Source organism: Citrobacter sp. Cpo221, from assembly GCF_030332345.1.
Taxonomy (GTDB): Bacteria; Pseudomonadota; Gammaproteobacteria; order Enterobacterales; family Enterobacteriaceae; genus Citrobacter; species Citrobacter portucalensis.
The window spans coordinates 115344-173014 of record NZ_JAOWIA010000033.1; the positions used below are offsets into that span (position 1 = coordinate 115344).

58 protein-coding genes and 2 pseudogenes (2 of these 60 cut by a window edge) are annotated in these 57671 nt (G+C 50.9%); 21 read left to right on the top strand and 39 right to left on the bottom strand.

From position 1 onward, the window contains the following. The 7 genes and pseudogenes from OGY72_RS05060 to OGY72_RS05090 form a co-directional block, all read right to left on the bottom strand. Positions 1–1811: pseudogene (locus tag OGY72_RS05060) on the bottom strand (putative bifunctional diguanylate cyclase/phosphodiesterase) (it extends 154 nt beyond the left edge of the window). Positions 1812–1828: 17 nt separating this feature from the next. Beyond that, positions 1829–2323: a putative pterin-binding protein gene (locus tag OGY72_RS05065; RefSeq protein ID WP_003832739.1), complete on the bottom strand. Its 495-nt coding sequence runs from the start codon at positions 2321–2323 to the stop codon at positions 1829–1831. Positions 2324–2733: 410 nt separating this feature from the next. After that, positions 2734–3375 (bottom strand): helix-turn-helix transcriptional regulator, encoded by a 642-nt coding sequence (locus OGY72_RS05070; protein ID WP_286547197.1) that lies wholly within the window; start codon positions 3373–3375, stop codon positions 2734–2736. Positions 3376–3501: 126 nt separating this feature from the next. Continuing rightward, positions 3502–4470 carry a threo-3-hydroxy-L-aspartate ammonia-lyase gene (locus OGY72_RS05075; protein WP_286547199.1) on the bottom strand — a complete coding sequence of 323 codons (969 nt, stop codon included), beginning with the start codon at positions 4468–4470 and terminating at the stop codon, positions 3502–3504. A 27-nt stretch (positions 4471–4497) separates the two neighbouring features. Next, positions 4498–4893, bottom strand: a complete 396-nt coding sequence (locus tag OGY72_RS05080; RefSeq protein ID WP_286547202.1) for a RidA family protein — start codon at positions 4891–4893, stop codon at positions 4498–4500. A gap of 242 nt (positions 4894–5135) precedes the next feature. Continuing rightward, positions 5136–5444 carry a monooxygenase gene (locus OGY72_RS05085; RefSeq protein WP_079937799.1) on the bottom strand — a complete coding sequence of 103 codons (309 nt, stop codon included), beginning with the start codon at positions 5442–5444 and terminating at the stop codon, positions 5136–5138. 36 nt (positions 5445–5480) lie between these two features. Next, positions 5481–6272 carry a PhzF family phenazine biosynthesis protein gene (locus tag OGY72_RS05090; RefSeq protein ID WP_286547205.1) on the bottom strand — a complete coding sequence of 264 codons (792 nt, stop codon included), beginning with the start codon at positions 6270–6272 and terminating at the stop codon, positions 5481–5483. 129 nt (positions 6273–6401) lie between these two features. On the opposite strand from OGY72_RS05090, the gene OGY72_RS05095 reads away from it, so the two are divergent. Then, positions 6402–7100 (top strand): RluA family pseudouridine synthase, encoded by a 699-nt coding sequence (locus OGY72_RS05095; protein ID WP_286547207.1) that lies wholly within the window; start codon positions 6402–6404, stop codon positions 7098–7100. A gap of 37 nt (positions 7101–7137) precedes the next feature. On the opposite strand, the gene mdtK is transcribed toward OGY72_RS05095, so the two are convergent. Further along, positions 7138–8511, bottom strand: coding sequence for a multidrug efflux MATE transporter MdtK (mdtK, locus tag OGY72_RS05100; protein WP_003832751.1), 1374 nt, complete (start codon positions 8509–8511; stop codon positions 7138–7140). Positions 8512–8728: 217 nt separating this feature from the next. On the opposite strand from mdtK, the gene OGY72_RS05105 reads away from it, so the two are divergent. Beyond that, the gene (locus OGY72_RS05105) at positions 8729–9376 is read left to right on the top strand and encodes a riboflavin synthase (protein WP_003832752.1); all 648 of its coding nucleotides are present in this window, start codon (positions 8729–8731) and stop codon (positions 9374–9376) included. 41 nt (positions 9377–9417) lie between these two features. On the opposite strand, the gene cfa is transcribed toward OGY72_RS05105, so the two are convergent. Beyond that, complete coding sequence (cfa, locus tag OGY72_RS05110) at positions 9418–10566, bottom strand: cyclopropane fatty acyl phospholipid synthase (RefSeq protein ID WP_003832753.1); 1149 nt, start codon at positions 10564–10566, stop codon at positions 9418–9420. A 290-nt stretch (positions 10567–10856) separates the two neighbouring features. After that, positions 10857–12062, bottom strand: a complete 1206-nt coding sequence (gene punC, locus OGY72_RS05115; protein WP_032943314.1) for a purine nucleoside transporter PunC — start codon at positions 12060–12062, stop codon at positions 10857–10859. 112 nt (positions 12063–12174) lie between these two features. Between punC and punR the strand changes: the two genes are divergently transcribed. Next, a complete protein-coding gene (gene punR / locus OGY72_RS05120; protein WP_003029215.1) occupies positions 12175–13107 on the top strand; it encodes a DNA-binding transcriptional activator PunR in 933 nt (310 codons plus the stop codon). Here the strand turns inward: punR and purR are convergent. Next, positions 13104–14129, bottom strand: a complete 1026-nt coding sequence (gene purR, locus OGY72_RS05125; RefSeq protein WP_003832757.1) for an HTH-type transcriptional repressor PurR — start codon at positions 14127–14129, stop codon at positions 13104–13106. The two genes, punR and purR, sit on opposite strands and share 4 nt — an antisense overlap. 297 nt (positions 14130–14426) lie before the next feature. Between purR and cydH the strand changes: the two genes are divergently transcribed. Beyond that, complete coding sequence (gene cydH / locus OGY72_RS05130; protein WP_003029209.1) at positions 14427–14516, top strand: cytochrome bd-I accessory subunit CydH; 90 nt, start codon at positions 14427–14429, stop codon at positions 14514–14516. A gap of 175 nt (positions 14517–14691) precedes the next feature. After that, entirely contained in the window at positions 14692–15861 is a 1170-nt protein-coding gene (locus OGY72_RS05135; protein WP_003832758.1) for an MFS transporter, read from the top strand. 39 nt (positions 15862–15900) lie between these two features. On the opposite strand, the gene sodB is transcribed toward OGY72_RS05135, so the two are convergent. After that, positions 15901–16482, bottom strand: coding sequence for a superoxide dismutase [Fe] (gene sodB / locus OGY72_RS05140; RefSeq protein WP_003029205.1), 582 nt, complete (start codon positions 16480–16482; stop codon positions 15901–15903). A 127-nt stretch (positions 16483–16609) separates the two neighbouring features. Next, on the bottom strand, positions 16610–17440 hold the full coding sequence (locus tag OGY72_RS05145) for a C40 family peptidase (RefSeq protein WP_003832759.1): 831 nt from the start codon (positions 17438–17440) through the stop codon (positions 16610–16612). Between the two features lie 334 nt (positions 17441–17774). Here OGY72_RS05145 and grxD point away from each other — a divergent pair, with 334 nt between their 5' ends. Continuing rightward, on the top strand, positions 17775–18122 hold the full coding sequence (gene grxD / locus OGY72_RS05150) for a monothiol glutaredoxin 4 (RefSeq protein WP_003832760.1): 348 nt from the start codon (positions 17775–17777) through the stop codon (positions 18120–18122). A 53-nt stretch (positions 18123–18175) separates the two neighbouring features. Here grxD and rnt read toward each other — a convergent pair whose 3' ends face one another. From rnt to OGY72_RS05170, 4 genes are all read right to left on the bottom strand, one after another. Continuing rightward, positions 18176–18823 (bottom strand): ribonuclease T, encoded by a 648-nt coding sequence (gene rnt, locus OGY72_RS05155; RefSeq protein ID WP_003029200.1) that lies wholly within the window; start codon positions 18821–18823, stop codon positions 18176–18178. A gap of 95 nt (positions 18824–18918) precedes the next feature. Beyond that, complete coding sequence (gloA, locus tag OGY72_RS05160) at positions 18919–19326, bottom strand: lactoylglutathione lyase (RefSeq protein ID WP_003832762.1); 408 nt, start codon at positions 19324–19326, stop codon at positions 18919–18921. A gap of 97 nt (positions 19327–19423) precedes the next feature. Further along, positions 19424–20521: an alkene reductase gene (locus OGY72_RS05165; RefSeq protein ID WP_063941544.1), complete on the bottom strand. Its 1098-nt coding sequence runs from the start codon at positions 20519–20521 to the stop codon at positions 19424–19426. Between the two features lie 54 nt (positions 20522–20575). After that, entirely contained in the window at positions 20576–21175 is a 600-nt protein-coding gene (locus OGY72_RS05170; protein WP_003832766.1) for a TetR/AcrR family transcriptional regulator, read from the bottom strand. Positions 21176–21276: 101 nt separating this feature from the next. Between OGY72_RS05170 and OGY72_RS05175 the strand changes: the two genes are divergently transcribed. From OGY72_RS05175 to sodC, 3 genes are all read left to right on the top strand, one after another. Beyond that, entirely contained in the window at positions 21277–21516 is a 240-nt protein-coding gene (locus OGY72_RS05175) for a DUF1289 domain-containing protein (RefSeq protein ID WP_003832768.1), read from the top strand. Between the two features lie 49 nt (positions 21517–21565). After that, positions 21566–22462: an aldo/keto reductase gene (locus tag OGY72_RS05180; RefSeq protein WP_286547214.1), complete on the top strand. Its 897-nt coding sequence runs from the start codon at positions 21566–21568 to the stop codon at positions 22460–22462. A gap of 81 nt (positions 22463–22543) precedes the next feature. Beyond that, a complete protein-coding gene (gene sodC / locus OGY72_RS05185) occupies positions 22544–23068 on the top strand; it encodes a superoxide dismutase [Cu-Zn] SodC (RefSeq protein WP_003832772.1) in 525 nt (174 codons plus the stop codon). Here sodC and OGY72_RS05190 read toward each other — a convergent pair. The 3 genes and pseudogenes from OGY72_RS05190 to OGY72_RS05200 all read right to left on the bottom strand — a co-directional run bounded on the left by OGY72_RS05190 (position 23044) and on the right by OGY72_RS05200 (position 26183). Further along, positions 23044–25084 (bottom strand): annotated as a pseudogene (locus tag OGY72_RS05190) (FUSC family protein). The gene sodC and the pseudogene OGY72_RS05190 sit on opposite strands and share 25 nt — an antisense overlap. Further along, positions 25081–25944: an efflux RND transporter periplasmic adaptor subunit gene (locus tag OGY72_RS05195; RefSeq protein ID WP_286547217.1), complete on the bottom strand. Its 864-nt coding sequence runs from the start codon at positions 25942–25944 to the stop codon at positions 25081–25083. Before OGY72_RS05195 ends, OGY72_RS05190 begins: the two are co-directional and overlap by 4 nt. 2 nt (positions 25945–25946) lie before the next feature. Then, positions 25947–26183, bottom strand: a complete 237-nt coding sequence (locus OGY72_RS05200) for a DUF1656 domain-containing protein (RefSeq protein ID WP_126318212.1) — start codon at positions 26181–26183, stop codon at positions 25947–25949. Positions 26184–26375: 192 nt separating this feature from the next. On the opposite strand from OGY72_RS05200, the gene slyA reads away from it, so the two are divergent. Further along, a complete protein-coding gene (gene slyA / locus OGY72_RS05205; protein WP_008784672.1) occupies positions 26376–26816 on the top strand; it encodes a transcriptional regulator SlyA in 441 nt (146 codons plus the stop codon). Positions 26817–26862: 46 nt separating this feature from the next. Here the strand turns inward: slyA and slyB are convergent, their stop codons facing one another. Next, positions 26863–27330 carry an outer membrane lipoprotein SlyB gene (gene slyB / locus OGY72_RS05210; RefSeq protein WP_003029175.1) on the bottom strand — a complete coding sequence of 156 codons (468 nt, stop codon included), beginning with the start codon at positions 27328–27330 and terminating at the stop codon, positions 26863–26865. 274 nt (positions 27331–27604) lie between these two features. On the opposite strand from slyB, the gene anmK reads away from it, so the two are divergent. The 5 genes from anmK to pdxY all read left to right on the top strand — a co-directional run bounded on the left by anmK (position 27605) and on the right by pdxY (position 32185). Further along, entirely contained in the window at positions 27605–28726 is a 1122-nt protein-coding gene (gene anmK / locus OGY72_RS05215; protein ID WP_003832781.1) for an anhydro-N-acetylmuramic acid kinase, read from the top strand. 87 nt (positions 28727–28813) lie between these two features. Beyond that, complete coding sequence (mliC, locus tag OGY72_RS05220; RefSeq protein ID WP_003029170.1) at positions 28814–29143, top strand: C-type lysozyme inhibitor; 330 nt, start codon at positions 28814–28816, stop codon at positions 29141–29143. Between the two features lie 59 nt (positions 29144–29202). Then, entirely contained in the window at positions 29203–29859 is a 657-nt protein-coding gene (gene pdxH / locus OGY72_RS05225; RefSeq protein WP_003029169.1) for a pyridoxamine 5'-phosphate oxidase, read from the top strand. A 126-nt stretch (positions 29860–29985) separates the two neighbouring features. Beyond that, positions 29986–31260: a tyrosine--tRNA ligase gene (gene tyrS, locus OGY72_RS05230; RefSeq protein WP_003029168.1), complete on the top strand. Its 1275-nt coding sequence runs from the start codon at positions 29986–29988 to the stop codon at positions 31258–31260. Between the two features lie 64 nt (positions 31261–31324). Continuing rightward, positions 31325–32185 carry a pyridoxal kinase PdxY gene (pdxY, locus tag OGY72_RS05235; protein WP_003832785.1) on the top strand — a complete coding sequence of 287 codons (861 nt, stop codon included), beginning with the start codon at positions 31325–31327 and terminating at the stop codon, positions 32183–32185. Positions 32186–32268: 83 nt separating this feature from the next. On the opposite strand, the gene gstA is transcribed toward pdxY, so the two are convergent. The 12 genes from gstA to blr form a co-directional block, all read right to left on the bottom strand. Further along, a complete protein-coding gene (gene gstA, locus OGY72_RS05240; protein WP_003832787.1) occupies positions 32269–32874 on the bottom strand; it encodes a glutathione transferase GstA in 606 nt (201 codons plus the stop codon). Between the two features lie 104 nt (positions 32875–32978). After that, positions 32979–34484 carry a dipeptide/tripeptide permease DtpA gene (gene dtpA, locus OGY72_RS05245; protein WP_020996425.1) on the bottom strand — a complete coding sequence of 502 codons (1506 nt, stop codon included), beginning with the start codon at positions 34482–34484 and terminating at the stop codon, positions 32979–32981. Positions 34485–35097: 613 nt separating this feature from the next. Continuing rightward, positions 35098–35733, bottom strand: a complete 636-nt coding sequence (nth, locus tag OGY72_RS05250) for an endonuclease III (protein WP_003029161.1) — start codon at positions 35731–35733, stop codon at positions 35098–35100. After that, the gene (locus OGY72_RS05255) at positions 35733–36425 is read right to left on the bottom strand and encodes an electron transport complex subunit E (protein WP_008784678.1); all 693 of its coding nucleotides are present in this window, start codon (positions 36423–36425) and stop codon (positions 35733–35735) included. The genes nth and OGY72_RS05255 overlap by 1 nt, the downstream gene beginning before the upstream one ends. Positions 36426–36427: 2 nt before the next feature. Continuing rightward, the gene (gene rsxG / locus OGY72_RS05260) at positions 36428–37048 is read right to left on the bottom strand and encodes an electron transport complex subunit RsxG (RefSeq protein WP_063941551.1); all 621 of its coding nucleotides are present in this window, start codon (positions 37046–37048) and stop codon (positions 36428–36430) included. A gap of 9 nt (positions 37049–37057) precedes the next feature. Next, positions 37058–38110 (bottom strand): electron transport complex subunit RsxD, encoded by a 1053-nt coding sequence (gene rsxD, locus OGY72_RS05265; RefSeq protein WP_286547223.1) that lies wholly within the window; start codon positions 38108–38110, stop codon positions 37058–37060. Then, positions 38111–40228 (bottom strand): electron transport complex subunit RsxC, encoded by a 2118-nt coding sequence (gene rsxC, locus OGY72_RS05270; protein WP_286547226.1) that lies wholly within the window; start codon positions 40226–40228, stop codon positions 38111–38113. It lies immediately after the preceding gene. Further along, on the bottom strand, positions 40221–40799 hold the full coding sequence (gene rsxB, locus OGY72_RS05275; protein ID WP_003832800.1) for an electron transport complex subunit RsxB: 579 nt from the start codon (positions 40797–40799) through the stop codon (positions 40221–40223). Before rsxB ends, rsxC begins: the two co-directional genes overlap by 8 nt. Beyond that, complete coding sequence (rsxA, locus tag OGY72_RS05280; protein ID WP_003029144.1) at positions 40799–41380, bottom strand: electron transport complex subunit RsxA; 582 nt, start codon at positions 41378–41380, stop codon at positions 40799–40801. The genes rsxB and rsxA overlap by 1 nt, the downstream gene beginning before the upstream one ends. Before the next feature lie 76 nt (positions 41381–41456). Next, positions 41457–41897, bottom strand: coding sequence for a DUF2569 domain-containing protein (locus tag OGY72_RS05285; protein ID WP_003832803.1), 441 nt, complete (start codon positions 41895–41897; stop codon positions 41457–41459). A gap of 91 nt (positions 41898–41988) precedes the next feature. After that, complete coding sequence (ydgT, locus tag OGY72_RS05290; protein WP_003832804.1) at positions 41989–42204, bottom strand: transcription modulator YdgT; 216 nt, start codon at positions 42202–42204, stop codon at positions 41989–41991. 290 nt (positions 42205–42494) lie between these two features. Continuing rightward, on the bottom strand, positions 42495–42620 hold the full coding sequence (blr, locus tag OGY72_RS05295; protein WP_003029134.1) for a division septum protein Blr: 126 nt from the start codon (positions 42618–42620) through the stop codon (positions 42495–42497). 240 nt (positions 42621–42860) lie between these two features. On the opposite strand from blr, the gene OGY72_RS05300 reads away from it, so the two are divergent. Continuing rightward, positions 42861–43901 (top strand): oxidoreductase, encoded by a 1041-nt coding sequence (locus OGY72_RS05300; protein ID WP_003832806.1) that lies wholly within the window; start codon positions 42861–42863, stop codon positions 43899–43901. A gap of 104 nt (positions 43902–44005) precedes the next feature. On the opposite strand, the gene add is transcribed toward OGY72_RS05300, so the two are convergent. Then, positions 44006–45007 (bottom strand): adenosine deaminase, encoded by a 1002-nt coding sequence (add, locus tag OGY72_RS05305; protein WP_286547231.1) that lies wholly within the window; start codon positions 45005–45007, stop codon positions 44006–44008. Between add and OGY72_RS05310 the strand changes: the two genes are divergently transcribed. Together OGY72_RS05310 and OGY72_RS05315 are read left to right on the top strand one after the other, a co-directional pair. Continuing rightward, positions 45006–45230 (top strand): hypothetical protein, encoded by a 225-nt coding sequence (locus OGY72_RS05310; protein WP_126318202.1) that lies wholly within the window; start codon positions 45006–45008, stop codon positions 45228–45230. The two genes, add and OGY72_RS05310, sit on opposite strands and share 2 nt — an antisense overlap. Before the next feature lie 219 nt (positions 45231–45449). Continuing rightward, positions 45450–45866, top strand: a complete 417-nt coding sequence (locus tag OGY72_RS05315) for a hypothetical protein (RefSeq protein WP_003832810.1) — start codon at positions 45450–45452, stop codon at positions 45864–45866. A gap of 44 nt (positions 45867–45910) precedes the next feature. On the opposite strand, the gene OGY72_RS05320 is transcribed toward OGY72_RS05315, so the two are convergent. The 3 genes from OGY72_RS05320 to malX form a co-directional block, all read right to left on the bottom strand. After that, positions 45911–47083: a GGDEF domain-containing protein gene (locus tag OGY72_RS05320; RefSeq protein WP_286547234.1), complete on the bottom strand. Its 1173-nt coding sequence runs from the start codon at positions 47081–47083 to the stop codon at positions 45911–45913. 373 nt (positions 47084–47456) lie between these two features. Next, on the bottom strand, positions 47457–48629 hold the full coding sequence (locus tag OGY72_RS05325; RefSeq protein ID WP_286547237.1) for a MalY/PatB family protein: 1173 nt from the start codon (positions 48627–48629) through the stop codon (positions 47457–47459). Positions 48630–48639: 10 nt separating this feature from the next. Next, the gene (gene malX, locus OGY72_RS05330; protein WP_048226592.1) at positions 48640–50232 is read right to left on the bottom strand and encodes a maltose/glucose-specific PTS transporter subunit IIBC; all 1593 of its coding nucleotides are present in this window, start codon (positions 50230–50232) and stop codon (positions 48640–48642) included. A gap of 169 nt (positions 50233–50401) precedes the next feature. Between malX and OGY72_RS05335 the strand changes: the two genes are divergently transcribed. Beyond that, positions 50402–51430: a Mal regulon transcriptional regulator MalI gene (locus tag OGY72_RS05335; protein ID WP_181508598.1), complete on the top strand. Its 1029-nt coding sequence runs from the start codon at positions 50402–50404 to the stop codon at positions 51428–51430. 47 nt (positions 51431–51477) lie between these two features. Here OGY72_RS05335 and OGY72_RS05340 read toward each other — a convergent pair whose 3' ends face one another. Together OGY72_RS05340 and manA are read right to left on the bottom strand one after the other, a co-directional pair. After that, a complete protein-coding gene (locus OGY72_RS05340) occupies positions 51478–52986 on the bottom strand; it encodes a YdgA family protein (protein WP_286547243.1) in 1509 nt (502 codons plus the stop codon). A gap of 106 nt (positions 52987–53092) precedes the next feature. Continuing rightward, the gene (gene manA, locus OGY72_RS05345; protein WP_126956320.1) at positions 53093–54268 is read right to left on the bottom strand and encodes a mannose-6-phosphate isomerase; all 1176 of its coding nucleotides are present in this window, start codon (positions 54266–54268) and stop codon (positions 53093–53095) included. Between the two features lie 262 nt (positions 54269–54530). On the opposite strand from manA, the gene fumB reads away from it, so the two are divergent. Then, the gene (gene fumB / locus OGY72_RS05350) at positions 54531–56177 is read left to right on the top strand and encodes a class I fumarate hydratase (protein ID WP_003832822.1); all 1647 of its coding nucleotides are present in this window, start codon (positions 54531–54533) and stop codon (positions 56175–56177) included. Between the two features lie 141 nt (positions 56178–56318). Further along, on the top strand, positions 56319–57671 hold the 5' portion of the coding sequence (gene fumC / locus OGY72_RS05355) for a class II fumarate hydratase (protein WP_003832824.1). Its footprint extends 51 nt past the window's final position; only the first 1353 of its 1404 coding nucleotides appear in the window; the start codon lies at positions 56319–56321; its stop codon lies off the right edge, out of view.

Sequence of the window (57671 nt, forward strand, 5' to 3'; positions counted from 1 at the left end):
TCAGCAACAGCCTTCATATTAAGGGATTTCGCCATGCCGGTGATCAGTTTGATGATATTAAGTGCATCTTCCTGTGTGGATATTGAATGGACAAACGACTTGTCTATTTTAATTTTATCGAAGGCAAGCCTGCTCAGGCGCGAAAGGGAAGAATATCCGGTGCCAAAATCATCGATGGAGATTTTTACACCCATGGCTCTGAGTTTGTTAAGTGTGTTCATCGGCGTCGTACTCTCAGTGAAGAGAGAGGATTCTGTTACTTCCAGTTCAAGACGATCGGCTGGGAGTCCAGTTTCTTTCAGAATAGACAGTACGATACCGACAAAGGCTTTGCTGCTTAGCTGGACAGGAGAGACATTCACTGAAATTTTAGCCGGAACCGCCCAACAAGCCGCTTCCCGGCAGGCAATTTCAAGCACAGCTTTCCCCATCTCATTAATCATTCCGGTTTTTTCAGCAACAGGAATAAAGTTATCCGGCGACAGGAGGCCCTTTAGAGGATGGAGCCAACGAATTAGGGCTTCATAGCTATAAATTTCCTGGCTGAAGGAGTCAACAATGGGCTGATAATAAACCACGAATTCTTTGTTCACTATTGCCAATGCCATATCATGCTCAAGCGTTCTGCTTTCTTGTAGCTTTTCTAACATTCGTTGTCGGAAGACTTTTATCTTACCAGAGCCTTCACCTTTGGCTTCATAAAGGGCCAGATCGGCAAATTTATAAAGATAGTCGGAACGACGTTCAGTGTCTGAGATAACAATGCCAACACAGGTGGTTATGTTGATAATCGTGTTATAAATAGTGTAGGGCTGGCTGATAAATTCACATATTTTCTGGGCGCGCGAAACGGCGTGGCTTTCTGTCAGGCCGCTTGAGAGAAACGCAAATTCATCTCCACCCAGGCGATACAGCGTATCCGAGGTAAGGCTCATCGAAACCAGTCGGTCAGATATCTGGCGTAGCAACATATCACCGGCATCATGACCATACGTATCATTTACTTCTTTGAATCGATCTAAATCAAACAACATCACAGTCACAGAATCGTGATTTTTTTCTGCTCTCTCAATTGTTTTATTTAAATCGCTCCAGAATAGCTGACGGTTATTCATCTCGGTAAGAGAGTCATGGTAGACGTCATATTCCAGTTTAGCATTCTGCATTTGCAGTTTTTCTTTAGATTTCTGCAGTTCTTCGGCAAGACTCTTGACCTGCAGGTGCGCCCGCAGAATATTTCTGTTTTGATAGAAAATGAGCACGCCCAGAATCGCACTCAGTATTATCAGCAGCACAGAGGTTGCAGAATAAATATAGTACAGCGTCTGAATTTTTTGGTTGGCGTTATTGATCGAGTTAACATCTTTGTTTAACGCACCAGATGAAAGACGACCCAGTGGCGCATCCAGAGTATGCATTTTTTTCAGATAAGCCTGGAGTGCTAAACGGTTCATTTTCTATAAATTAACATCCAGAAAACTAAGGGTATTTTCAAGTTTTACCGCCAGTTCACGGTGGGCTATATTGCTTTCGATGTAGCGCCCCAGGTCTCCTTCTTTTATCAAATCACTCTGGCTAAGCATAATGTCGAGGCGCATGCGTACATCATCGAGATTCATCGTATCATCGATAGTGTAAAGACCAAGCAACGATTCAAATCGGTAATATTGTGATACCAGCTGAGCAGCAGACCAGGAATCGGTGTAGTGAGTCAGTTTCTGTAACTCTTGTTGCCGTTCATGCACGAGGAAAGAGATATACCCGGTAGATATAAAAAGAAAAAAGATGATGCCAGCCAGTATTCTGTTCATGATGTTCCCCTGAACGCTTACTCAATATCCATACTACTGACCTGCCATGCAGACCTTGAATAATAAATCTGATTATTCAGTTCTGGCATGCTGTCATAGGGGTACACAATGAATAACGGGCCTTTGTCACGGATGCGCATATATTTTCCGTTGATTTTTAACGCAAGGATAGCATTGTATTTTTTGAAATCACTAAGAGGGATAACGGTGGTGTAGTCATTGAGTGCAGTGACCTTAACAACAGAGCCGTTAGCCCCGACATAATCCATGAGCTTTTGTAGCGGAATACCCGTAAAGGTAGTACGCCCATTATACCAAGGGGAGGTGGTCTGGAAACTGACCATGCCCAGCTTCTCAAGGCTGGCGGTATCAAAAACGGCTTTCCCGTCTGCATTTGTATTTTCAATATTACCCGACAGCGTTAAAAGCACTTTACCGGTGGGCCTGGAAAGTTCACCTGCCCATAGCTGGGTGGAGAGTACAAAGCTTACCAACATGACCATTAACCGCATTCTTACCTCACCAATCAGCCGGATGTTAAAGAATTATAATTTAGATATCACGCTATTTATATATATTGCATGGGTATTATTGGTGTAATAACTTCAATGGCTTTTTAACTCTTTTAAATCAGTGGGTTATTTGTTGTCTGTTCTGCTGTGGTGCATTAAAAATGCTGGTGTGTTATTTGAGTAAAGCTAAATTTCACTATGTATGTACAAAAATAAATCATCTATTTACTCAGCGCCAATAAATACGCACGAAAATAAAGGTTTATTTTTTCACTGTCGCTGGATTTGGTTGTTTACTGGTGGATAACTATATCGGGCACGAAGCCGCCCTTAGTATGGCGGGAGCGCTTCGTGTCGATAATCAAGAACAGACATTCTATACGCGGCAAGGGCGGTGTAGCTGAATCCGTTTATTCACCCGCCTGAACTGACTGGCGGGCATACAGATAAGCAGTCGCCCTGGAAACGCCCAGATGCTGTGCTACTGTATCCATAGATTTGCGTACGTTCAGTAAACCGTCCTGGCGTAATTGTTGAATCAGCAGCTTACGGTCTTGAGGTTTAAGGGCCCTGGCCGTCGTCGCGCGTTTAGCGGCAAAGTCATCAATACGCTGGCGTATGGCTTCATTGCTGCCGGGATCGATATGTTCCTTAATGGGGGAGTTTTCGGTTTCAGTAAAACGCGCAAGAGTACTCTGCATACCACGAAACAGCGTCATATCGACATTCAGGCAAAGTGCTGCTACGTATTTGCCTTCTTCGTCCTTGATGCCAATTGAGGTACTTTTCACCGGGCGACCATCGGCAAACTGATTACTGTAGTTCGCAATGATGCTGGGAAAGTCAGGTGATGCGATTCTCGCCAGGCCAAGCTCGGTTGCTGGCTGGCCGGGTTGACGTCCGGACAGATTATTATGGATGGACAAAATGGCATGTTCAGGATTTTTGAGGTCATGAACCACCACTTCGCAAAACGGAGAGAAGGTCTCACTCAATCCCCTAGCGATAGTATCAATTTGGCTGAGAAGCGAGTTATTGTCGTTTTTTGGCATGCCAGTCTCCTGCGGTGATGCCTGTTGCCATGATTGCGAGCAGTTTACAGTGACCTGGGATCGTTTTTCCAGACAGGAGTGTACAGACAGTAACAGTAGGGTATCTGCATGCAGATACCCTGTTTATCATCCGGCCAGAAATTCACTGTAGCGACTGATATCCACGTTTCCGCCGCTGATTATAATGCCGATTTTCTTGCCGCGAAGTTCAGCTTTGCGCGCTCTGGCGGCAGCAAAACCCAGACACCCGGTCGGCTCAACAACGATTTTCATACGTTCAGCGATAAATTTCATTGACGCGACTAATTCATCGTCTGAGACAGTCAGAATATCGTTCACGTTTTGCTGAATAATCGGAAATGTAATATTTCCGAGATGTTGAGTCTGAGCACCGTCAGCGATGGTTTTGGGCGTATCGATATGAACTATTTTTCCACTGCGGAACGACTGTTGACCATCGTTACCCGCCTCAGGTTCGACACCATAGATGATGCAGTCGGGAGACAGATGTCTGGCCGCCAGAGAGGATCCTGAGAGCAGACCGCCACCGCCCAGACACACGAAAAGGGCGTCTAACTGACCCACTTCTTCAATCAGCTCTTTTGTGGCGGTGCCCTGGCCTGCAATCACGTGCGGATGGTCGTAAGGGGGGATCAGCGTTAATCCCTGTTTCTCTGCCAGGTCCCGACCAATTTTTTCACGATCTTCAGTATAGCGATCGTAAGTTACCACCTTTCCGCCATAGCCTTTCGTCGCCGCTACTTTGGCTGCCGGGGCATCATGCGGCATGATAATCGTCGCCGGAATCCCCAATAGTTTTGCCGACAGGGCAATGGCCTGCGCATGGTTACCGGAAGAAAACGTCACGACGCCCGCAGCGCGTTGTTGTGGTGTGAACTGGCGTAGCGCATTCATAGCGCCGCGAAATTTGAAGGCGCCCATTCTCTGAAAGTTTTCGCACTTGAAGAAAACTTCCGCGCCAAATTCTTCATTAACCGTTCGGGATGTCATCACCGGCGTTTTGTTAGCATAATCTGCGATGCGCTCTGCCGCAGTGGCAACATCGTTATAATCAGGCAGTATTGTTTCAGTCATTGTTGTTCACCCGTATGTTGTTAAACGTCACGCTTGTGGGGCCAACGCAATAGCTTCAACTTCCAGCGCAAAACCATAATGAAGTTCCGCAACACCTGCTACTGCACGGGATGGACGAAAATCACCGATCCATTCCCCATAGATTGTATTAAACGTCGGCCACTGGTTCATATCCGTCACATAGACACGAACTGACACCAGATGCTGACGGGAAACCCCAGCACCCGCCAGACAAGCATCAATATTCTTGAGTACCAGTCGGGTTTGATCTTCAAAAGAGGCATCCGCTTTTTTCTCGCCGTCGAAAGTGACCGGCAACTGCCCGGAAATGAAGACGAAGCCGCCAGCCGTTGTACTGTGCGAGTAATGACCTGCTGGCGGGAAGCTTCCGGCAGATGAGTTCAGTGTAATGTCCGCGGACATAATAAACCTCCTGTGGCTGATGATTCATTTTGTATAAAATAATACTGTTTGTATTATTTTATACGCCTTTATGCCACTTCCGGCTAGAGATAGTTTTCGCGAGTGATGATTTTGTGAACTATTGCAAACCTGGCACACGCTATAGCGCAATCGCGAGGCGACGAAAGAGGGGGATCGCTTTTGATGAGGGGAAAGCAGGGGAAGAGAAGAAACGCCCCGGGCGGGGCGTCTAAGGTAAACGTTTAGCCGATATGGCCGTGGTTAATTTTACTTAACGGTTCATTGATATCGAAGATTTTGAACGTTACTTCTTCCACACCCAGATGCTTCAGGCGGGCGGTATGCTTTTTGATATAGGCCTGCGCGGTGTCGTCGTCCTGGAACAGGTAGATGCCACCCGCTTCGTGGTTTGCTTCGTTCTCGGTCCAGATTTTCCAGATGAATCCCGGCTCCTGGTTGATTGATTCGGCCAGTTCAACGAGCTGATTCGACATCTCAGCCCCAAACGGACCATGAAAATCAAAGTGTATCTGCACGAGTTTGTTCGACATAAATCCTCCATGGATTGGTTATTGCGGGTAAGGCTGCTAGCGCAGCAGCACTTTACCGGTCAGATAAGTTATCGCCTGGCCACTGATATAAACACGCGTTCCTGCTAACTGACAGCGTAAATCCCCGCCGCGTTCAGAGACCTGGCGTGCCAGCATCTGTGTTTTATTCAGTTTTCCAGCCCAGTAAGGGATCAGCATGCTATGTGCCGAGCCTGTGACCGGGTCTTCCGCGACGGCTTCACCCGGGCAAAAGAAACGGCTGACAAAATCGTATTCCCCGTCACCCGGCGCGGTGATGCATACCATTTTCCCCAGCGGCAGCATGGCGTGGATGTTTGGGCGCACAGCCTCAACCTGCTGTTGATTTTCCAGCACCACCATGTAATCTCTTGCCACACGCACCTCTTTGTATTCGGTGATGCCTAATGTTTCCAGCAGTAAAGCTGGCGGCACGGCAGATTCGCTTGGCCAGGCTGGAAAATCAAGCGTCAGCCATTCACCGCAGCGCGTGACCGTCAGCGGTCCCACAAAGCGGGTAGCAAATTGGATTTTCGTATCCGGGTAATCCAGATGTTCAAAGATGACATGCGCGGCGGCAAGCGTGGCATGCCCACAAAGATTGATTTCACCCTGAGTGGTAAACCAACGCAACTCATAGCCATTCTCATTAGCGACAAAAAAAGCGGTTTCTGACTGGTTATGCTGCTGCGCCATCTTTAATAATGTTTCATCGGGCAACCAGTCCGTGAGCGGACAGACTGCTGCGGCATTACCGCCAAACGTCGTGGTGGTAAAGGCATCCACCATATAAAAATCGATTTGTTGCACAGAGTAACCCTCTCATCGCACTCAGGATAAATCACACTCTACCATGCCAGCCATTGGGTCAATGCTCAGATTCGCCACTGTGGTGAAAATTCGTTATCATCCGTTCCCACACCTCATTCTGGCCGCCTGATGTCTACGATCCTCGATACCTTTATTGCCCCACCTTGCCATGACGAGATAGAGACCCTCTATCAGGACGAGCATCTGTTGCTCATCAATAAACCCAGCGGCTTGCTTAGCCTGTCGGGCAAAAATCCGCAGAATCTCGATTCGGTACATCACCGGCTGGTACAGATTTACCCTGGCTGCACGCTGGTACATCGGCTTGATTTCGGCACTTCTGGGCTGATGGTGGTCGCTCGTAACAAGGCTATCAACGCCGCGCTTTGCCAGCAGTTCAGCCAGCGGACGATCATTAAGGTGTACAGTGCGCTGTTATGCGGGCATCTGGAAAACGACGAAGGGGTTATTGACGCCGCGATTGCCAAAGACCCGGCGCTGTTTCCATTGATGTCGATTTGTGCTCTCAACGGCAAACCCGCACGCTCGCGCTATCAGGTTGTCGAGCGTTTTTATCATCGTCAGGAAGAGGGGGCGTTGCTCCCCTTGACGCGAGTGCAACTGACGCCTGAAACCGGGCGTACCCATCAACTACGGATCCACTGTCAGCAGTTAGGACATCCCATTTTAGGATGTGATTTGTATGGCGGGTGTTTGCTGCCTGGCACTGAACAAACGCCGCGATTGATGCTGCATGCCAGTGAACTGCATTTCAGGCATCCCATTAGTGAAGCGTGGATGAACGCCAAAAATGACAGCCCGTTTTGAGGCGAAAAAAAGCCGCCTGGCGGCGGTTTTTACGAGGTTATCGCGCAGCGCGTTGCAAAATAACCGCTGACGGCTGGCGTTGTAGAAACCGCATCCGCAGCATCATCAGTATCGCCGCAGAGGTCAGGCCGATAATAAAGCCCATCCAGAATCCCGCTGGTCCCATTCGGTCAACTACCAGATCGGTAAGCGCCAGAATATAACCGCTCGGCAGACCCAGCACCCAGTATGCCGTAAAGGTAATAAAGAAAATGGAACGCGTATCTTTATAACCACGCAGGATCCCGCTGCCAATAACCTGGATAGAGTCCGAAATTTGATACACCGCGGCCAGTAACATGAGCTGAGCCGCCAGGGCGACAACTTCCGGGTTATTGTTATAGAGCAGGGCAATATGCTCGCGGAATGTCACGGTGAAAATCGCCGTTACGACAGCCATGCAGACACCAACACCCAGACCCGTTCTGGCTGCAGTTTGCGCATCCAGCGTGGAGCCCTGGCCCAGACGATAGCCGACACGAATGGTGACGGCGGCAGCCAGAGACATCGGCAGGACGAACATTAACGAGCTGAAGTTCAGTGCGATTTGGTGTCCGGCTACGTCGACAATCCCCAGTGGAGAAACTAGTAGCGCGACCACCGCAAACAACGTCACTTCGAAAAATAACGCCAGCGCGATAGGTAAACCCAGCTGTACCAGACGCTTCATTACTGCGGTGTCAGGTTTCTGGAAACCACCCTCATTACGGATATCGCGCATTGAACGCGCACGTTTGATGTAAGAGAGCATGGCGATAAACATCACCCAGTAAACCGCTGCTGTTGCCACACCACAACCCACGCCACCCAGTTCCGGCATGCCTAAATGCCCATAGATGAAAACATAGTTAACTGGAATGTTCACCAGCAGGCCGAGAAATCCCATCACCATCGCCGGTTTAGTCTTTGCTAATCCTTCGCACTGGTTACGGGCTACCTGGAAGAACAGATAACCCGGTGCGCCCCACAGCAGGGCACGCAGGTAGCCAACGGCTTTATCCGCCAGCGCCGGGTCGATGTTATGCATGGAGCGAATAATGTACCCCGCATTCCATAGCACAACCATAATCAGCACGGAGACGCTGCCCGCCAGCCAGAAGCCCTGACGTATTTGATGGGCGATACGGTCGCGGCGTCCGGAACCATTGAGTTGCGCAATTACCGGCGTCAACGCCAGCAGTAGTCCGTGACCAAACAGAATGGCCGGTAGCCAGATGGACGTACCAATGGCGACTGCCGCCATATCCGTCGCGCTGTATCCGCCCGCCATGACGGTATCAACGAATCCCATTGCGGTTTGAGCGATTTGCGCAAGAATCACCGGAATTGCCAGAGCTAATAACTGACGCGCTTCACTTACATACTTTTGCACGTGTACACCACTATATTGTTGTTATTTGAGAGACTAAAAAAGCCGCCTTATATGGCAGCAAGGAGAAAAAGCAGGGGAAATTTCAGTCTATTGTAGCGAGGAATACGTAATTCTCCAGTGAAAAAACAGGCGCTGGTGGCGCATTGCTGGCAACCTGAATTTCCACCTGCTATTGTGCTGTGCAGAGATGTCTTAATTGAGTTCAGGAGTAGGAAGTATGTTTACGGGTATTGTGCAGGGCACCGCAAAATTGGTGTCCATTGATGAAAAACCAAATTTTCGTACGCATGTTGTGGAGTTGCCTGAATATATGCTGGATGCGCTGGAGACCGGCGCATCGGTTGCCCACAATGGGTGCTGCCTGACGGTCACCGAAATTAACGGTAACCAGATAAGCTTCGACCTGATGAAAGAAACGCTGCGTATCACCAACCTGGGCGATCTGAAGGTCGGAGATTTGGTTAACGTTGAACGTGCGGCAAAATTCAGTGATGAGATTGGCGGACATTTAATGTCGGGCCATATTATGACCACTGCCGAAGTGTCGAAAATTCTGACCTCGGAGAATAACCGTCAGGTGTGGTTTAAAGTCCAGGATCCGTCGCTGATGAAATATATCCTGTACAAAGGATTTATTGGTATTGACGGAATCAGTCTGACGGTCGGTGAAGTGACGCCGACGCGTTTCTGTGTGCATTTGATTCCGGAAACGCTGGAGCGCACTACGCTTGGCAAGAAAAAGCTGGGCGCACGGGTTAATATCGAAATCGATCCCCAAACGCAGGCGGTGGTTGATACCGTTGAACGTGTCCTGGCGGCGCGTGAAAGCGCCATCAGCAACATAACGGGCGAAGCGGGAGCCTAAGCCTGAGAGTAAAGCCCCCGTTGCTACGGGGGCGAAAACGATTAGCGGGGAACGCGCAGACCGTGTTCAACACCGCGGGAAAATACCACCTGCCATAGCTGAATGTCACGAGCACGAAACGCCCCGGCGCAGGCGTTCAGATAATAGCTGAACATCCGTTTGAAACGTTCGGTATAGTTATCGGCGATTTCAGGCCATGAGTTCATGAAACGCTCGTGCCATGCCATCAGCGTCGTGTCGTAATCCGCGCCAAAATTATGCCAGTCTTCCATCACAAAATGCGGTTCGCTGGCGTTGGCAATCTGGCGAACTGACGGCAAACACCCGTTTGGGAAGATATACTTATTGATCCACGGATCAACGTTATTGTCGGTTTTTTTGGAGCCGATGCTGTGCAGTAAAAAGAGACCATCCGGTTTTAAATTACGATCGACCACCTCAAAATAGGTGGCGTAGTTCTTCGGTCCAACATGTTCAAACATGCCGACGGAGACAATGCGGTCGAATTTGTCGTTCAGGTCGCGATAATCCTGCAGCAAAATGGTGACATCCAGCCCAGCGCAACGTTCCTGTGCCATTTTCTGCTGTTCTGCCGAAATGGTCACACCCACCACGCTCACACCATATTGCGATGCCATAAACTGGGATAAACCACCCCAGCCACAGCCAATATCAAGCACCCGCATTCCTGGCTTCAGTTGCAATTTTTCAGCAATCATTTTGAGCTTCGCCTGTTGGGCAGATTCCAGAGTGTTGGCATCTTTCCAGTAGGCGCAGGAATACTGCATATAGGGGTCAAGCATGCGGGTAAAGAGATCGTTGCCCAAATCGTAATGTTCTTTGCCGACCATCCACGCACGTTTTTTGGTCTGTAAATTGAACAGGCGAGCCGTGGCGATACGTAGCGTATCTTTAAAGTGGCGGGGGAGTTGGTTTTCAAGACCGGCACGCAAGACTTTACTAAAAAACATGTCCAGCCGGTCGCATTCCCACCAGCCATCCATATAACTTTCACCCAACCCTAACGATCCTTCCTGCAATACGCGTTTGAAAAAATCGGGGTTCTTTACTCGAATATCAGCCGGTGCAGGGCCATTAATGGCAATGCCTGCACGGCTCAATAATTCATTGGTAATGCGGTACCAGTCATCATCCGGTACGCTGACGTCTTCTATACATGATGAACTCATAGCTTCTCCATCACTGGTCGGTGATCAGAACCTTAAAACAGCGTAGACGCTTTTTTGGGCTTTGTGAGAAATCTCACGGAATTAATCCGCGAATCTATAATCCGACGTAGAACAGAGGAAGGGAGAAACCCTTGCCGAAAAGGCCATCCGTGGTAAAACGGGAACGTTCTTGTCCCCGTTAACGCATTAAAATTATCGTTTTTTTAACAACTGAAAATCAGTATATGCCTGAATTTTTGACGATTCAACCGATAATTGTTAGCGGGCTAACTAAATGCCCGCAACCATTATTAGTGCGACTCTCCGTGGGCAACTTGTGCACGATCATCTGTTTGCGGGGCGTCAGTTTTCTGCGATTGCATTTTGTAACCGACAGCAGCCAGCAATACTGTTGTCAGCATAACACTGGTGGTGGTGAGCAGCGGGGTGGCAATCAACCAGGAAACGACAAGGCTTGCCAGGAAGCATAAACCCAGTTGCAGCGTATTCTGCAATGCGGCTGCGCGTCCCGTGGCCTGTGGGAAAGGGCGTAATGCCTGCGCGACAACGATAGGGTAGATTGCGCCGTTCGCAATCGCCATAACGCAGAATGGGATCAGGATTTCAGCCAATGCAACATGATGAATAAAACCGGTCGCCCAGGTGCCTACAACGCTGAAGGCATACAGGATGAGTAACCAGGGCAGCAGCTGACGACCCTGCCATTTTTGCAGCGCTGCACGACAGCCGTAACCACCAATTAAGAAGGCGATAGTTTGCGGAACATAGCTCAGACCAATTACCGCTGGGCTATAACCCATTTCGCTGAGGATGAACGGGGAACCCGTCAGCCATGCGAAAAAGCTCGCGGAACAGGCGGCATAAATCAGCACGTTTCCACGGTAAGTTTTCGAGCGCAGCAAGGTGGCGAAAGTCAGTTTATCCTGGCTGTCATCGCGCGCTTTAGCCGTTGGCTTTAGACGCAGAGCCGGAAGCATCAGAATCAGAGTAATGGCAAACAGAGTGGCAAAAATGGCCTGCCAGGAAAAATGTACCAGGATCCAACTGCCTAATAGCGGGGCGAGTGCAGGAGATAACCCGACCAGCGGCATAATGGTGGCAAAGATGCGGTTTACTTTTTGTGAAGGATAATAATCGGTAACCAGCGCTTGCCAGATAACCGATGCCGCACAGACGCCAACGGCCTGAACAAATCGCAGTACCAGTAGACCAGTGGCGTTTTCAACCCACAGCATGCCCAGGCTGCCCAGTGCGAAGATAGATAAACCCAGCAGCAAAATAGGCTTGCGACCATAGTGGTCCGAAAGCGGTCCCCACAGTAGTTGTGCGACGGCAAAACCGGCTAAGAACAAGCTCAGGCTGGCGCTGACGGCAGATGCAGGTGTTTGCAGATCGGACTGAATAGCAGCAAAGGCGGGTAGATACATATCCGTTGCCAGAAAACCGAGCACGCTAAGACCTGCCAGCCAGACTAAAAACCCTTTCCCAGGTTGCATCATCATTTCTCTTTTTTAGCAGTAGAACAATGCCGCTGAGTGTAGTGAGTGTAATTCTCGCTGTGAAACGCTAATATTTGCTTACTGATTTCAAATTTTTTGCAGGCAGAATATGTGGTCGGAATATTCACTTGAAGTGGTTGATGCGGTTGCGCGTAACGGTAGCTTTAGTTCGGCCGCGCAGGAGCTGCACCGTGTACCTTCGGCGGTAAGCTACACCGTGCGCCAACTGGAAGAGTGGCTGGCGGTGCCACTTTTTGAGCGACGCCATCGGGATGTTGAATTAACGCCTGCCGGGGCATGGTTTTTAAAAGAAGGCCGCTCTGTTATCAAAAAAATGCAGATCACGCGCCAGCAATGTCAGCAAATTGCTAACGGCTGGCGCGGACAGCTGGCGATCGCCGTCGATAACATTGTCCGCCCGGATCGTACCCGACAAATGATCGTGGATTTCTACCGTCACTTTGATGATGTGGAATTGTTAGTTTTTCAGGAAGTGTTTAACGGCGTGTGGGACGCACTGTCTGATGGACGCGTGGAACTGGCCATCGGTGCCACACAGGCCATTCCGGTCGGGGGGCGCTATACCTTCCGCGATATGGGAATGCTGAGCTGGAGCTGCGTGGTAGCCAGCCATCATCCACTGGCGTCAATGCCTGGACCGCTAAGTGATGACACGTTGCGCAACTGGCCGTCACTGGTGCGCGAAGATACCTCTCGAACATTGCCGAAGCGTATTACCTGGCTGCTGGACAACCAAAAGCGCGTAGTCGTGCCGGACTGGGAATCCTCAGCGACCTGTTTGTCCGCGGGATTGTGCGTGGGCATGGTACCGACGCATTTTGCCAAACCGTGGATCGATAGCGGCAAATGGGTTGCGCTGCAACTGGAGAACCCTTTTCCTGATGCCGCATGCTGCCTGACATGGCAGCAGAACGATACGTCACCGGCATTGAGTTGGCTGCTGGACTATTTAGGGGATAGTGAAACGTTGAACAAGGAATGGCTGCGGGAGCCAGATGAGACTCCCGCACAACAGGCTTAACGGCGGTAATCGCGGAACGGACCGTCGGCAACGGAGCGACGCTCAACCAGGCGCGGATGCACCTCGATAGACTGTGACTCTTCACGTTTATTCACGATACGGTCTAACAGCATGTTGAAGGCCGTTTCACCCAGTGAATCCTTCGGCTGGTGAATGGTCGTCAAGGCCGGCGTGAAGAAGCGGGCGTTGCGCACGTTGTCGTAGCCGATGAGTGAGACATCCTGCGGTACGCGCAGTCCCATTTCGTCAGCGGCGCACAGCGCACCCATTGCCATAATATCTCCACCGCAGAAGACCGCGGTCGGACGATGAGACTGCGACAGAATTTGCTGCATGGCGCGATAGCCGGATTCAGGCTCAAAATCGCCCTGGACAATCCAGTTTTCAGGCACTTTAATCAGCGCTTCTTCCATCGCTTTCATAAAGCCAGCCAGACGCCCGGCCCCGGTGTTACGTTCCATTGGGCCAGGGATCACGCCAATCTCACGATGACCGCGTTCTACCAGATACCGGCCCGCCATGTAACCGCCTTCGAAGGCGTTATCAATGACCGTATCGGTAAAGTCGGCTTTTGCTTCGCCCCAGTCCATGACGACCATCGGGATATGGCGATACTCTTCGAGCATCGAAAGCAGTGACTCCGGATACTCAGAACACATCACCAGCAGACCATCAACGCGCTTTTGCGCCATCATCGACAGATAAGCCTGCTGCTTTTCGAGACTGTTCCATGCGTTACCCAGGATCAGGGTATAGCCTTTCTGGAAACAGTTTTTCTCAACGGCTTCGATAATTTCGGCGAAATAGGCCGCTTCGCTGCTGGTCGCCAGCAAGCCGATAGACTTGGTGTGATTTACCTTCAGGCTGCGGGCAACTGCGCTCGGAGAATAGTGCAGTTCTTTGATTGCTGCCCAGACAGCATTACGTGTTTCTTCCGCGACAAAGCGCGTCTTGTTAATTACGTGTGATACGGTTGTAGTGGAAACGTTTGCTCGCTTCGCTACATCTTTAATTGTTGCCATTACATCTCACTCCAGACCATATCCTAAGCTCCTGAGAATACTCCAGGTAAACGTTTGCCTTTACACACCCTTATCGCAACGTAAGGGTTGCGGCACGCCGGGAAAACGACACGGAACGTCAGGAAGGGGTCAATGGCCGGTACGCTAATCAAGTAAGCGTGGAATTTTGTCTGATCTTAACGAAAAGGGGAAGAGTTAAAAGCAGTTATCAATATAAATCGTGAGAGATTTTTGCTTTCAAGTGTGTAAAAATGCGCAATATCACTTTTTGTGTGGGAATAAAAAGGAGAAAACTTGATGAGCACCGATCTGAAATTTTCGTTAGTGACTACCATTATTGTTCTGGGTTTGATCGTCGCGGGTGGTCTGACCGCAGCGCTGCATTGATTTCCCCGAGGGAGTTAGCTCTCCCTCATCCCTTCGACTCGTTTTTCCCCTCTATTGTTTGCGAATAAGCAAAAGTCTTTTGCAGTTTTGTTAACTTTATTAATTTTGCGATCAATGTCATGCTTTTGACTCTTATTTTATGTCGTGCCACGGCTCGACGATACGGAGTCGAAATATGAAAATCAATTACCCTCTACTTTCGCTGGCAATCGGGGCGTTTGGTATTGGCACCACCGAGTTTTCGCCAATGGGGTTATTGCCCGTCATTGCCAAAGGTGTTGACGTCTCGATTCCGGCGGCTGGCATGCTGATCAGCGCTTATGCAGTAGGTGTGATGGTAGGTGCACCGCTGATGACATTGCTGCTGTCTCATCGTGCGCGACGTAATGCTTTGATATTCCTGATGGCGATTTTCACGCTGGGTAATGTGCTTTCGGCTATCTCGCCGGATTACACCACGCTGATGCTATCGCGCATTTTGACCAGTCTTAACCATGGAGCCTTTTTTGGTCTCGGTTCTGTGGTTGCAGCCAGTGTGGTACCCAAACATAAGCAGGCCAGCGCTGTGGCAACGATGTTTATGGGGTTAACTATCGCCAATATTGGCGGCGTTCCGGCGGCGACCTGGCTTGGTGAAACCATCGGCTGGCGCATGTCGTTTATGGCCACTGCAGGGCTGGGCGTCATTGCGATGGTCAGCCTGTTCTTCTCATTACCCAAGGGTGGAGCAGGAGAGCGCCCGGATGTCCGTAGCGAACTGGCGGTACTTATGCGCCCGCAGGTGCTGTCGGCGTTACTGACTACCGTACTGGGTGCTGGGGCGATGTTCACGCTGTATACCTACATCTCGCCGGTTCTGCATACTATCACTCATGCTACACCGGCATTTGTTACCGGGATGCTAGTGTTGATAGGTGTTGGCTTCTCGATCGGTAACTATTTTGGCGGCAAACTGGCTGACCGTTCAGTCAACGGTACGCTAAAAGGCTTTTTACTGCTGCTGATGGTTATTATGCTGGCCATTCCTTTCCTTGCGCGTAATGAGTTGGGAGCGGCGGTCAGTATGGTGGTCTGGGGCGCGGCGACGTTTGCGGTCGTTCCACCGTTGCAGATGCGTGTGATGCGCGTTGCCAGCGAAGCACCTGGATTATCATCGTCAGTCAATATTGGCGCGTTTAATCTGGGGAACGCACTGGGGGCTGCGGCCGGTGGGGCGGTAATATCTGGCGGCCTGGGCTACAGTTTTGTGCCGGTAATGGGGGCGATTGTGGCGGGTCTTGCGCTGCTGCTGGTGTTCATTTCCGCAAGAAGACAGCCTGAAGAGGCTTTCACTACCGCGAATTAATGCAAAAACGCAGAAGGAAGTCCTTCTGCGTTATCTTTTTTATGCTGCGAAGTTCTTCGCAACAAATTCCCAGTTCACCAGTGCCCAGAAATGTTCCAGGTAGCCAGGACGAGCATTGCGATAATCGATGTAGTAGGCGTGTTCCCATACGTCAACGGTCATCAGCGGCGTCGCGTCGGTGGTCAGCGGAGTACCTGCGTTGGAGGTGGAGACGATAGCCAGTTTGCCATCCGTTCCTTTAACCAGCCAGGTCCAGCCAGAACCGAAGTTTTTGATAGCGGCATCGGTGAATTGCGCTTTGAAATCTGCAAAGCTGCCAAAGGAAGCGGCGATTGCATCGGCCAGTTTTCCGGTCGGTTCACCACCTGCGTTTGGTGCCAGGCAGTTCCAGTAGAACGTGTGGTTCCATACTTGTGCTGCGTTATTGAATACACCGCCTTCAGAGCTACGAACGATCTCTTCCAGTGATTTGCCTTCAAACGCCGTGCCTTTAATCAGATTGTTCAGATTGGTCACGTAGGTTTGATGGTGTTTGCCATAGTGATATTCCAGCGTTTCGGCAGAAATGTGCGGTGCCAGAGCATCTTTGGCATACGGTAATGCAGGTAATTCAAACGACATTGCTTCTCTCCTTATTATTTATATTGAGTACACACAATAGCCTCATTGTGAGTAAGGATAGGGTAGCAAATTGAAAGGTTATGCAAAAGAAGAACTTACCCTACAGTATGTTCTGTAGGGTAAGTTTTTAGCGAATTGTTTTTGGCGTCATTACCCGACGAGCGCCCACATAGTGACGCTGCCAGTAATCTTCACTCAGAGAGGTGATTTGAATTTCCTGCCCGCTGCGCGGTGACTGAATAAACTTACCGTTGCCGACGTAGACGCCGACGTGATCGGCTGTGCCGCGACCCTGGGTACGGAAGAAGACCAGATCGCCATTTTTCAGTTCGCCACGTTCAATTGGTGCGGCATCACGCAGATGGTACATTTCATTCGCGGTACGCGGAATGCGGAACTTCACCAGATCTTTATAGGCGTAATAAACCAGACCGCTGCAGTCAAACCCAGTTCTTGGCGAGGAGCCGCCCCAACGATAAGGTTTACCGATTTGGTTCATCAAGGTGGACATAGCTGTTTTAGTCGCTTTCTGCACTTTCACTTTATGTGCGTCAGCAAGCGTAGTCGGTGCAGTGGTTTTCACCTTCACGCAGCGTGGTTTATGACCTTTGCGCGGTGTGCATTTTTCCGTCCAGGTAACGGCTGCGGTTTGTGCTGCGGCAGTTTTACCACGGCGATTTGCAGTTTTAGTCGACTTTGCCGGAGTGGCAGTGCGTTTTTTAGAAGAGGAAGCGGTTTTGGTGCTGGTTTTGCTGGTGGTCTTTGTCGCCGTTTTCTTACTGGTCTTTGTTGTTTTTTGGCTGGTTGTTGCGCTTTTCTTTTTATCTACCGTTTTGATGGTGTGAGAATTGGTAGGTGTCGTCCTGGCCTGCTTGGAAGCATGAGCCATAGGCGTAAAGGGCAGTGTAGTAAAAAGCAAAGCACAGAGCGTGATCGAGATTCGGTTTATCCGCGCCACTGAGCAGTCCTCTGGTAAGGCAGGTCTATCGTGCCTGCGTGTGATTTTCAAAACTTGATGATTCTAATCTATAGAAAGAGGGAAAGTTAATAGCTTTTTTTGTTTAAAACTATGTTTCGTAACCGACCGCAAAAAAAAACAGCAATTAACGTTTGAGTTGGTGAACGGATAATCAAATCCACATGTTTGAAGGGGATAAGTGAGATTGTGAATGCAACTTTTAGCGTCAGGGGATAAAATAATAACGCGTAATGAAAATGTTATTTTCCGTTGCCTGTCTGACCCGTTACAATGTCAGACTACTGCCGTAAAAGAAGTTTAAGGAAGCAAGATAATGAGCACCACTATCGAAAAAATCCAGCGCCAGATCGCTGAAAACCCGATTCTCCTGTACATGAAAGGTTCCCCTAAACTGCCAAGCTGCGGTTTCTCCGCACAGGCTGTGCAGGCGCTGTCAGCCTGTGGTGAACGCTTTGCTTACGTTGATATTCTGCAGAACCCGGATATTCGCGCCGAACTGCCGAAATACGCAAACTGGCCGACCTTCCCGCAACTGTGGGTTGATGGTGAGCTGGTTGGCGGTTGTGACATTTTGATCGAAATGTACCAGCGCGGTGAGTTGCAGCAGCTGATTAAAGAAACAGCAGCGAAATACAAAACCGAAGAGCCGGACGCTGAGTAATACCAGCAGAAGTAAAAAAGCGACCTGAAATGGTCGCTTTTTTTATATCGCCGTTACGCTTCTTCAGGCACGGGAAGAGGCCAACCGCCGAGACGTTTCCAGCGGTTAACGATTTCGCAAAACAGCACGGCCGTACGTTCGGTGTCATACAGCGCCGAGTGCGCCTGATTCCCGTCAAACTCCATTCCCGCCGCCAGGCACGCTTTTGATAACACAGTCTGCCCCAGAGACAGGCCGCTTAATGCCGCCGTATCAAAGGTTACAAATGGGTGGAATGGATTACGTTTGAGTGAGGCGCGTTCTGCTGCAGCCATCATGAAACTGTGGTCGAACGTAGCGTTATGCGCCACCATGATCGCCCGATTGCAGCCGCTGTCTTTAATGCCTTTACGCACCATTTTGAAGATGGCATGCAGAGCATCATATTCGCTGACCGCACCGCGTAGCGGATTGTTAGGGTCAATACCGTTAAAGGCGAGGGCTTCCGGCTGCAGATTCGCGCCTTCAAACGGCTCTACGTGGAAATGTAACGTCGTGTCCGGCATCAGCCAGCCTTGTTCATCCATTTTCAGTGTGATGGCTGCAATCTCGAGCAGCGCATCGGTTTTGGCATTAAACCCTGCGGTTTCGACATCAATGACGACAGGATAAAAACCACGAAAACGGTCACACAGACCGGAAAGTTGAGCGTTATCGGACATCTGGGTCTCTTAATACGGGAAAATTGCAGCGCGTATTATGGCAAAATGATGAGTATAAAACTATGGGCACAGACGATCTGCGCCCGAGGGGGAGATTAATCGCCCAGGCCGCGCCCGGCGTCTTTCTCTTCGATCAGCTCAATTTTGTAGCCGTCCGGATCTTCAACGAACGCAATCACTGTGGTGCCGCCTTTTACTGGACCTGCTTCACGCGTTACGTTACCGCCATTCTGGCGAATACGTTCACAGGCTTCAGCCGCGTTGTCTACGCTCAGGGCGATATGGCCATAGGCAGTACCCAGATCATACTTGTCGACACCCCAGTTATAGGTCAGTTCGATTACTGCTTCACTGGTTTCAGGACCGTAGCCGACAAAAGCCAGAGAGTACTTGTATTCAGGGTTTTCGCTGGTACGCAGCAGCTTCATGCCCAGCACGTTGGTATAAAACTCGATGGAACGCTGCAGGTCACCCACGCGCAGCATGGTATGGAGTAAACGCATCTTTTTCCCCTTCAAAAATGGCTAATACATTCAAAATGTTGTTTTAGTATAGCGGCGTTGTTACGCCGCTATCAATGGCAGAACGGAGATTGTGACGTTAGAGGGTAGGATAGTCGGTGTAACCTTCCGCGCCGCCGCCGTAGAAGCTCTCGGCACGTTGCGGATTCAGTTCTGCTTTGCGTTGCAGACGCGCCACCAGATCCGGGTTAGCAATATAGGCGCGACCAAAAGCAACGGCGTCGATCAGACCTTTCTCGATCAGCGCTTCTGCTTTTTCTGGGGTGTAAGCACCAGCACCAATGATAGGACCGTGGAAGCGTGCGCGAACTTTTTCGCGGAACGCATCGGAATACGGCTCGCCACCGGCCCAGTCCGGCTCAGACATGTGCAGGTAAGCGATTCCGCGCTTGCCCAATTGTTCAATCAGATACAGCGCATCGGCTTCTTCGTTCGGACCGTTGTCAACGTTCTGGAAAGTGCCAATCGGGGAGACGCGAATACCAATGCGATCGGCACCCCATTCTTTAATACCGGCGTCAACCACTTCCAGCACCAGACGCGCACGATTTTCGACGCTGCCACCGTATTGATCGGTACGCTGGTTAGACGTTGGCGACAGGAACTGGTGCAACAGGTAGCCGTGGGCAGAGTGCAGTTCAACCATATCGAAACCTGCCACGCGCGCATTGGCTATCGCCTGACGGAAGTCATTAACGATACCCGGAATCTCTTCTGTTTCCAGCGCACGTGGCATTGAAGTATCGGCACGCGTTGCCAGGCCGTTTTCATCACGCAGCGAGGTGCGGGTTCCAGCGCTAATCGCGGAAGGTGCAACTGGAGCTTGGCCGTTTGGCTGCAGACTGGCGTGAGAGATGCGTCCGGTGTGCCACAACTGGACAGCAATATGACCTTGCTCAGCGTGTACGGCAGCAGTGATTTTCTTCCATGCGGCAATTTGCGCTTCGCTGTGTAAGCCGGGTGCTCCGGCATAGCCTTTCGCCTGTGCGGAAATCTGCGTCGCTTCGCTGATGATAAGACCCGCGCTGGCGCGTTGACGGTAATACTCGGCCATCAGCGGAGTAGGGATGTCGCCAGGCTCAATACTGCGCAGACGCGTCAGTGGCGCCATAAATACGCGGTTTGCTGCCGTAATGGCACCCACTTTCAGTGGGGAAAACAGTTTTTCAGATGACATGTGGCACTCCTGAATAGACCGGTCGTCTAGTAATAAAGAAAATAAAAACGCCTGTTAAACGGCAGGCGTTGTGATGATGTTTTTAACGTGCGCCAGCGCATTTTCCAGCGGAGTGGCGCTACGAGAAATCTTGGCCTGCAGGTTGGCGCCAAGCCACAGCGCATACAGTACCTGCGCCTGCTGTAAAGGCTCGCCAACAAAAGACAGACAATGGCTGGCCTGACCTTTCTCCAGCGCCTGCGCTAACAGCACAATAATATGCCGCGCGCCTTTATCCATCGCAGTGCGCATATCTTCTGACAGATCGCACACTTCGGCAGACAGTTTTACTGTTAAACAGCCGCTAATAATGCCGTGCTGGCTAAACTGGTTCAGGGTTTCCTGATAGTAGGCCAGAATGCGGTCGCGGTAGTTTCCCGCTCCCGTATCAAAGTGCGTAGCCAGTCGCCGATGATAGGCCGCATAGTGGCGTTCCAGCATCGCGACACCGAACGCTTCTTTAGAGCGAAAGTAATGATAAAACGAACCTTTGGGTACTTCAGCGGTTTTCAGTAGTTCGCTTAAACCCATGCCGGTGAAGCCGCGCTGCATACACAGCAGTTCGCCAGTCGCCAGCAGATGTTCGCGTGTATCGTGTTCAGTGATTTTGTTCATGAAAAGGAGTGTAATAGACCAGTCGGTCTAATGCAATAGCGCTTGCGAGAAATTCAGTTAACGTCTTCAATAGGTATATCAATCTTATTAAAGGAGGGGATGTGGCCGAACAGCTGGAGTTTTTCCCCGTCCAGAGCCCATGCCGTGGAATATGTCAGTCTGACGAACGCGGCTTTTGCCGTGGCTGTTTTCGCAGTCGGGATGAGCGTTTTAACTGGCAAAAGATGAGCGATACCCAAAAGCAGGAAGTGCTGCGGCTTTGTCGTCAGCGCCTGATGCGTAAATTACGAGCAAACAAAGCCAACCCTTCGGAAGAACCGCAACAACCTTCACTCTTTTAAAAGCGTAATTGCGTATACTCGATGCACATTCACTTAAAAGGAAGCTGCTATGGTTCAGCGTATTACTATTGCGCCGCAAGGCCCGGAATTTTCTCGCTTTGTGATGGGGTACTGGCGCCTGATGGACTGGAATATGTCCGCGCGCCAGCTAGTCAGCTTTATTGAAGAGCATCTGGATCTTGGCGTGACCACCGTCGATCACGCCGATATTTACGGTGGATACCAGTGTGAAGCGGCGTTTGGTGAGGCAATGAAGCTGGCTCCGCATTTGCGTGGAAAAATGCAGATTGTGACCAAATGCGGGATCGCGACGACGGCGCGCGCGGAAAATGCGCTGGGCCACTACATCACCGACAGTGCACATATTATTGCCAGTGCAGAAGAGTCGCTGAAGCTGTTGGCGACCGATCATATTGATCTGCTGCTGATCCACCGTCCCGATCCGCTTATGGATGCTGACGATGTCGCCGACGCTTTTAAAAAATTGCACCATAGTGGCAAAGTGCGTCACTTTGGCGTCTCCAACTTTACCCCTGCACAGTTTTCGCTGCTGCAATCGCGTCTGCCGTTTACTCTGGCGACCAACCAGGTAGAAATTTCACCAGTACATCAGCCGCTCCTCTTGGATGGTACTTTAGATCAACTGCAACAGTTACGTATTCACCCGATGGCCTGGTCCTGTCTCGGCGGTGGTCGCCTGTTTAATGATGATGCTTTCCAGCCTTTACGTAATGAGCTTGCCGTGATCGCAGAAGAGTTGAATGCGCAGTCTATTGAACAGGTGGTATACGCCTGGATTTTACGTCTGCCGTCTCAGCCGCTGCCGATTATTGGCTCAGGAAAAATAGAGCGTGTACGTGCTGCCATTGAGTCTGAGTCGCTGAACATGTCTCGCCAGCAATGGTTCCGCATTCGTAAAGCGGCGCTGGGTTACGACGTACCCTAATCGCGTTTTTGGCGCATCTCCGTTCAAATTTGTGTCACTGGTTTACACTTAACAATCAGACACCTTTTGGACGGAGGTCTTATGAAGCGTTTGAGTTTGGCCATTATCACTCTACTCGCCTGTGCAGGTGCGCAGGCTGCCAGTGAAGAAAAAGTGACAATGAATCTGGTCACATCGCAAGGCGTCGGCCAGGCGATTGGTACGGTCACTATTGCTGAAACCGCAAAGGGGCTGGAGTTTACGCCCGATCTGAAGGCGTTGCCGCCAGGTGAACATGGCTTCCATGTGCATATGAACGGCAGCTGCCAACCGGCAATTAAAGATGGGAAAGCCTCAGCCGCAGAATCGGCTGGCGGCCATTATGATCCGCACCAAACCGGCAAACATGAAGGCCCGGAAGGCGCAGGTCATATGGGCGACCTGCCGCTATTGGTGGTGAATAACGACGGTAACGCTACAACGCCGGTCGTTGCGCCGCGGCTTAAAACGCTCGATGAGGTTAAAGGTAAAGCGCTGATGATCCATGTGGGCGGCGATAATATGTCCGATCAACCGAAACCGCTTGGCGGTGGCGGAGCACGCTATGCCTGTGGTGTTATCAAATAATCAACGACTGAGAGTGCCCGGCGGCGGCGCCTGTTCGAGTTGTGAAAGCGAGCAGTGTAGCCGCCAGACCAGTGCCGACAGTTCCTGCGCAGCGGGTTGATGATGGTGGGCAAGCGTATCGCAGATGCGCTGTAGCTCATTCAGTGTGGCATTCAGTGGTCGTTGCTGGACGCCACGCTCGCTCATTACATCGCGCAGCAGCGAGATACACACGTCCCTGACGCGAGCCAGCGGATCGGAACGCGCCTCCCAGGTACGCAGTTGCCACACCACGTGCGAGCAGTTCAGTAAAACGACCCCCCAACGTAATAACCAGCGTCGCGCCAGCGCATCCTGACTGTTGCTGAGCTGGCTGACGTGATGATAGGTCAGCGATTCAAATTCGTTTTCACTGAGTGATGGATGTCGGCTGAGCTGATCGACAAAATCCCGGCGCAGGGCGCGAATATGGCGGCGACTTTTCCGTGCATCCGATCCGGGGCGCAGAATGGCGAAGGCCAGCCATGATAGCGCCACGCCGGTGATTTTCGCCATATTGTCATTCAGGAAATCAGCAAAATCATATACCGGCGGATTGGTTACCGCGATAAACGAACCCATAAATACAATCAGCTGCCCCCAAAGACCTGCCAGGGCGGGCATTTGCAGCTTCAACAGTTGCATGGTGGCGAGTAACGGGAAGAGAAAGAGAATGAATTGCCAGAGATCGGAAATTTGCACCATCAGGCCAAACTTAACCACAAAGCTAAACAGCGACAGCAGAACCAGCGTGCGCATTAGTAAAGAAAGCGATTTGAACGGCGTGGCAACGGCGGAATACAGCACACTGCTGATCGCAGCGAGCGTGAGTGCGCCAGAGCCTGATTCCCATTGTGCGCCAATGCTCCATGCGCCGATAAGCATCAAAGTGCAGAACGTACGCAACCCGCTCCAGATAGCTTCCGCATTATCGGTATGACGGGCAAGCCCCGGCGTGCGGGCGATATTAATACGCTCGGCGGTAACACCATTTTCCAGTAAATGCAGATAATGGCTGCTGCGCAGGTAGAGCCGACAAAAATAACGCAGTCGTTGCCAGAAGGCGACGTGTCGATAGTCGCGGGCATCGACGGGCCGCAGTGGGGCAATAATACGTGCGACAGTGTAGCTATTCGCATTGGATTTGATTAGTTCGCTGAGCAACTGTTCGATGATTTCCCGGGTATTGGACGGGGGATTAGGCCAGTTCAGCAGCATCCTGCGCAGACTGGAAATCACGCTGGTCATGCGTAACTGCTGGTGCAACAGCGAATTGAGCAAAGCATTCTGGCGACGAAAACGATAATGACTCCAGAAAGCCTGAATACGCAGCAGGTTCATGGTCAGAATCTGCCCGATAACACCTTCATGGGCTGTGCGAATGGCATCCGTGGTTTCTGGTTGCCAGAGTAGGCTGGCATGTTCCAGTAAACGTGAATGCATGTTTTTCAATGCAGTCAGTAACGTGGTGCCATCGGAGGTGCTGGGCAGGATCATCATCATCACGCCGCCACACAGGATACCGACGATGACTTCACACACGCGTGCCTGCGCGATATCCCATAACTGCGTAATTTCCACGGTATTGACCATGGGAAACGCAATGATCGCCGCCGTATAACCCGCCAGTTGAAAGGCGTAGGCAACGTTATTGGTGAAATGCGCACAGGCCCAGGTACAAAATCCGATCCACACCGACATGCTCAGCAAAAACAGCCACGGCTCATTGAGAGTATGACCGGCAATAATCAGTGCGGCGGTGGCTCCCAGTAGGCTACCCGCTACGCGACCCAGACTTTTGCTGATAACCCCGCCAACGGTGGGAAAACTAACCACCGCCGCCGAGGTCATTGCCCAGTAGGGCTCATCCAGATTCAGATAATAAGCAAAAGTTAACGCCAGGCACATCGCAATGGTGTTACGCAGCGCATAACGCCACTGTGCCGCCGTGGCTTTAAACCACGGCAAATTGCCTGGTGTCAGGCGGGGCAGTTTCATTTACGCTGGCCGATGGATACGCTGCAGGTTGTACCTGACACCAGCGTGACCTCCCGCGGCAGGGCGTCGAATTCGATGCGTACCGGGACACGCTGCGCCAGACGCACCCACGGCACGTTGGGTTTGATGTCGGGAATCAGGCCGGAATCACTTTCCACACTTTGATCGTAGATGGCACGGCCAATACTGGAAACGTGACCCTGTAACTTTATATCACCGCTGTAGAGCGTGATAAGGGCGGGCGCACCCTCGCGAATGTGGCGTAACTTAGTTTCTTCAAAATATCCCATCACATAAAATGAGTGACTGTCGACAAGGGCAAACAGGGGCTTACCGGTTGAGGCGTAATCACCGGTACGGGTAGACAGGTTTGTGACCCAACCCGCTACGGGGGCTTTGACCACCGTTTGCGTCAGTTGCCACTGGGCCTGGCGCAAACTGGCCTCAGCCGCTTCAACGCTTGCCTGCATGGCTTTTACGTTGAGATTTGCGGTATCCAGATCCTCGGCTGAGATGTAATTTTGCGATAAATGACGGCGGCGGTTGGCTTCGTTATTGGCTTTCGCCAGGTCAGACTGCGCTTTTGCCAGTTGCGCTTGCGCATTCAGTTCAGCAATGTGAAATGGCGTCTTGTCGATAATAAAAAGGACATCGCCTTTATTCACAAACTGGTTATCTTTTATATAGAGTTCGCTAATGCTGCCTGACACTTGCGGCGTGATGCTGACCTGCTCAGCACGTACTTTGCCATCACGTGTCCAGGGCGATTGCATATAGTAATTCCACATCCACCATCCGGCGAAAACTGCGATTGCAGCGAATATAATAGTGGAGAAGTATTTTACGGTTTTAAGCGACATAATCACCACGCTATCAGCATAACAAAGGCCAGACATACGCAAAGCGTAAAGAGTGACAGATCCATTAGCAGGGGATGCCAGATTTCGCCGGAGTAAATCCAGTCGCGCAGCAGGCGATGAACAACCAGCCAGAGAATAAATCCTGCTACAATCGACTTGAAAACAGGAGGGAAGTAGACAGATGCGCCGATCATTAAATCTTGTAGGGGCAATCCTGTTGCATTAAACATAAACTTCACGGGCAAAATCCTTGACGGAAGAGAGCATTGCTATAGGTTTAGCAAAAAAGAGACAATGAGTCTCTGTAACGCATAATGTCTGAAAAAATGTCAGCCGGTAAGCAAATTTGGCAATACATTTGTTTTGGGAATACAAATGCTGCACACTATTCTAAAATCAGCACAATAACTTAGCAAGCTAATTATAAGGAGATGAAATTGGAATCGCCATTAGGTTCTGATCTGGCACGGTTGGTGCGCATTTGGCGTGCTCTGATTGACCATCGCCTGAAACCTCTGGAGTTGACGCAGACGCATTGGGTTACGCTGCACAACATTCATCAGTTGCCGCCGGATCAATCGCAGATTCAGCTGGCTAAAGCGATTGGCATCGAGCAGCCTTCGCTGGTACGTACGCTTGACCAGTTGGAAGAAAAGGGACTCATTTCACGACAGACTTGCGCCAGCGATCGTCGAGCTAAGAGAATTAAACTGACAGAGAAGGCTGAGCCGCTGATCGCTGATATGGAAGCGGTGATCAACAAAACACGTGGAGAAATTCTGGAAGGGATTTCAGCTGAGGAAATTGATCTGCTGATTAAGCTGGTTGCCAAACTCGAACACAATATTATTGAACTGCAGTCACAGGGTTGAAACGATAAGTTACGTGTGGCCAGAGCCTGACCACACGTGAATTCGATTAGCGTGGAGACACGGTAACCTGGCTGCCGTTGTTAGCCATAACAACGCGCTGGCCGGCTGAAAACTTGGTCGCACCCTGTTTCTGAACCACCATGATGGTATTACCATCATCCTTACGGATTTCCAGTTCCACACCCTGGGTTTTATTCATCGCACCTTGTACGCCTTGACCCGCTACGCCACCGGCAACTGCACCTGCAGCCGTCGCTAATGAACGGCCCGTACCGCCGCCGACGGTGTTACCAAGGAACCCGCCGAGTACCGCACCACCAATAGCACCAATCACGTTTGCGTCATCACCACCCTGGATTTGCACCGGACGAACATGAACAATCGTACCGTAGGTAACGTTCTGAACTTGTTTCGCTTCGGATGCGGTATATACGTCGCCTGAAAGGCTATCATTGTTAACGCAACCCGCTAAAGATACGCCCATTAATGAAACAATCAGCACACGTTTAATCATTTACAAATCTCCTTTGTCACCACGAAACGCTAATAAAACACCCTTCATGGTTAAATTATATGGCATTTGTGAGCCTAAGGTCACATGTTCTACTGGAACAATATGAAAATCTTAACCGAAATTGGATCAACCGAGTATAAACGAATCATTCATGTAATTGATGTAATTAAACGATCATTGTAATGATTAGCCACCAAAAATCATTAAGGAAGCATGGCATTAGTCGACACTTTATGGTTGAGTGTCAAGGCTAATTTGCTTAAAAGGATGACCTATGAAATCGGGCCGTTTTATCGGTGTAATGTCTGGAACCAGCCTTGATGGCGTCGATGTTGTGCTGGCGACAATAGATGAAACGATGGTTGCGCAGCAGGCGAGTCTGACCTGGCCCATCCCCATTCATGTTAAACAAGCGATTCTGGATATCTGCCAGGGGCAGCAGCTTACTCTTTCTCAGTTTGGTCAGTTAGATGCACAGCTCGGTTATCTATTTGCTGAGGCGGTGAATGCGCTGTTGGTGCAAGAAAAATTGAAACCGCAGGATATCGTTGCGATTGGTTGTCACGGGCAAACCGTGTGGCATGAACCGAACGGTGCTGCGCCGCACACGCTGCAAATTGGTGATAACAACCAGATTGTCGCGCGTACCGGGATAACCGTAGTCGGCGATTTTCGTCGACGTGATATCGCCCTTGGCGGGCAGGGTGCACCGCTCGTTCCCGCGTTTCATCAGGCACTGCTGGCACATCCAACGGAACGGCGAATGGTGTTAAACATCGGCGGTATTGCCAATCTGTCTCTGCTTATTCCGCAACAACCCGTTCGTGGATACGACACCGGGCCGGGCAATATGCTGATGGATGCCTGGATCTGGAGGCAATGTGGCCAGCCCTACGACAAAGATGCGCAGTGGGCCATTTCAGGAACGGTGATCTTACCGTTGCTGCAGAATATGCTTAACGACCCTTATTTTTCCGCGCCTGCGCCGAAAAGCACCGGTCGTGAGTATTTTAATTACGGCTGGATAGAGCGTCATCTGGCGCAGTTTCCGGGAATTAGCCCACGAGATGTACAGGCGACGCTTGCCGAACTGACGGCAGTAACCATTTCAGAGCAGGTCTTGTTAAGCGGCGGCTGTGATCGACTCATGGTATGTGGTGGTGGCAGTCGTAATCCACTGCTGATGATGCGTCTGGCGGCATTATTACCGGGTACAGAGGTCACCTCAACCGATGAAGCCGGGATCAGCGGTGATGATATGGAAGCGTTAGCCTTTGCATGGTTGGCGTGGCGAACACTGGCCGGATTGCCGGGAAATTTACCGTCTGTGACTGGGGCGTCAGAGCCGAGTGTTTTAGGGGCAATTTATCCTGCCAATCCGCGAACTCAGAGTTAACTGAAATTATTCAGCGCGGTATGCCGGTAAACTAAGGATATTAGGGAGGGTGCCATTACCCTCCAGGACCAGGAAAGTCTTCAGGATATGGCTATGAAAAAACTGTTGTTAGTGTGTCTGCCCGTACTGCTTAGCGGTTGTAGTGTGTACAACCAATTTGTCGAGCGTATGCAAACGGATACGCTTGAATACCGCTGCGACGAAAAACCGCTGACCGTGAAGCTGAACAATACCCGCCAGACGGCAAGCTTTGTTTATGATAATCAACTATTGAACCTCAAACAGGGCGTGTCGGCATCAGGTGCACGTTATACCGATGGTATCTACGTATTTTGGTCTAAAGGCGACGAGGCAACGGTCTATAAACGAGACAGAATTGTGCTAAATAACTGTCAGTTACAGAACCCGAAGCGTTGAGATTTTCACCTGGGCGGCGCACAATAGCGTCACCCACTGACAATCCGTAGCCAAACATCATGTCTGATAACGACGAATTGCAGCAAATCGCGCATCTGCGCCGTGAATACACGAAAGGCGGTCTTCGCCGCCGCGATCTTCCCGCCGAACCCCTTGCGCTGTTTGAGCGCTGGCTGGGGCAAGCCTGTGATGCCAAACTGGCCGATCCCACCGCAATGGTCGTTGCGACCGTTGATGAAAATGGCCAGCCTTATCAGCGTATCGTGTTACTCAAACATTATGATGACAAAGGGTTGGTGTTCTATACCAACCTTGGCAGCCGTAAGGCGCATCAGATCGAGAAAAATCCACGCATCAGCCTTTTATTTCCCTGGCATACGCTGGAACGGCAGGTGATGGTGATCGGCAAGGCAGAGCGTCTTTCCACACTCGAAGTGGTGAAATACTTCCACAGTCGCCCACGCGACAGTCAGATTGGCGCCTGGGTCTCAAAACAATCCAGTCGGATCTCCGCGCGCGGTATTCTCGAAAGCAAATTCCTCGAACTGAAGCAGAAGTTTCAGCAAGGGGAAGTTCCTCTGCCCAGTTTCTGGGGCGGCTTTCGCGTGAGTATTGAACAAATGGAGTTCTGGCAGGGCGGTGAAAACCGTCTGCACGATCGTTTTTTATACCAACGCGAAGATAACGCGTGGAAAATTGATCGCCTGGCCCCCTAAAGATGCAAATTTCTTGTTTTAAGCGCTGGTGCTGATCAATCCGGCGCTTTATTCTATGTTTCTTTCGCATCAGGCGAAAAGTCGTGTACCGGCAAAGGTGCAGTCGTTTTATACATGGAGATTTTGATGGCAAGCAGTAACTTGATTAAACAATTGCAAGAGCGGGGGCTGGTGGCCCAGGTGACGGACGAGGAAGCGTTAGCAGAGCGACTGGCGCAAGGCCCGATCGCGCTCTATTGCGGCTTCGATCCTACCGCTGACAGCTTGCATTTGGGGCATCTGGTTCCATTGTTATGCCTGAAACGCTTCCAGCAGGCAGGCCATAAGCCTGTTGCACTGGTAGGTGGCGCAACCGGTCTGATTGGTGACCCGAGCTTTAAAGCCGCCGAGCGTAAACTGAATACCGAAGACACCGTGCAGGAGTGGGTGGATAAAATCCGCAAACAGGTTGCACCGTTCCTCGATTTCGACTGTGGCGACAACTCGGCGATTGCTGCGAACAACTACGACTGGTTTGGCGGTATGAACGTACTGACTTTCCTGCGCGATATCGGCAAACACTTCTCCGTTAACCAGATGATCAACAAAGAAGCGGTTAAGCAGCGTCTGAACCGTGACGATCAGGGGATCTCCTTTACCGAGTTTTCTTACAACCTGCTGCAGGGTTATGACTTTGCCTGCCTGAACAAACTGCACGGCGTGGCACTGCAGATTGGTGGTTCTGATCAGTGGGGTAACATTACTTCGGGTATCGATTTAACCCGTCGTTTGCACCAGAATCAGGTGTTTGGTCTGACCGTTCCGCTGATTACTAAAGCTGACGGCACCAAATTCGGTAAGACGGAAGGCGGCGCAGTGTGGCTGGATCCGAAGAAAACCAGTCCATATAAATTCTACCAGTTCTGGATCAACACCGCCGATGCGGACGTTTATCGCTTCCTGAAATTCTTCACTTTCATGGACATTGAAGAGATCAATGCGCTGGAAGAAGAAGATAAAAACAGCGGTAAAGCGCCGCGTGCCCAGTATGTTCTGGCCGAACAGGTTACTCGTCTGGTTCACGGTGAAGAAGGTCTGGTCGCGGCAAAACGCATTACCGAAAGCTTGTTCAACGGCAATCTCAGCGATTTGAGTGAAGCAGATTTCGAACAGCTGGCGCAGGATGGCGTGCCGATGATCGAGATGGACAAAGGTGCCGATTTGATGCAGGCGCTGGTGGACTCTGAGCTGCAGCCTTCTCGCGGTCAGGCACGTAAGACCATTGCGTCAAACGCGGTAACCATCAACGGTGAGAAGCAGTCCGATCCGGAATATTTCTTCCAGGAGAGTGATATCCTGTTCGGGCGCTATACCTTACTGCGCCGTGGCAAGAAGAACTATTGTCTGATTTGCTGGAAGTAAGATTGAGTTAGCAGGGGCGTGGGAAACTACGCCCCTTTATTTTTTCAGGGTTGTGGTAAGTAAAATGAAGAATATCCTCGCCATCCAGTCCCACGTTGTTTTTGGTCATGCGGGCAATAGTGCAGCAGAATTTCCGATGCGTCGTCTTGGCGCAAATGTCTGGCCGCTGAATACCGTTCAGTTTTCAAACCACACGCAGTATGGCAAATGGACCGGTTGCGTTATGCCGCCGAGCCACCTGACTGAAATTGTTCAGGGCATTGCTGATATTGATAAACTCCAGACCTGTGACGCAGTACTGAGCGGCTATCTTGGCTCAGCAGAACAGGGCGAGCATATTCTGGGTATTGTTCGCAAAGTAAAAGCGGCAAACCCGCAGGCAAAATACTTTTGCGATCCTGTGATGGGACACCCTGAAAAGGGGTGTATCGTCGCACCCGGAGTGGCGGAATTTCATGTACGCCATGCGCTTCCTGCCAGTGACATTATTGCCCCAAATCTGGTTGAGCTCGAAATTCTGTGCGAGCATGCGGTGAATAATGTCGGTGAGGCCGTTGCAGCAGCGCGTGAACTGATCGCTCAGGGACCTGAAATTGTACTGGTGAAGCATCTGGCACGCGCAGGTATCAGCACCGACCGTTTCGAGATGCTGCTGGTCACCGCTGAACAAGCGTGGCATATCAGTCGCCCGTTAGTCGATTTTGGCGCACGTCAACCGGTTGGTGTGGGTGATGTGACGAGTGGCTTGTTACTGGTGAAACTGCTGCAGGGCGCGTCTTTACAGCAGGCGCTTGAGCATGTGACTGCGGCGGTGTACGAAGTGATGATCACTACCAAAGAGATGCACGAGTATGAGCTACAGGTCGTGGCCGCGCAGGACCGTATCGCCAAGCCTGAACACTACTTTAGCGCAACTCAGCTGTAATCGATGCCCGATGGCGCTCACGCTTATCGGGCATATTTTTAGCTGTAGGCCGGGTATGTGCAAGTGCCACCCGGCAACAACAATTAATTTAAGCCTTCTGCTTTCAGCGCAGCAGCAACCGCCGGGCGTTCAGCCATTCGCGCCATATAGGCGTCAATATTACTTAATCCTGCCATATTCAGCTTAACCGCATAGGCCCAACGCAGTACGGTAAACAGATATGCATCGGCGATGCTGAAGCGCGGGCCGCAGATCCATTGGTTATCTTTCAGCGAGTCGTTCACATACTGCATTTTTTTCTCCAGCAGCGCGCGAACGGTTGGCTTAAAGTCTTCCGGCGTATCGGGACGGAACAGTGGCGTAAAGCCTTTATGCAGTTCTGTCGCAATGTAGTTAAGCCATTCGATGGTTTTGTAACGGGAGAGGCTGCTGGTAGGGGCAAGGAGCTGGCGGTCGGGCACGCTGTCCGCCAGGTATTGCATGATGGCGACACCTTCGGTAAGTAGCGTACCGTCATCCAGCAACAGTGCGGGAACTTGCCCTTTTGGGTTTACCGCGAAAAAATCATCGCCATTTTCCAGACGTTTCTTCATCAGATCAACACCATCCAGCGTGAAATCTTTACCGCTCTCACGAAGTGTGATGTGGGAAGCGAGAGAACATGCGCCCGGTTTGTAGAACAGTTTCATCGGTAACTCCTTTTGACTGAGGTATATCGTATGGTAGTGCTACCTCAGGCAAAAAAAAAGCCGCTAACAACAGTTAGCGGCCTGAAAATGAGTTTCCCTGAGAATTACGCTGTCGCGGCCTTAGAGGCTTTCTCATTGACGTCATCGTCCTGAGTCATACGGTTCAGTTTCGGAGCCGTCAGCAGCATCAGAACAGCGATAACAGCCGTTGCGACACCAATCTGCAGGAACACACGACCGTAGACTTCAAGGGACATCAGCGGGTCAGTCACGTTCTCTGGTACAGCCATCATGTTAGCGACGTAGCCACCGATGATGTTTGCACCGGCAGTGGTCAGGAACCAGCTACCCATGATGAAGCCCATCAGGCGTTGCGGAACCAACTGTGCCACCATTGCCAGACCCAGACCGGAGATCATCAGCTCACCGATACTTTGCAGACCGTAGCAGATAATCAGCCAGTTAACGGAAACGATGCCTGCATCGGTAGCGAATTTCGCGCCCAGCGGCAGGATCAGGAATGCACCGGAACACAGCACCATACCAATCGCAAACTTGGTCGGCATCGGCAGGGTATCGCCCATTTTGTTATAGATAGCGGCGAGGATTGGGCTACCAATGATGATCCAGAACGGGTTCAGTGCCTGGTACTGTTCAGGTTCGAAAGCAATGCCAAGAATAGAGTGCTCAACGTTACGAATCGCAAAGAAGTTCAGCGAGGTCGGCATCTGGCTGTACAGCACGAAGAAGATAATCGCTTCCAGCATCAGGATGAAGGCGACGATCATTTTACGACGCGCAGCACCGTGCATGGTGAAGGCTTCTTTACCGAAGATGAAAACGATACCCAGCGCAATGACGCCCAGAACCATACGTGCGATCTGCTGGTTGTGCAGCAACCAGGTTGCAATCGCGATCAGTACCACAACGCCAGCAATGGTCAGCAGCAGGTTACGGAAGTTGATCGGTTCAAAGTCAGGTTTAGAACCGTACTGTTTAACCCAGCGCTGACAGAATGCGAAGTTAACAACGGTAATCAGCATACCCACGACGCTCAGAGCGAACGCGGTGCTCCAGCCGTAACGCGCAGCTAACCACGGCGTTGCCAGCATAGAGAAGAATGAACCGATGTTGACGGACATGTAGTACATGGTAAATGCACCATCAAGACGCGGGTCATCTTTGGCATAGCAGGTAGAGAGCAGGGAGGATGGGTTTGCTTTAAACAGGCCGTTACCGACCGCGATGGCCGCCATGCCCATATAAACGATACCCGCATCGTGACCGGACCATGCTACCAACGCATAACCGATGGCCAGCACAACGGCACCCAGCATAATGACACGTTTTGTTCCCAGAACTTTATCACCTAACCAGCCGCCAATGGCAACCAGACCGTACACCAGGGCGCTAAAGGACGAGAAAAGGGTGATGGAATCCGCTTCTGACATACCCAGCTGTTTAACCAGGTAAACGGCCATAATCCCTTGCAGGCCGTAATAACCAAAACGTTCCCACAGCTCAATAGAGAAAATGAGATAGAACGCTTTTGGTTGTTTGAAGGCGTTTAAACTTACGCTTTCTGTTGGTTTATTGTTTGCAGTAGACACTTTTACCTCTTTTTTTACATCCCATATCAACGGGGGTGTTCAGGTACGTGATGAGTCAAGTTCATCCGTCCGATTGTTATAGTGGGAGGGGAAACGGCAAGTAATGTTCACTATCTTGACCATTCAGACAAGTGGTTTGTAATAATCTGTTACATATATCATGACTGGTGAAATCGTCGGGACCGTGAAATGTTATCTAGCGTTAAATTTCTTCATTTCTAAAATGGCAGATTTTTACACTGTTTAATCACCGCCAGAACCGCAATGTGGCGATATGTTCTGCTATTTAAGGTTGAATCCAGTGATATAGGCCATTATCTGAAAAATAGGCAGTGTAATGTTTTGTTTAGAAACTGTGCAGTTAGGTCATCTAATTGTCACCTTAACTAAAAAATAAAAATTTATTAACATTGTGTTAGCTGGATGATCTGGATCACGTATAGATAGAAATTTCTTTTGCTAAAAAAACGATTAACCTGCTCAGGTGTTAATTAACAAGAATATTGCATTAGATATGAGCAATTGAATGGCATCATTGTCGGGAAAATAAACGCTAGGGAGTGCATAACTAATCGTTATGTATGTAAGGGGCTAGGAGGATGCCCCGGCAGCATTAGATATCGACTTTCTCTTTGAATTCGCAGAGATCTTCAATAATACAGGAACCACAGCGCGGCTTTCTGGCGATGCAGGTGTAGCGACCATGAAGAATTAACCAGTGATGGCAATCGACTTTAAATTCACTGGGTACGACTTTCAGCAGCTTCTCTTCAACCTGCTCGACGTTTTTACCCGGGGCGAATTGCGTGCGATTACAGACGCGAAAAATGTGGGTATCTACAGCGATAGTGGGCCAGCCAAAGGCGGTATTTAACACCACATTAGCTGTCTTTCGCCCAACTCCGGGGAGAGCTTCTAACGCCGCACGGTCTTCAGGCACTTCACCATTATGTTGTTCCAGCAGAATGCGGCAGGTTTTAATTACGTTTTCCGCTTTGCTGTTAAACAAACCGATTGTCTTGATGTAGGACTTAACACCTTCAACACCGAGCTCCAGCATCGCGGCAGGCGTATTGGCGACGGGATATAGCTTAGCCGTCGCTTTATTGACACTGACATCGGTCGCTTGTGCGGAGAGTAAGACCGAAATCAACAGTTCAAACGGCGATGTAAAATTAAGCTCGGTTGTCGGATGCGGGTTGTTATCCCGCAGGCGCGTCAGTATTTCCAGACGTTTTGCTTTGTTCATTACGCATTCCCTGTTTCACCCGCGGGACTGTCCACGACAGCTGCCTCGGCACGACGTTTCTTCATTTTCTCATCAATCAGATACTTCACTGCCAGCATCAGACCCAGGCCAATAAACGCGCCCGGTGGCAGCATGGCCAGCAGAAACGGCGTATCAGTATGGAAGATCTCAACGCGCAAGACTTTGGCCCAGCTACCCAACAAACCGTCTGCGCCATCAAACAGTGTACCGTTACCAATTATTTCACGCAGCGAACCCAGAACAAACATGGCACCGGTTGCGCCCATGCCGATGGAGAAACCATCGAGTGCGGATAACGCAGGGCCCTTTTTGGCGGCGAAGGCTTCTGCACGGCCAACAACAATGCAGTTGGTTACAATCAGCGGGATGAAGATGCCCAGAGACTGATACAGGCCGAAGGCGTAGGCATTGATCAACATCTGTACCGCACTCACCACGGAGGCGATAATCATGACATAAATCGGGATACGGATTTCTGGCGGTGTCCAGCGGCGAAGGGCTGAAATTGTCAGGTTGGTCAGCGTCAGGACGAGCGTAGTCGCAAGTCCCAGACCCAGCGCGTTAGTGGCGGTAGAAGTGACGGCCAACAGCGGACACATCCCGAGTAGCTGCACAAGCGCGGAGTTATTTTTCCATAACCCCTGGACAATAACGTCTTTAATTTCGCTCATGGTTATTCTCCACAGGCGCTAAGTTGAGGGAGTTGCGCAGGCAGTGTCTGCGCATACAGGCCGGCACGTTTAACCGCGTTAACTACCGCACGGGGTGTAATGGTTGCGCCAGTAAACTGGTCAAAGTCGCCGCCATCTTTTTTCACTGCCCAGTGAGAGTCATTACCCGCCGCGATTGTTTTACCGCTAAAATGGGTGATCCAGTCGGACAGTCGCAGTTCGATTTTGTCGCCCAGCCCCGGCGTTTCATGGTGTTCGGTAACCCGCGTACCCAACACGGTACCCGTGAAATCGACACCCACCAGTAGTTGAATCGCTCCGGAATAACCATCTGGCGCCGTAGCTTCAAGAATTGCTGCAACGGGGCGATCGTCCTGGCGGGCAATATATACGCGATGCGTACCTTTGCCCAACGCCGGTGCATCGACCAGATAGCAACTTTCAGACAAGTTATTATTGTAGCGATCGCCAGGCAGAACCTGATCGAACAGCGTTTTTTGCTGTATCGCGGCCTGTTCATCAATGGTTGACTTGGTTAATTGATTGATTGCTGCGGTTAACCCCGTTGAGCCCGCAGCAAACAGCGCCAGTGTAATACCGTGTTTACGAATCGTTTTCAGCATATGTAGTCCTTAGCGATGTCCGTACACGCGAGGGCGGGTGTAATAATCAATCAGGGGAACCGTGATATTTGCCAGCAACACGGCAAAAGCCACGCCATCAGGATAACCACCAAAACTGCGTATCAACCACACTAACAGGCCCGCAAGCGCGCCAAAAATCAGACGACCACGGTTGGTTGTTGATGCCGTAACGGGATCGGTAAGAATAAAGAACGCACCTAACATCGTCGCGCCGGAAAGCAAGTGCAACTGAGGCGATGCCAGTGAGTCTGGCGAAAAAATCCAACCTAAAGTGGCGCAAACGGCGAGCGACAGCAGGAAGCTAACCGGGATATGCCAGCGAATCGCTTTTTGCCATAACAGCACGATACCGCCCACCAGCCAGGCAAGGTTCACCCACTGCCAGCCAGCGCCTGCCAGCATGCCGCTGTAGATCGGGTATTGCATCACCTGCTCAACGGTACGTCCTGCATGCAGGGATGTCTTAAAGGTATCAAGAGGCGTTGCCTGACTGATACCATCGATGCCCATACGCAGCGAATTCATATCCCCACCGCTGGCGGTATGTCCGTTAAAGATAACGTTCAGGGCGTCAAAAAAACCAGGCACCGTGGCCGCAATTTCATGCGGCGGAAGCCAACTGGTCATCTGTACCGGAAATGAGATGAGCAGCACGACATAACCAATCATGGCAGGGTTAAACGGGTTCTGCCCGAGCCCGCCATACAGCTGTTTCGCAATGATAACCGCAAATACCGTGCCTAATACCACCATCCACCATGGCGCGAGGGGCGGAATACTGACGGCCAAAAGCAACCCGGTGAGTAACGCAGAGTTGTCTTTTAAAATCGGCACAATGGGTTGTTTACGCAGTTTAAGCACACCCGCTTCGGCAGCAATAGCGCTGATGGATGCGAGAACTATCTGGAACAACGTGCCCCAGCCAAAGAACCACAGCTGAGCGGCGATCCCCGGCAATGCAGCAAGTAATACCAGCATCATGATACGCGATGTCTGGCGCTGGTTATGGGTATAAGGGGAGCTTGCTATTCTGAATACCATTTATTCCTCGTTTACAACCTGCTGCTGTGCGGCTTTCTTAGCCTGAGCGCGTGCGATAGCGGCCGCGACGGCGGCTTTACGTGGATCAACCGGCTCGGCTGTTTCAGCTACCGCCTGCTGCTCGAGCTTGCGGGCCTTGGCGCGGGCGATTGCTGCTTCCACGGCGGCTTTACGCGGATCAACCGGTTCGGCCGTTTCCGTTACCGCTTCTTGCTCAAGTTTGCGGGCTTTGGCGCGGGCGATTGCCGCTTCCACGGCGGCTTTACGCGGATCAACCGGCTCGGCTGTTTCCGTTATCGTCTGCCGCTCGAGCTTACGGGCTTTGGCGCGGGCAATTGCCGCTTCGACGGCGGCTTTACGCGGATCAGCCGGTTCGGCCGTTTCCGTTACCTGTTCTTGTTCAAGTTTGCGGGCTTTGGCACGGGCAATTGCCGCTTCCACGGCGGCTTTACGCGGGTCTGTAACCGTGCTGCTGCCTTCACTTTGTGGCGGATTTTCCTTACGGGAGGCACGAGCTTGCGCCTTACGCGCCTCGCGTACGGCAATCACTGCGCTATTGTCAGGTTTTTCGCCTGCCTGAATCACCACTGGCTGCAGCGCCTGAGCCTGCTTTTCTTTTACACGAGCCAGCGCGGCGGCAATGGCATCATGATCTTTGGCCGCCGGCTGAGCAGCGGCGCTCTTATGGCGTTCAAGACGTGCTGCTTTTTCACGTTCAAGGCGCGCCTGTCGGGCTTCAAACCGAGCTTTCGCTTCAGCGGCGCGTTTTTCTTCCTGGCTAATGGCGTAAATCTCGGCTTTTTCCTGACGGAAATATTGCACCAGCGGAATATTGCTTGGGCATACCCAGGCGCAGGCACCGCACTCAATGCAGTCGGCGATATTATGGGCCGTTGCCTTGTCGTGCTGTTGCCCTTTACTGAACCAATAAAGTTGTTGTGGCAGGAGATCCGCCGGACAGGCATCGGCGCATGCGCTACAGCGAATGCAGCCTTTCTCTTCCGGTGTTTCACCCATTTCACTGGCAGAGGGTGCCAGAAGACAGTTGGTTATCTTCACCACCGGGACATCCAGCCACGGCAGCGTAAAGCCCATCAGCGGCCCGCCCATAATCACCATCTGGTCGGCGGAAGGGCAGAAGCCCGCATCGTTGAGCAGATGACGAACCGGCGTGCCTAAACGCGCCCAGACGTTGCCCGGACGGCTGACGGCTTCACCGGTAAGCGTCACGACACGTTCGGTGATCGGTTCTCCGTCGATTACTGCACGTTTAATTGCATAGGCGGTTCCGACGTTTTGCATCAACACGCCGATATCTGAGGAGCGTCCACCGTGGGGAACCTGCTTGCCGGTCAGGATTTGTGTTAACTGCTTGGCCCCGCCGGACGGGTACTTGGTGGGGATCACGCGTAAGCTAATATCGTGTGAATCAGCCAGCACCGCGCGCAGCATAGATATCGCCTGCGGTTTGTTATCTTCGATACCCAGGAGGATCTCGCGTGGCTGAAGAATGTGCGCCAGGATGCGGATCCCTTCGACGACCTGCGCCGCGCAGTCCTGCATCAGGCGGTCATCTGCCGTAATGTAAGGCTCGCATTCGGCGGCGTTAATGATCAGCGTTTCAATTTTATCTCCGCCGCCCTGCAGTTTAACGCCGGTGGGAAAACCCGCGCCACCCAGTCCGGCGACGCCGAACTGATGAATACGCGCAATAAGCTCTTCCCGGCTGTGGGAGCGGTAATCGGTCCAGCCGTCTCGCTCAATCCAGCGATCTTCGCCATCGGCGTCTATGATGACGCTCAACTCAGCCAGTGCCGAAGGATGCGCGGTGGAGTGCGGGGCAATGGCAACAACGGTGCCTGATGTTGGTGCATGGACTGGAAGCATTTTGCCACGTCCGCGGGTTAATGCCTGACCACGCAGCACGGTGTCACCCACGTTTACGCACAGTTCACCCTCCGCACCAATATGTTGTTTCAGCGGAATAACGAAACGCGGCGCCAGCGGAACCTGTCGCAACGGCGTTCCGTTTGACTGGGTTTTCATTTCTGGTGGATGAATGCCGCCATCAAAGTCCCAGATTTTATTTTTTCTGAATGCAGAGAATAACTTAAACATGTTGTTCCACGGGAATGATGCGCACAGGGATGGTGTTTAAATCCCATTTCCAACTATCGGGTGTCTCGGCTACCGGGCGTAATTCAATACATTGCGTCGGGCACGGGTCAACGCACAGGTTGCACCCGGTGCAGAGATCGCTCATTACCGTGTGCATGGAGCGGGTCGCGCCCACGATCGCATCGACCGGGCAGGCCTGAATACACTTAGTGCACCCAATACAGTTATTTTCATCAATGACCGCCAGCATTCGCACCGGCGTAACGTCTTGTTCATCGCCATCAATAGGTTGCGGGTCGACGTTCAGCAGAGCGGCAATTTTTAACATCACCGCTTCGCCACCGGGGGCGCAACGGTTAATTTTTTCACCCTGAGAGCCTATCGCTTCAGCGTAAGGATGACAGCCCGGATAGCCGCACTGTCCACACTGGCTTTGCGGGAGAATTTCATCAATTTTCTCCACGACCGGATCATCTTCAACGGCAAAACGTCGCGAGGCGTACCCCAAAATAGCGCCGAACGCCAGACCCAGTAGACTCACTGCGGCAACGGCAATCCAGATAGCATTCATTACAACTTCACCAAACCACTAAAGCCCATAAAGGCCAATGACATTAAACCAGCAGTAATCAGCGCAATCGCATTGCCGCGAAACGGCGCTGGGACATCCGCTACGGCGAGGCGTTCGCGGATCGCAGCGAACAGTACCATCACCAGCGAGAAGCCGACGGCGGCGGAAAAACCGTATAGCGCCGACTGTAAAAAGTTATGGCCGAGGTTGATGTTCAGTAGCGCCACACCTAACACTGCGCAGTTAGTGGTGATCAGCGGTAGGAAGATCCCCAGCAGGCGGTACAGCGCAGGGCTGGTTTTACGCACAACCATTTCGGTAAACTGCACGACGACGGCGATAACCAGAATAAAAGCCAGCGTGCGCAGATAGATGAGATTGAGCGGGATTAGGATCCAGGTATCAATCAGCCATGCGCAAATGGAGGCCAGCGTCATGACAAACGTCGTGGCAAGGCCCATACCCATTGCGGTTTCCAGTTTTTTGGAAACACCCATAAACGGGCAGAGGCCCAGAAACTTGACCAGTACAAAGTTATTGACCAGTACAGTTCCGACAAACAGCAGCAGGTAATCAGTCATTTTTCGGCCTGAAATAAAAAAGCCGCCTATTATCTGACAATCTACAACAGGCGACAACAGGTTAACTGTAGGGTTATTACGGGTTCACAAACGTCGATTTAACGCGCTGCGATCGTTTGAAGTAGGGCACCAACAGTGCTGCGGCCAGTAATGGGAACAGCAGCTGGCGCACGGCAAAAGCGTCTGGAACGGGTGAAAACGCAAACGCTTTAATCGCCAGCAACACGGAGATCAGCAGCCACAGAATGTAATGCTTAGGCACACAGGCTCGGCGTTTGAAAAACGCAATCGTCAGCCACAGTGTGTAATACCACATGGCGATCGCGGTAACAAAAGAGACGCCCCATAACAGCAAGTTTGCCGTACTTTGCTCACCCAGCGTTTTGAAGGTTTGCGGTGTAGCCAGCGCAGTGACATAAAGTAATAACGCCAGCGAAGCGCTCAACAACGCGACTAACAGCCAGGCCAGTGGCCCAAGTAGCCAGCCTCCGATACGTTGTGCCGGTGTGGTAGTCATCTCTTCTCCAGGTTTACGCGCGCAATCAATCATGCCATTCATTTTGGGGCAATTATTATAAAGCTTTTAACGTTGAGCGCTACTTTCTTCTTTATTGCACGTAATGCCAGACTGATTTAGGTACCTGACCAACATCAAACAGACGGCCTCCGGATATAAGCTCCGCACGGCGATGGTCTGCGGCACGGTACATATTGATGATGTCGCTATCGTCGGTGAGCGTGTAGTTTAGATGGTCGAACAGCTTTTCCAGACTTTCGAGTGAACTGATTTTGCGGAATTTTAATAAGTAATCCTGAACAGTCATAAATGCAGATCCATATTAATAAAATAATACCAACGGAGTAGAAAATATAAAAATAAACAACGTGCACAGGTAAAAGCGGATTTACGTGCAAATTTAAGAAGAGTGTTCATACCTGTGAAAAGCAGGCGCTATGCGCGTCTTTGGCAAGGGTAACGCGCTTAGCGATCGCTGGCAATATGCAGCGGAGCGGGATGCGACATAATTCCCTTTTTTTGACAGAAAGCGATCTTTTCCCGGCAAGCCCTGCAACTACCAATGTTAATTGCCGGGCAATAAAAGGCTGCGGATGCTTATTTTTTCTGCACTGCGGCAACGGGCTCTGGCGGCTGGTAATTGTCAATATGATTGGCAACACCCAGCAGGATCACAGAGACGGCGAGAACAATCCAACCTGTTAATTCAATAAGACGATTCATTACTGATGACATTTGCTTTGATTTATCTATAAACACAGGCTGCAAATGTTACTAATCTCTCATTAATACAGCAAGATGATTGGGAACGATTTCTACCTCTTTTTCGCTGCAAGTTAAGCATAAGTGGCATATGTTTGACTTAAGTTAAAAACAACCTTTGTAGCGCAAAGGTTATTAAACTATTGAGACGTTGCAAGGTATGGTGTGAAATAGGTCAGTCCTGAATTGAGAGGCAATAATATGAGTGACAACATCCGCGTTGGGCTAATTGGCTATGGTTATGCCAGCAAAACCTTCCATGCCCCCCTGATTGTGGGCACGCCGGGCCTGGAACTGGCTGCAGTTTCCAGTAGTGATGAAGCAAAAGTGAAGGCAGACTGGCCTACGGTGGCGGTTGTTGCTGAGCCTAAGCATCTTTTTAACGATCCAAATATCGACCTGATTGTGATCCCCACGCCTAACGACACGCACTTTCCGTTAGCGAAAGCTGCGCTGGAAGCGGGCAAACACGTGGTTGTTGATAAGCCTTTTACTGTGACACTGTCACAAGCTCGTGAGCTGGATGCGCTGGCGCGCAGCCTCGGGCGCGTGCTGTCTGTGTTCCATAACCGTCGCTGGGACAGTGATTTTCTGACGCTGAAAGCTCTGCTGGCGGATGGTGTTTTGGGAGAGGTGGCGTATTTCGAATCCCATTTCGATCGTTTCCGCCCGCAGGTTCGTGACCGTTGGCGTGAACAGGGCGGTCCGGGAAGCGGTATCTGGTACGATTTAGCACCGCATCTTTTGGATCAGGCGATAAACCTGTTTGGTTTGCCTGTCAGCCTGACGGTAGACCTGGCCCAGCTGCGTCCGGGCGCGCAGGCGACGGATTACTTCCATGCCATCCTGACGTATCCGCAACGTCGTGTGATCCTGCATGGCACCATGCTCGCTGCCGCAGAATCGGCCCGTTATATTGTGCACGGATCGCGTGGCAGCTATGTGAAGTATGGTCTTGACCCGCAGGAAGAGCGTCTGAAAAATGGCGAGCGACTGCCACAGGAAGACTGGGGTTATGATATGCGTGATGGCGTATTGACGCGAGTAGAAGGCGAAGAGCAGGTTGAAGAAACCTGGCTTACCGTACCGGGCAACTATCCGGCGTACTATGCTGGCATTCGTGATGCGCTAAATGGTAACGGTGAAAACCCGGTACCGGCGAGACAGGCTATCCAAATTATGGAGCTGATTGAGCTGGGTCTCGAATCCGCGAAACATCGTTCGACGCTGTGTCTTGCCTGATTAGGTAAATGGCGCAAGGCGATACCTTCCTGGCATCGTATCCGGCCTACAATCAAAACCAACGTAGGCCGGATAAGCGTTAGCGCCATCCGGCACTTTACCTGTTACGCTGCGGCGACTTTCTCGCGCAAGGCTCGTTTTTCTTCGTTACTCAGGAATGCCATTTCCAGACCGTTGATTTGGGCCTGACGTATCTGTTCACGCGTTAACCCTGCCGCGGGTGCGGCAATGGTGTACTCGTGAATAATATCCACACCTTGAACAGCCGGGTCGTCCGTATTCAAACTGGCGATAACGCCATGCTCAAGGAACGTTTTCAGCGGATGGTTCGCTAGTGAGGCAACGGTGCTGGTCTGAATGTTTGATGTCAGGCAGGATTCGATGCCGATACGGTGCTCGGCGAGGTAATCCATCAACGCACGATCTTCAACGGCTTTAACGCCGTGACCAATACGCTCAGCGCCTAGCTCTTTAATGGCCTGCCAGATGCTTTCTGGTCCCGCGGCTTCGCCCGCATGAACGGTAATACGCCAGCCGGCGTCGCGAGCCTGGTTGAAATGGGACAGGAACAGGCTGCCCGGGAACCCCAGTTCGTCACCGGCAAGATCCAGTGCCGTAATATGGTCTCGGTGAGCTAACAGCGCATCCAGTTCCTGCAGGCAGGCGGCTTCGCCAAAAGTACGGCTCATAATGCCAATTAAGCGTGCTTCGACGCCAAAGGTCTTGCAACCCTCGCGTACACCTGCGATGACGGCTTCAACCACACCTGCAACCGGGAGCTGATGCGTCATCGCCATGTATCCTGGGGAAAAACGCAGTTCAACATAGTGCAAGCCGTTACGTGCGGCATCCTCAATATTTTCAAATGCCACGCGACGACAGGCATCCAGCGAGGCCAGTACCTTCACGCCCCAGTCGAGCTTGGATAAAAAGCTCACTAAATCCGGCTCACTTGATGTGACTTGCACATGAGGGATCAGCGTTTCCAACGTTTGTGCCGGAAGCGTTAAGTTGAACTGACGACCCAGATCCAGGATCGTTTGTGCACGGATGTTACCATCAAGGTGGCGATGGACGTCGGTCAGGGGGAGGGAAGTATCAATCATGGTCGCACTCGTGTATTTAGGTAAAGTGCAGGCCATTATACAACAGAAAAATGTTCCTCTAAAAACTTTAAAAAAAGCAGTGCAGAGTTCGGGGTTATGGGGAAGCAAGTATCGCCAAATTGTTGACCATGCTGTTAGCGCTCCAACAGAGTGGTGTTCCGACGGCCTGATCCTTGAGACCGTATCACGCTGCTTTTGCCTTGCGGTGGCAAGATGGGCGTAAAGTAAGCAATAACGCATTTCCTGCAGCATGTGTGTAATGAAGGGATTTTATTTTAAGATTATTTACCTCGTTTTTATATAATTACTGCCTGTCGGTGTTATTTTATTCAGATATTTATTGAGTAACATTGCTAATAGCGAAAAATGGACACTTTCCAGTTTATGAATGTGCAGCGAGGTATGTTATAAAAATACAATAACGACTGAGGGTATTAATAAAGTGAAAAGTGTAAAGCTAATTGTCAGTACAATGTTCTGTGGAAGTTTGCTGCTGGCAACTGTGCCTACGCATGCGGCGTATAAAGCGGATGAAACGCATGTAATCCAGTTTAAGAAAGGTACCAGTGGCGCAGATATCAAGGGGACAATTACGGGCGATAAAACAAAAGATTATACGTTTGTCGCCAAAAAAGGGCAGACCATGCAAGCAGTTTTGAAAAGCGCCTGGCCTCATCCTTTCATGAGTATTATTGCGCCGGGCGAACAATTCATTTTTGATGGCATGATGAGTGGTGACACTTATAAAAATACACTGCCTGCCAGCGGTAAGTATACCATCAGAATATATCAAAAAGGCGCGGCGAAGGATGAGGGAAAAACCAACGCATTCCAGCTGCACATGAAAATTACCAACTGATCATGAGGAAAAGATCGCCCTGGTGGTGATCTTTTCCTTTGCTATTAAACTTCTTCACCAAAATAGGCCACAACGCAATTACGGCCTCGGTTTTTTGCCATATACAGGGCGCGGTCTGCGCAATCAGCAAGTTGTTCAGGGGCTGAACGGTTATCAACTGAGGTTACGATACCCAGGCTGATGGTGATGATGCGTGGAAAATCACCTTTAGTCGTGGTCTGAGTTTGTTGTTCTACGTGTTTTCTGATTCGCTCTGCGATGTTAAATGCTGCATCAGCGTTAGTTTCAGGTAGCAAAATAGCAAACTCTTCTCCGCCAATACGCGCCACGATGTCGTTACGCCGACTCAGTCGCTGCATAATTTCTGACAGTTTAATTATCACTCTGTCACCCTGCAAATGTCCCCAGGTGTCATTGACCGACTTAAAGAAATCAATGTCGCAAAAGACAATGCTCAGGGGTTTATGGGTTGCTGTCATTTTAATCTCATTGCTGAGTGCGTTATAAAAATAGCCACGGTTGAAAAGTCGGGTCATCGGGTCGCGGACTGAATTTTCATAGGATAATTCATAGGCCTGACGTGAGGCTTTGTAGCGCTTGAAAATATCAGACATGAGCACGATCATCACGGCCATTGCGCTAAGGCACTCCAGGCCTCTGGCGAGATACCATCCAGCGGAGTCTATATGCGTGTACTTCAGCATAATGATGACACTTAACAGATTGCTCAGGGCAACCAGTGACATACTTACCCAAAACTGTGTTTTTAGCTGGGTTAATTTTGCCCCTAATAAAACGATACAGGTCCACAAGATAATGAGGACATAAATAAAGCTACCACGCCAGGGTCTAAGCCATTCAAACGTTTCTGTATCAACCAACTGAAACGATATTGGCGTAATACGGATGGAGTAGAGGATAGCCATTACCAGATGCAACATGCACCATAAATAAGTGGCGTAAATAACTGTTTTACCATGCTTTTCTTTTTTATTCTTAAACGTATATAAATAGTATGTTGCAAAAAACAGCCCCGTAATTAACATGTTCCTCATAAAGTATAAAACAGCAATGTCATTGTAGATGACACCAGGAAGGCCGTTTTTATAAAAATAAATATAGAGCGCAAGAAATAAGAAAACCCCCGAGAAATAAAACGCGCAGGCCAGGGGTAAAAGATATTTTTTGCGCCGATAACTCATGTAATTCATCGTCATAAAGCACCCCGTCTGAATGTGCAATACACCAGCAAAGGTTGCAATAACCGGATAAAAAGAGAGGCTATAACGCTGATTACTAAAAGGGATATACCAAAGAAAAATGGATGTCGTTAGGGACAGGAGTAAAAAAAAGTTAAATTCTTTTTGTGAATGTTTGTTTGTGTTGTATTCATGATTTTTATGTATATAAAACAGCGCTATATTTCGGCTATCTTCTCAGCTTTGTATTTTGTCTTTTTGATTTTTATTGCTGTTGATTTTTACTGGCAGGAAAAGTCAGGGAGGAATTGGTATTAAAAAAACGATAGAAAACAGATTTGTTTTTTTATATAAGGAGTTGCGCAATGAGTTCTTCATTGCGCAAGACTATTTAACGTATTGTGCGGATGGCGTTAATCAACCCCTGAACGCCTTTTTCAAGTTTGGAACGTGGACATCCGGCATTGAGGCGCACAAAACCTCGTCCTTCTTCTCCGTATGTGTATCCGGGCATGATGGCGACTTTCTGCTGATAGATGAGTGCTTCCTGCAGTGCATGGTCATCAAGGTTGAGTGGACGCAAGTCAATCCATGCCAGATAGGTGGATTGCGGAACCTGCCAGTTCAGTTCGGGGAATGCGTTATTCAGCTCATGCGCGATGTAATGCAGGTTACTGACAAGGTAATCCCGCAGCGCATCAAGCCAGCTAGCGCCCTGTTGGTAGGCTGCGATATGTGCGCTAAGCGCGAGCACTGCAGGTGAGGAAAGACCATCCCGACCCTTTAACGCACTGAGGTAATCGTTGCGACTCTGCTCATCCTCAATAATCCCGTAAGCCCCGGTTAACGCCGGAATATTGAAGCTCTTTGAACCGGAGGTGAACAGCGCCCAACTGTCGCGCGCGACGTTACTCCACGGGATGTGCGGCTGGTCTGCCCATACCATATCCATATGGATCTCATCAGAGATGACTTTTACACCGTGGCGCTGACACAGTTCCGCCATGGTTTCCAGTTCATCGCGCGTCCACACCTTACCGGTTGGGTTGTGCGGACTGCAAAGCAGAAGAATTTTACTTTCAGGCCGGGAGAGCGCTTTTTCCAGCGCAACCATGTCGCAAACCCAGCCGTCAGCGCGCTTTTCAAGTCCGACAGCGCATACCTGGCGCTGATTACCTTCAATCGCTTTGTAAAACGCGTCGTACGCCGGTGTATGAATTACCACCGCATCACCCGCAGAAGACCACTGGCGGATCAGCTCCGACACCATATAGATGACCGAGGGGCCATAAACCAGCGACTGAGGGTCGATTTGGGTATTATGACGCGTAAGAAACCAATGACTAATTGCCGCCAGAAATTCATCATTTTTCCAGCGGCTGTAACCCAGCACGCCATGTGACAGGCGCTGAGTCAGCGCCTCCAGAATGCAAGGTGCGGTGGCAAAATCCATATCGGAGATGGTGAACGGCAGCAGGTCGGCTGAACCAAAACGGTCGGCAACGTAATCCCACTGGGTACACCAGGTACCGTGCCTGTCCACCACCTTTGAAAAATCAAACATACTGTTGTCCTTATGCCTGTACGGTGTTCATCAGAACGGCGATCTCGTCTTTCACTGACTGGACCTGCGGACCAATAACGACCTGAAGGTTATGCTGATTGAGTTGTACTACGCCAATGGCGCGATTGTCCTTCAGCGCTTGTACGTTAACAAGCGACATATCTTTCACTGACAAGCGCAGACGGGTAATGCAGTTATCCAGGCTGACAATGTTTTCCGCACCGCCCAGCGCCGCCAGAATGGCAGGGACGTTGTAACCGGATTTACCCGGTGCACCCGCCATGACTTTTTCGATATTGCTGGCAATTTCGACGTCACGACCAGGGGTCTTCAGATTGAAACGTGTGATGGCGAAACGGAAGATCACGTAGTACACCGCGAACCAGATCGCCGCTACAACAGGGACCAGATACCACTTGGTTGAGAGCCCGTGCAGGATGCCGAACACCACAAAGTCAATCAGGTTACCGTCCGTGTTACCGATGGTGACGCCAAGCACCGCCATCACGGTGAAACCAAGACCGGTCAGCAGGGCGTGGATCACATACAGAACTGGGGCAACGAACAGGAATAAGAACTCAAGGGGTTCTGTTGTACCGCCGATCACGCAGGCAATGAGGCCAGAAATTAATAACCCTTTAATTTTATGACGATTTTCAGGGCGAGCACAGTGGTACATCGCGAGCGCTGCCCCCGGCAAACCACCGAGGAACGCTGGCATTTTACCCTGCGACAGGAAGCGGGTTGCGCTTTCAGAGAAGCCTTGAGTTGTCGGACAGCTCAACTGAGCCTGGAAAATAGTCAGTGCGCCGCTCACGCTGTGACCGCAGACTTCCTGCGTGCCGCCAGCCTCGGTGAAGCGAATGAGCGCCACCAGAATATGATGCAGACCAAAGGGCAGCAGCAGACGTTCACCGGTACCAAACAGCATTGGACCAAATTCGCCCGCGCTGTTGATGATGTGGCCGAGCCCGTTAATGCCCATGGCGAAAACCGGCCAAACCAGGGGAATAACCAGGCCGACCAGTCCCATCACCACCGAAGAGATAATTGGCACAAAGCGGGTACCGCCGAAGAAGGCCAGTGCATCCGGCAGGCGGATGTTGTGGAAACGTTCATGCAGCATCCAGACGATGATCCCGGCAATTACAGCGCCGAGGATCCCGGTGTCGATCGACTGGATCCCCAGGATATTCTGCACGTTGTTGGCCTTCAGGATCGCGGCATCTGTGGTAGGTAAGATACCTTTCGCAGTTAACCAGAAGTTGACGGCAAGGTTCATCACCGCATAACCAACAAAACCGGCAAATGCCGCTACGCCTTTGTTCTCGCGAGCCAGGCCGAGAGGTATGGCAATACAGAACATCACCGGTAAGAAGCTAAACGCAAATGAGCCTACTTTGCTCATCCAGGTAAAAATAGCCTGCAGTACCGGATTACCCAATGCCGGGATCAGCGTTAAGACATCATGACTACTTAACGAGCTGCCGATCCCTAACATGATCCCGCAGAATGAGAGCAGAGCCACGGGCAGCATAAAGGTTTTGCCCAACTGCTGGAAAAATTCCCATAACGTAATTTTTGGTGTGGTTCTCGTCGTCATCAAACGACTCCTCGTAAAAGCTAGCTGACTAATGATGGCGAGAAGATAAAACGTTTTATCTAATTTTAGTGCGGTACAAATCACATTATCGAACGATAATAGAGCGTATAAATATAAGTGATTGATAAAACGTTTTATCCGTCACGTTATCAGGGAGTTTTCCGTTTTTATGGCTATAGCCAAAAAAATAACTATCCATGATGTTGCGCTGGCCGCGGGCGTTTCGGTTAGTACCGTCTCATTGGTGCTTAGTGGAAAAGGTCGTATTTCATCAGCGACCGGCGAACGGGTGAATGCCGCTATTGAGCAACTGGGGTTTGTGCGTAATCGCCAGGCATCAGCGCTGCGTGGTGGGCAGAGCGGGGTAATTGGTTTGATCGTGCGCGACCTCTCCACCCCGTTTTACGCCGAGTTGACGGCGGGTCTGACGGAAGCATTAGAAGCACAGGGGCGCATGGTATTTTTATTACATGGCGGCAAAGATGGCGAACAGCTGGCGCAGCGTTTCGCTATGCTGCTTAATCAAGGGGTTGATGGTGTGGTGATCGCCGGGGCTGCCGGCAGTAGCGACGACCTGCAACAACTTGCCGCCGATAAGGGGATTCCGGTAGTGTTTGCGTCTCGGGCCAGCTACCTGGATGATGTCGACACCGTCAGACCTGACAACATGCAGGCTGCGCAATTGCTGGTTGAGCATCTGATACGCCATGGGCATCAGCGCATCGCGTGGTTAGGGGGGCAGAGTTCTTCGTTGACTCGCGCAGAGCGTGTCGGCGGCTATTGTACGACGTTGCTAAAGTATGGTTTACCGTTTCATAGCGACTGGGTACTGGAGTGTTCATCCAGCCAGAAGCAGGCCGCAGAGCAGGTAACCGCGTTGCTACGTCGTAACCCAACGATCAGCGCTGTGGTGTGCTACAACGAAACCATAGCCGCTGGCGCCTGGTTTGGCCTGATGAGAGCAGGGCGTCAGAGTGGTGAAATTGGCGTAGATCGCTACTTCGAACAGCAGATCTCGTTAGCCGGATTTGCCGATGTAGCGGAAAATGCACTGGACGATATCCCCATTATTTGGGCCTGCACGCCCGCGCGTGAAATGGGATATACCCTTGCTGAGCGCATGATGCAGCGCATTGGGCACGATGATGGTCATTCGCGTAACTTAACGCTTTCCGCCCGGCTGGTGGTGGCAAAATAAAACAGGCCCGATAAGCACACGGTTATCGGGCCTGTTGTCACGCGTATTTATTGTTGCGGGATAGCCGGGGCATCCGGTTCGCCGAGAGAAGGCATACCGAACATGCCAACAAACTCATCCAGCGACATTTTTTGTCCGTTTAACGTTACCTGGCCGTTTGCGTATTGCAGGCTGGAACCGATGACGTTGTCCTGCATCGTTGTAATACGGAACATCTGACCCATTGCCGCCAGCCCATTCACCTGTTGTTTCGCCAGTTCGGCCGCTTGTTCCTGCTGATACCCTTCAATTTTGGCAATCTGCGTCATGAACTCAGTCGCCATATCAACCGGAATCGTCAGCTTAGCATCCAGTGATTTGACCGAACGATCCACTTCCTGAGCCAGCGTTTGTGGTTCCTCAGTATTTGCTGTCGGATCTTTTAGCAGCAGTGACAAATTAAATGCGGTTTCACCTTTTGCATTTTTCCAGTTCAGCGGGGCAATGGTGATAACCGGCTCGCCTTTCATCAGAATCGGCAGTGCATTGAAGAAGGCTTCAGTGACTTTTTGCTGATAAAGCTCAGGATTTTGTACCACATCAATCTGCGCCATCAGCGCCTTGGTTTGGGCGCTATACTGCTGACTGAACTGGTGTAGTGCTTCACCGTCAATCTGGCCAACTTTCAGCGTCAGTTTACCGCTACCCATGTCCTGCCCCTGTAATTTCAGGCTGTTCAGCGTGTAATCCAGCTGGCTGTTGACAGTTTTACCGTCGTTGATCAGATCGGATTTACCATCAATACCCATGCCTTCCAGAACCGCTAACTCTTTACCTTCGACGGAAATCGACAGTTTATCGAGTGACAATTTCTGGTCGCCGATGCGCTCACCAAAGCTGGCAATACTGCTGGAACCCTCAGTTTTCAGGTTATTGAAAGTCATCTGTACTTTCTGGTCATACTCGTTGACCGCATTGACCACGCCGCTTTGCGCATTGCCTGTCAGCGAGACAGCGTTACCTTCTTTGTCTGCTGTAAACTGGAATTCCCCGCCGCTGAAGGCTACTTTTTCGTCGCCTTTCTCATAGTTCAGTGGTTTGAGGGAGAGATCGGAACGGGTATCGCCGCTGTAGCCGATACGGGAGTTAATGACAAATGGCGACTCACCTTTGGCAATATCAAACAGCGGTTTGGTAACGTCGTTATTGACCAGCGTTGTTTTCACGGAGGCCATAGCCGGGATCAGATTCAGTGATTTCAGTTGAGCCAGCGGGAATGGACCGTGATCGACGGTTTCATTCAGGACGATACTTTGCCCCGGTTTTAGCCAGGAATCTGCCTGCCCGGCGATGGGTTTCACCACCATTTGCAGTTGGCTATTGAACACCCCGCGCTGGTAGTTTTGATAACTCAGTTCAATACCCGCCTCAGGGGAGAAACGTTTTAACTGATCGTTTGCCTGCGTCACCATCTCGGCGAGATGCGTTTCAAGTTTCTTACCTGTGTACCAGGCACCGCCCGTCCAGACGATACCCAGCGCAACCACCACACCCGCAGCTACCAGCGATTTTTTCATTTCGATATCCATAAAATAAAACCAGGCGTTTGAAGACGCCTGGAGGAGTGACATGTCTTTAACTCACTACAGCTTAGCAAGAGTTGTTAAAAATATCAGTATCTTGCTATAGCTTGTTATAAACCCGTGCTAAACGACCTGCGCCACTGATGTAAACCGGCGATTCATTCGCGCCAATAAAGGCCGATTCACCCGGTAGCAGCACCAGGCGTTGCTCACCTTTGCTCAATACAGCTTCACCCTCTATGCAGAACAAAATGGCTGCACTTTGCTGGCTGATATCTGCGCCATTGGTAGTAAGGTCATGCAGGGAGAACGCAAAATCGTCAACCGGGATTGGGAAGTCCAGTTCACCATCAGATTCAACCGGCGTGGTCAGTAACTGGTTTGCTGGCTTGGCGACAAACTTCACGTTGGCGACCAGTTCCGGGATATCAATATATTTTGGCGTCAGTCCGGCACGCAGCACGTTGTCCGAGTTAGCCATCACCTCAAGCGCCACACCTTGCAGGTAAGCGTGCGGGGTTTCGGCAAATAAGAACATAGCCTCGCCTGGATTGAGTTTCACCACATTGAGCAGCAGCGGGGAGAAGAGCCCACTGTCGTTCGGGTAGACGTCGGCGATCAGACGGATGGTTTGCCAGGGTTCTCCCTGCTGGCTGTTCAGCGCCGATTTCAGGATCGCCAACGCATGGGATTTCTCCTCATCCTGCATATTCAGCAAGCTGGCGAAAAGATAGCTCAGACGTTCCGCACTCGGCTCTTCCAGGAAATGCGCAATAGCCGGATGTGCGGCGGAAACGGGTTGTAACAATGCAACAATTTCAGAGAACTCGCGGAATGCGTTCATCGCCAGAAAAGGCGTCAAAGCAAATACCAGTTCTGGTTTGTGATTAGGATCCTTGTAGTTGCGCTCGGCCGCATCCATCGGGATCCCCGCAGCGTTTTCTTTGGCAAATCCGATTTCAGAGTTGTGCTTGTTAGGATGAACCTGAATCGAAAGCGGTTGAGCAGCGCAGAGCACTTTAAACAGGAAGGGCAGTTCACCAAAACGTTGGGCAACGGCATCGCCCAGCAGTGCGGATTTATCGTGCTCGATAACGTCGCGCAGAGCAACCGTCTGACCGTCAGCGCCGAGAACCTGCGAACTGCTTTTCGGATGCGCCCCCATCCACAGCTCAGCCATCGGTTGCTGAGTGGGGTTGGCAATGCCATAGAGTTCCGTTAACGCCGTTTTACTTCCCCAGGCGTAGTTCTGCACTGAGTTGATGAGTTTTTGCATTATCAAGCCCTGTTTCAATGTTGAATTTTCTACGGCTATTAAACCAAGAAACCCTGAGCGAAGTAACCTGCACATGTAAAAAGTCGTACTTGTCTCAGTTTTTGTTAAAAAAATGTGTAGGATATGGTGACTCGCTTTTAATACCCTGAGTAATTCCGGTTGCAGAAAGCTCTTCCTTCTACAACCGGATCTGCGGCAGGGAAGCAGGGCAATGGAACATCTGCCCAGAGAATAACCAGACCGAGCAGTAAGTGAGAGCACAATGTCAAACAAACCCTTTCATTATCAGCATCCTTTCCCCCTCAAAAAGGATGATACCGAATACTATCTGCTGACCAGCGACTATGTCTCTGTTGCCGAATTTGAAGGGCAGGAGATTGTTAAAGTTGCACCGCAAGCCTTAACCCTGTTGGCTCGTCAGGCCTTTCATGATGCGTCGTTTATGCTGCGTCCCGCACATCAACAGCAGGTAGCCGATATTCTTCGCGACCCGGAGGCCAGTGAAAACGACAAGTATGTGGCCCTGCAATTCCTGCGTAACTCTGACATCGCGGCAAAAGGCATTTTGCCGACCTGTCAGGACACCGGAACTGCGATTATCGTGGGTAAAAAAGGTCAGCGTGTCTGGACCGGAGGGGGCGATGAGGAGGCGCTGGCTCGTGGTGTGTATAACACCTATATCGAAGACAACCTGCGCTATTCACAAAACGCCGCGCTGGATATGTATAAAGAGGTGAACACCGGCACCAACCTGCCAGCACAAATCGATTTGTATACCGTCGACGGCGATGAATACAAATTCCTGTGCATTGCCAAAGGCGGTGGTTCGGCGAACAAAACCTATCTGTACCAGGAAACCAAAGCGCTGCTCACGCCGGGCAAATTAAAAAATTACCTGGTTGAGAAGATGCGTACGTTGGGCACTGCGGCTTGTCCGCCGTATCACATTGCGTTTGTGATCGGCGGAACGTCAGCGGAAGCCACGCTGAAAACGGTCAAACTGGCTTCTGCAAAATACTACGATGAGCTGCCGACCGAAGGTAACGAACACGGCCAGGCATTCCGTGATGTTGAGTTGGAAAAAGAGCTACTGATTGAGGCGCAGAATTTGGGGCTGGGCGCGCAGTTTGGCGGGAAGTATTTCGCGCATGATATCCGCGTGATCCGCCTGCCGCGTCACGGCGCGTCGTGTCCGGTTGGTATGGGCGTTTCTTGCTCAGCCGATCGAAATATCAAAGCCAAGATCAACCGTGAAGGTATCTGGATCGAAAAACTGGAACATAATCCTGGCAAATTTATACCGGAAGAGCTGCGCCAGGCGGGAGAGGGCGAAGCGGTACGCGTTGACCTCAATCGTCCGATGAAAGAGATCCTGGCTCAGCTTTCCCAGTATCCGGTTTCCACGCGACTGTCGCTCAACGGTACAATTATCGTTGGCCGTGATATTGCACATGCGAAACTGAAAGAACGTCTGGATAACGGCGAAAGTTTGCCGCAGTATGTTAAAGATCACCCGATCTATTACGCAGGTCCGGCAAAAACGCCGGAAGGCTATGCTTCGGGTTCGCTGGGGCCAACCACGGCCGGGCGTATGGACTCGTATGTTGACCAGCTTCAGGCTGCTGGTGGAAGCATGATCATGCTGGCGAAAGGCAACCGCAGCCAGCAGGTGACCGATGCCTGCCATAAGCATGGCGGCTTCTATTTAGGCAGTATTGGCGGCCCCGCCGCGGTGCTGGCCCAGGGCAGTATCAAGAGTCTGGAGTGCGTGGAATACCCGGAACTCGGGATGGAAGCCATCTGGAAAATTGAAGTGGAAGATTTCCCGGCGTTTATCCTGGTAGATGACAAAGGCAATGATTTCTTCAAGCAAATTCAGACGTCGCAGTGCGCACGCTGCGTTAAGTAACGTCAGCCGCCCTTCGGGGCGGTTTTTTTTACCGCACGAACCACCAAACGACAGCTTTATCCTCGTTAATACTCATAAGACCAATGCAAATGGGCAATGTCGAAACATAACCTAATCAACTGTTAATGTAAGGAGCAGGTAATGGTAACGGTACGCCGCGAGAATGATTCAATGGGGGCGATTGATGTTCCTGCCGATAAGCTTTGGGGCGCGCAAACCCAACGTTCACTGGAGCATTTTCGTATCTCAACGGAGAAAATGCCGGTCTCGTTGATCCATGCGCTGGCGCTGACGAAACGCGCTGCGGCAAAGGTTAACCAGGATCTGGGGCTGCTGGCGGAGGATAAAGCCAGAGCTATTATGCAGGCTGCAGATGAGGTGTTGGCAGATAAACACCGCGATGAGTTTCCGCTGGCCATCTGGCAAACTGGGTCCGGCACGCAAAGCAATATGAACATGAACGAGGTGCTGGCAAACCGGGCCAGCGAGTTGCTGGGCGGTGAGCGGGGAATGGAGCGGAAAGTACACCCCAACGATGATGTCAATAAAAGCCAAAGCTCGAACGATGTCTTCCCGACGGCAATGCACGTTGCCGCACTGCTGGCGCTGCGTAAATCTTTGATCCCACAATTAAATGTGTTGACCAAAACGCTCAGTGATAAGTCCCACGCTTTCGCCGATATCGTTAAAATTGGTCGTACACATCTGCAAGATGCAACTCCACTTACGCTTGGCCAGGAGATTTCCGGCTGGGTAGCAATGCTTGAACATAACCTCAGACACATTGAAAACAGTTTACCGCATGTGGCAGAACTGGCGTTGGGGGGAACCGCGGTAGGTACAGGACTGAACACTCATCCCGAATACGCCCGCCGGGTCGCGGATGAACTGCGGGTCATTACCTGCGCGCCGTTCGTTACCGCTCCGAATAAATTTGAAGCGCTGGCCACCTGCGATGCGCTGGTTCATGCCCACGGAGCGCTAAAAGGGCTGGCAGCATCGCTGATGAAAATCGCCAACGATGTACGCTGGCTGGCATCTGGCCCGCGCTGTGGTATTGGCGAAATTTCAATTCCGGAAAACGAACCGGGCAGCTCGATCATGCCGGGTAAAGTCAATCCTACCCAGTGTGAAGCGCTGACTATGCTTTGCTGCCAGGTGATGGGCAACGATGTCGCCATCAATATGGGCGGGGCGTCAGGTAACTTTGAGCTCAACGTCTATCGACCGATGGTCATCCACAACTTCCTGCAGTCGGTACGCCTGCTGGCGGACGGTATGGAAAGCTTCAATGAACATTGTGCGACGGGAATCGAGCCCAACCGTGAACGAATAGATCAACTGCTCAATGAGTCGCTGATGCTGGTGACCGCGCTCAACACCCATATCGGTTACGATAAAGCGGCTGAAATTGCCAAAAAAGCGCATAAAGAAGGGCTGACGCTAAAAGCCTCCGCTCTGGCGCTGGGATATCTCACCGAAGCGGAGTTCGAC

Coding starts and splice junctions, on each gene's coding strand:
- punR (WP_003029215.1), top strand. CDS start 12,175: ATGTGGTCGGAATATTCACTTGAAGTGGTTGATGCGGTTGCGCGTAAC.
- rsxA (WP_003029144.1), bottom strand. CDS start 41,380: ATGACTGATTACCTGCTGCTGTTTGTCGGAACTGTACTGGTCAATAAC.
- OGY72_RS05075 (WP_286547199.1), bottom strand. CDS start 4,470: ATGACTGAAACAATACTGCCTGATTATAACGATGTTGCCACTGCGGCA.
- rsxB (WP_003832800.1), bottom strand. CDS start 40,799: ATGAATGCTATCTGGATTGCCGTTGCCGCAGTGAGTCTACTGGGTCTG.
- pdxH (WP_003029169.1), top strand. CDS start 29,203: ATGTCTGATAACGACGAATTGCAGCAAATCGCGCATCTGCGCCGTGAA.
- OGY72_RS05165 (WP_063941544.1), bottom strand. CDS start 20,521: ATGTCATCTGAAAAACTGTTTTCCCCACTGAAAGTGGGTGCCATTACG.
- purR (WP_003832757.1), bottom strand. CDS start 14,129: ATGGCAACAATTAAAGATGTAGCGAAGCGAGCAAACGTTTCCACTACA.
- rsxC (WP_286547226.1), bottom strand. CDS start 40,228: ATGTTTAAGTTATTCTCTGCATTCAGAAAAAATAAAATCTGGGACTTT.
- gstA (WP_003832787.1), bottom strand. CDS start 32,874: ATGAAACTGTTCTACAAACCGGGCGCATGTTCTCTCGCTTCCCACATC.
- mliC (WP_003029170.1), top strand. CDS start 28,814: ATGGCTATGAAAAAACTGTTGTTAGTGTGTCTGCCCGTACTGCTTAGC.
- add (WP_286547231.1), bottom strand. CDS start 45,007: ATGATTGATACTTCCCTCCCCCTGACCGACGTCCATCGCCACCTTGAT.
- OGY72_RS05065 (WP_003832739.1), bottom strand. CDS start 2,323: ATGCGGTTAATGGTCATGTTGGTAAGCTTTGTACTCTCCACCCAGCTA.
- OGY72_RS05085 (WP_079937799.1), bottom strand. CDS start 5,444: ATGTCGAACAAACTCGTGCAGATACACTTTGATTTTCATGGTCCGTTT.
- ydgT (WP_003832804.1), bottom strand. CDS start 42,204: ATGACTGTTCAGGATTACTTATTAAAATTCCGCAAAATCAGTTCACTC.
- anmK (WP_003832781.1), top strand. CDS start 27,605: ATGAAATCGGGCCGTTTTATCGGTGTAATGTCTGGAACCAGCCTTGAT.
- grxD (WP_003832760.1), top strand. CDS start 17,775: ATGAGCACCACTATCGAAAAAATCCAGCGCCAGATCGCTGAAAACCCG.
- OGY72_RS05255 (WP_008784678.1), bottom strand. CDS start 36,425: ATGAGCGAAATTAAAGACGTTATTGTCCAGGGGTTATGGAAAAATAAC.
- OGY72_RS05325 (WP_286547237.1), bottom strand. CDS start 48,629: ATGTTTGATTTTTCAAAGGTGGTGGACAGGCACGGTACCTGGTGTACC.
- OGY72_RS05080 (WP_286547202.1), bottom strand. CDS start 4,893: ATGTCCGCGGACATTACACTGAACTCATCTGCCGGAAGCTTCCCGCCA.
- OGY72_RS05335 (WP_181508598.1), top strand. CDS start 50,402: ATGGCTATAGCCAAAAAAATAACTATCCATGATGTTGCGCTGGCCGCG.
- manA (WP_126956320.1), bottom strand. CDS start 54,268: ATGCAAAAACTCATCAACTCAGTGCAGAACTACGCCTGGGGAAGTAAA.
- nth (WP_003029161.1), bottom strand. CDS start 35,733: ATGAACAAAGCAAAACGTCTGGAAATACTGACGCGCCTGCGGGATAAC.
- OGY72_RS05135 (WP_003832758.1), top strand. CDS start 14,692: ATGAAAATCAATTACCCTCTACTTTCGCTGGCAATCGGGGCGTTTGGT.
- malX (WP_048226592.1), bottom strand. CDS start 50,232: ATGACGACGAGAACCACACCAAAAATTACGTTATGGGAATTTTTCCAG.
- fumB (WP_003832822.1), top strand. CDS start 54,531: ATGTCAAACAAACCCTTTCATTATCAGCATCCTTTCCCCCTCAAAAAG.
- rsxD (WP_286547223.1), bottom strand. CDS start 38,110: ATGGTATTCAGAATAGCAAGCTCCCCTTATACCCATAACCAGCGCCAG.
- OGY72_RS05320 (WP_286547234.1), bottom strand. CDS start 47,083: ATGACGATGAATTACATGAGTTATCGGCGCAAAAAATATCTTTTACCC.
- OGY72_RS05285 (WP_003832803.1), bottom strand. CDS start 41,897: ATGACTACCACACCGGCACAACGTATCGGAGGCTGGCTACTTGGGCCA.
- OGY72_RS05095 (WP_286547207.1), top strand. CDS start 6,402: ATGTCTACGATCCTCGATACCTTTATTGCCCCACCTTGCCATGACGAG.
- sodB (WP_003029205.1), bottom strand. CDS start 16,482: ATGTCGTTTGAATTACCTGCATTACCGTATGCCAAAGATGCTCTGGCA.
- OGY72_RS05195 (WP_286547217.1), bottom strand. CDS start 25,944: ATGTCGCTTAAAACCGTAAAATACTTCTCCACTATTATATTCGCTGCA.
- cydH (WP_003029209.1), top strand. CDS start 14,427: ATGAGCACCGATCTGAAATTTTCGTTAGTGACTACCATTATTGTTCTG.
- punC (WP_032943314.1), bottom strand. CDS start 12,062: ATGCAACCTGGGAAAGGGTTTTTAGTCTGGCTGGCAGGTCTTAGCGTG.
- OGY72_RS05170 (WP_003832766.1), bottom strand. CDS start 21,175: ATGAACAAAATCACTGAACACGATACACGCGAACATCTGCTGGCGACT.
- cfa (WP_003832753.1), bottom strand. CDS start 10,566: ATGAGTTCATCATGTATAGAAGACGTCAGCGTACCGGATGATGACTGG.
- pdxY (WP_003832785.1), top strand. CDS start 31,325: ATGAAGAATATCCTCGCCATCCAGTCCCACGTTGTTTTTGGTCATGCG.
- OGY72_RS05105 (WP_003832752.1), top strand. CDS start 8,729: ATGTTTACGGGTATTGTGCAGGGCACCGCAAAATTGGTGTCCATTGAT.
- blr (WP_003029134.1), bottom strand. CDS start 42,620: ATGAATCGTCTTATTGAATTAACAGGTTGGATTGTTCTCGCCGTCTCT.
- OGY72_RS05310 (WP_126318202.1), top strand. CDS start 45,006: ATGGTCGCACTCGTGTATTTAGGTAAAGTGCAGGCCATTATACAACAG.
- OGY72_RS05180 (WP_286547214.1), top strand. CDS start 21,566: ATGGTTCAGCGTATTACTATTGCGCCGCAAGGCCCGGAATTTTCTCGC.
- rnt (WP_003029200.1), bottom strand. CDS start 18,823: ATGTCCGATAACGCTCAACTTTCCGGTCTGTGTGACCGTTTTCGTGGT.
- OGY72_RS05300 (WP_003832806.1), top strand. CDS start 42,861: ATGAGTGACAACATCCGCGTTGGGCTAATTGGCTATGGTTATGCCAGC.
- rsxG (WP_063941551.1), bottom strand. CDS start 37,048: ATGCTGAAAACGATTCGTAAACACGGTATTACACTGGCGCTGTTTGCT.
- gloA (WP_003832762.1), bottom strand. CDS start 19,326: ATGCGTTTACTCCATACCATGCTGCGCGTGGGTGACCTGCAGCGTTCC.
- tyrS (WP_003029168.1), top strand. CDS start 29,986: ATGGCAAGCAGTAACTTGATTAAACAATTGCAAGAGCGGGGGCTGGTG.
- OGY72_RS05340 (WP_286547243.1), bottom strand. CDS start 52,986: ATGAAAAAATCGCTGGTAGCTGCGGGTGTGGTGGTTGCGCTGGGTATC.
- slyB (WP_003029175.1), bottom strand. CDS start 27,330: ATGATTAAACGTGTGCTGATTGTTTCATTAATGGGCGTATCTTTAGCG.
- OGY72_RS05070 (WP_286547197.1), bottom strand. CDS start 3,375: ATGCCAAAAAACGACAATAACTCGCTTCTCAGCCAAATTGATACTATC.
- slyA (WP_008784672.1), top strand. CDS start 26,376: ATGAAATTGGAATCGCCATTAGGTTCTGATCTGGCACGGTTGGTGCGC.
- sodC (WP_003832772.1), top strand. CDS start 22,544: ATGAAGCGTTTGAGTTTGGCCATTATCACTCTACTCGCCTGTGCAGGT.